At 71.5% G+C, this 56524-nt stretch carries 53 protein-coding genes and 1 pseudogene (2 of these 54 cut by a window edge); 32 read left to right on the top strand and 22 right to left on the bottom strand.

The window, feature by feature from the left end:
* The 6 genes in view from ACFZBP_RS15975 to ACFZBP_RS15950 are tightly spaced (each overlapping or abutting the next) and all read left to right on the top strand, a layout consistent with a single transcriptional unit that may run on beyond the window.
* Positions 1-277, top strand: partial view of an O-antigen ligase family protein gene (locus ACFZBP_RS15975; RefSeq protein ID WP_391414110.1) — the 3' portion only. It extends 1040 nt beyond the left edge of the window; the window shows 277 of its 1317 coding nt (coding positions 1041-1317); its start codon lies beyond the left edge, outside the window; the stop codon is at positions 275-277.
* Complete coding sequence (gene murJ, locus ACFZBP_RS15970; RefSeq protein WP_391413556.1) at positions 274-1998, top strand: lipid II flippase MurJ; 1725 nt, start codon at positions 274-276, stop codon at positions 1996-1998. Before ACFZBP_RS15975 ends, murJ begins: the two co-directional genes overlap by 4 nt.
* On the top strand, positions 1988-2779 hold the full coding sequence (locus ACFZBP_RS15965) for a polysaccharide deacetylase family protein (RefSeq protein ID WP_391413554.1): 792 nt from the start codon (positions 1988-1990) through the stop codon (positions 2777-2779). Before murJ ends, ACFZBP_RS15965 begins: the two co-directional genes overlap by 11 nt.
* Entirely contained in the window at positions 2776-3918 is a 1143-nt protein-coding gene (locus ACFZBP_RS15960; protein WP_391413552.1) for a glycosyltransferase, read from the top strand. Before ACFZBP_RS15965 ends, ACFZBP_RS15960 begins: the two co-directional genes overlap by 4 nt.
* A complete protein-coding gene (locus ACFZBP_RS15955) occupies positions 3915-4589 on the top strand; it encodes a lipopolysaccharide biosynthesis protein (RefSeq protein WP_383451459.1) in 675 nt (224 codons plus the stop codon). Before ACFZBP_RS15960 ends, ACFZBP_RS15955 begins: the two co-directional genes overlap by 4 nt.
* Positions 4586-5725: a GNAT family N-acetyltransferase gene (locus ACFZBP_RS15950; RefSeq protein ID WP_391413549.1), complete on the top strand. Its 1140-nt coding sequence runs from the start codon at positions 4586-4588 to the stop codon at positions 5723-5725. The genes ACFZBP_RS15955 and ACFZBP_RS15950 overlap by 4 nt, the downstream gene beginning before the upstream one ends.
* Positions 5726-5741: 16 nt before the next feature.
* On the opposite strand, the gene ACFZBP_RS15945 is transcribed toward ACFZBP_RS15950, so the two are convergent.
* On the bottom strand, positions 5742-6986 hold the full coding sequence (locus ACFZBP_RS15945) for a glycosyl hydrolase (RefSeq protein WP_391413546.1): 1245 nt from the start codon (positions 6984-6986) through the stop codon (positions 5742-5744).
* A gap of 140 nt (positions 6987-7126) precedes the next feature.
* Positions 7127-9046, bottom strand: coding sequence for an AMP-binding protein (locus ACFZBP_RS15940; RefSeq protein WP_391413544.1), 1920 nt, complete (start codon positions 9044-9046; stop codon positions 7127-7129).
* Positions 9047-9183: 137 nt separating this feature from the next.
* Here ACFZBP_RS15940 and ACFZBP_RS15935 point away from each other — a divergent pair, with 137 nt between their 5' ends.
* Entirely contained in the window at positions 9184-9816 is a 633-nt protein-coding gene (locus ACFZBP_RS15935; protein ID WP_391413542.1) for a chorismate mutase, read from the top strand.
* A gap of 93 nt (positions 9817-9909) precedes the next feature.
* On the opposite strand, the gene ACFZBP_RS15930 is transcribed toward ACFZBP_RS15935, so the two are convergent.
* The 9 genes and pseudogenes from ACFZBP_RS15930 to iolC form a co-directional block, all read right to left on the bottom strand.
* Positions 9910-11454: a von Willebrand factor type A domain-containing protein gene (locus tag ACFZBP_RS15930; RefSeq protein ID WP_391413540.1), complete on the bottom strand. Its 1545-nt coding sequence runs from the start codon at positions 11452-11454 to the stop codon at positions 9910-9912.
* A gap of 147 nt (positions 11455-11601) precedes the next feature.
* Complete coding sequence (locus ACFZBP_RS15925) at positions 11602-12468, bottom strand: ABC transporter permease (RefSeq protein WP_391413538.1); 867 nt, start codon at positions 12466-12468, stop codon at positions 11602-11604.
* Entirely contained in the window at positions 12465-15122 is a 2658-nt protein-coding gene (locus ACFZBP_RS15920; protein ID WP_391413536.1) for a CocE/NonD family hydrolase, read from the bottom strand. Before ACFZBP_RS15920 ends, ACFZBP_RS15925 begins: the two co-directional genes overlap by 4 nt.
* A 211-nt stretch (positions 15123-15333) precedes the next feature.
* The gene (locus ACFZBP_RS15915) at positions 15334-16755 is read right to left on the bottom strand and encodes an amino acid permease (protein WP_391413534.1); all 1422 of its coding nucleotides are present in this window, start codon (positions 16753-16755) and stop codon (positions 15334-15336) included.
* Positions 16756-16961: 206 nt separating this feature from the next.
* Positions 16962-18464: a CoA-acylating methylmalonate-semialdehyde dehydrogenase gene (gene mmsA / locus ACFZBP_RS15910; RefSeq protein ID WP_391413532.1), complete on the bottom strand. Its 1503-nt coding sequence runs from the start codon at positions 18462-18464 to the stop codon at positions 16962-16964.
* Positions 18465-18478: 14 nt separating this feature from the next.
* The gene (gene iolD / locus ACFZBP_RS15905) at positions 18479-20362 is read right to left on the bottom strand and encodes a 3D-(3,5/4)-trihydroxycyclohexane-1,2-dione acylhydrolase (decyclizing) (protein WP_391413530.1); all 1884 of its coding nucleotides are present in this window, start codon (positions 20360-20362) and stop codon (positions 18479-18481) included.
* 110 nt (positions 20363-20472) lie between these two features.
* Positions 20473-20595: pseudogene (locus tag ACFZBP_RS15900) on the bottom strand (5-deoxy-glucuronate isomerase); the annotation flags it as partial.
* Positions 20596-20614: 19 nt separating this feature from the next.
* Positions 20615-21499 (bottom strand): deoxyribose-phosphate aldolase, encoded by an 885-nt coding sequence (locus ACFZBP_RS15895; RefSeq protein ID WP_391413528.1) that lies wholly within the window; start codon positions 21497-21499, stop codon positions 20615-20617.
* Entirely contained in the window at positions 21496-22446 is a 951-nt protein-coding gene (gene iolC, locus ACFZBP_RS15890) for a 5-dehydro-2-deoxygluconokinase (protein WP_383451482.1), read from the bottom strand. Before iolC ends, ACFZBP_RS15895 begins: the two co-directional genes overlap by 4 nt.
* Positions 22447-22933: 487 nt before the next feature.
* On the opposite strand from iolC, the gene ACFZBP_RS15885 reads away from it, so the two are divergent.
* Both ACFZBP_RS15885 and ACFZBP_RS15880 read left to right on the top strand, forming a co-directional pair.
* Positions 22934-23134: a helix-turn-helix transcriptional regulator gene (locus ACFZBP_RS15885; RefSeq protein WP_383451484.1), complete on the top strand. Its 201-nt coding sequence runs from the start codon at positions 22934-22936 to the stop codon at positions 23132-23134.
* Between the two features lie 61 nt (positions 23135-23195).
* Entirely contained in the window at positions 23196-23762 is a 567-nt protein-coding gene (locus ACFZBP_RS15880; protein ID WP_391413525.1) for a GNAT family N-acetyltransferase, read from the top strand.
* Here ACFZBP_RS15880 and ACFZBP_RS15875 read toward each other — a convergent pair.
* On the bottom strand, positions 23743-24786 hold the full coding sequence (locus ACFZBP_RS15875) for a zinc-dependent alcohol dehydrogenase family protein (protein WP_383451488.1): 1044 nt from the start codon (positions 24784-24786) through the stop codon (positions 23743-23745). The two genes, ACFZBP_RS15880 and ACFZBP_RS15875, sit on opposite strands and share 20 nt — an antisense overlap.
* Positions 24787-24900: 114 nt before the next feature.
* Positions 24901-27153 carry an MMPL family transporter gene (locus tag ACFZBP_RS15870; protein WP_391413522.1) on the bottom strand — a complete coding sequence of 751 codons (2253 nt, stop codon included), beginning with the start codon at positions 27151-27153 and terminating at the stop codon, positions 24901-24903.
* A 160-nt stretch (positions 27154-27313) separates the two neighbouring features.
* Here ACFZBP_RS15870 and ACFZBP_RS15865 point away from each other — a divergent pair, with 160 nt between their 5' ends.
* The 3 genes from ACFZBP_RS15865 (at position 27314) to ACFZBP_RS15855 (ending at position 30642) form a co-directional block, all read left to right on the top strand.
* Positions 27314-27973 carry a TetR family transcriptional regulator gene (locus ACFZBP_RS15865; RefSeq protein ID WP_391413520.1) on the top strand — a complete coding sequence of 220 codons (660 nt, stop codon included), beginning with the start codon at positions 27314-27316 and terminating at the stop codon, positions 27971-27973.
* A 178-nt stretch (positions 27974-28151) separates the two neighbouring features.
* Positions 28152-28391 carry a cation transporter gene (locus ACFZBP_RS15860; RefSeq protein WP_391413518.1) on the top strand — a complete coding sequence of 80 codons (240 nt, stop codon included), beginning with the start codon at positions 28152-28154 and terminating at the stop codon, positions 28389-28391.
* A 7-nt stretch (positions 28392-28398) separates the two neighbouring features.
* Positions 28399-30642, top strand: a complete 2244-nt coding sequence (locus ACFZBP_RS15855; RefSeq protein ID WP_391413516.1) for a heavy metal translocating P-type ATPase — start codon at positions 28399-28401, stop codon at positions 30640-30642.
* Positions 30643-31346: 704 nt separating this feature from the next.
* Here ACFZBP_RS15855 and ACFZBP_RS15850 read toward each other — a convergent pair.
* The 4 genes from ACFZBP_RS15850 to ACFZBP_RS15835 all read right to left on the bottom strand — a co-directional run bounded on the left by ACFZBP_RS15850 (position 31347) and on the right by ACFZBP_RS15835 (position 36188).
* A complete protein-coding gene (locus tag ACFZBP_RS15850) occupies positions 31347-32636 on the bottom strand; it encodes a citrate synthase (RefSeq protein WP_383451498.1) in 1290 nt (429 codons plus the stop codon).
* Positions 32637-32901: 265 nt separating this feature from the next.
* Positions 32902-35157 carry an ATP-dependent RecD-like DNA helicase gene (locus ACFZBP_RS15845; RefSeq protein WP_391413513.1) on the bottom strand — a complete coding sequence of 752 codons (2256 nt, stop codon included), beginning with the start codon at positions 35155-35157 and terminating at the stop codon, positions 32902-32904.
* 59 nt (positions 35158-35216) lie between these two features.
* On the bottom strand, positions 35217-35540 hold the full coding sequence (locus tag ACFZBP_RS15840; RefSeq protein ID WP_391413510.1) for a hypothetical protein: 324 nt from the start codon (positions 35538-35540) through the stop codon (positions 35217-35219).
* Between the two features lie 282 nt (positions 35541-35822).
* Positions 35823-36188, bottom strand: a complete 366-nt coding sequence (locus tag ACFZBP_RS15835; protein WP_383451504.1) for a hypothetical protein — start codon at positions 36186-36188, stop codon at positions 35823-35825.
* 237 nt (positions 36189-36425) lie between these two features.
* Between ACFZBP_RS15835 and ACFZBP_RS15830 the strand changes: the two genes are divergently transcribed.
* From ACFZBP_RS15830 to ACFZBP_RS15755, 16 genes are all read left to right on the top strand, one after another.
* On the top strand, positions 36426-37463 hold the full coding sequence (locus ACFZBP_RS15830; RefSeq protein ID WP_391413508.1) for a substrate-binding domain-containing protein: 1038 nt from the start codon (positions 36426-36428) through the stop codon (positions 37461-37463).
* A complete protein-coding gene (locus ACFZBP_RS15825; protein ID WP_383451508.1) occupies positions 37460-39001 on the top strand; it encodes a sugar ABC transporter ATP-binding protein in 1542 nt (513 codons plus the stop codon). Before ACFZBP_RS15830 ends, ACFZBP_RS15825 begins: the two co-directional genes overlap by 4 nt.
* Complete coding sequence (locus tag ACFZBP_RS15820) at positions 38991-40946, top strand: substrate-binding domain-containing protein (RefSeq protein WP_391413505.1); 1956 nt, start codon at positions 38991-38993, stop codon at positions 40944-40946. Before ACFZBP_RS15825 ends, ACFZBP_RS15820 begins: the two co-directional genes overlap by 11 nt.
* Positions 40947-41041: 95 nt before the next feature.
* Positions 41042-42055 (top strand): PfkB family carbohydrate kinase, encoded by a 1014-nt coding sequence (locus ACFZBP_RS15815; protein WP_391413503.1) that lies wholly within the window; start codon positions 41042-41044, stop codon positions 42053-42055.
* Entirely contained in the window at positions 42052-42441 is a 390-nt protein-coding gene (gene rbsD / locus ACFZBP_RS15810; protein WP_383451514.1) for a D-ribose pyranase, read from the top strand. Before ACFZBP_RS15815 ends, rbsD begins: the two co-directional genes overlap by 4 nt.
* Positions 42442-42694: 253 nt before the next feature.
* Positions 42695-43081, top strand: coding sequence for a hypothetical protein (locus tag ACFZBP_RS15805; RefSeq protein ID WP_383451516.1), 387 nt, complete (start codon positions 42695-42697; stop codon positions 43079-43081).
* Between the two features lie 109 nt (positions 43082-43190).
* The gene (locus ACFZBP_RS15800; RefSeq protein ID WP_383451579.1) at positions 43191-43520 is read left to right on the top strand and encodes a gas vesicle protein; all 330 of its coding nucleotides are present in this window, start codon (positions 43191-43193) and stop codon (positions 43518-43520) included.
* A 69-nt stretch (positions 43521-43589) separates the two neighbouring features.
* The gene (gvpJ, locus tag ACFZBP_RS15795) at positions 43590-44063 is read left to right on the top strand and encodes a gas vesicle protein GvpJ (protein ID WP_391414108.1); all 474 of its coding nucleotides are present in this window, start codon (positions 43590-43592) and stop codon (positions 44061-44063) included.
* A gap of 8 nt (positions 44064-44071) precedes the next feature.
* Positions 44072-44785, top strand: coding sequence for a GvpL/GvpF family gas vesicle protein (locus ACFZBP_RS15790; protein WP_391413500.1), 714 nt, complete (start codon positions 44072-44074; stop codon positions 44783-44785).
* 32 nt (positions 44786-44817) lie between these two features.
* Positions 44818-45090 (top strand): gas vesicle protein GvpG, encoded by a 273-nt coding sequence (locus tag ACFZBP_RS15785; protein WP_383451520.1) that lies wholly within the window; start codon positions 44818-44820, stop codon positions 45088-45090.
* A gap of 22 nt (positions 45091-45112) precedes the next feature.
* Positions 45113-45649 carry an ABC transporter substrate-binding protein gene (locus ACFZBP_RS15780; RefSeq protein ID WP_391413497.1) on the top strand — a complete coding sequence of 179 codons (537 nt, stop codon included), beginning with the start codon at positions 45113-45115 and terminating at the stop codon, positions 45647-45649.
* Positions 45642-46832, top strand: coding sequence for an SRPBCC family protein (locus ACFZBP_RS15775; RefSeq protein WP_391413494.1), 1191 nt, complete (start codon positions 45642-45644; stop codon positions 46830-46832). Before ACFZBP_RS15780 ends, ACFZBP_RS15775 begins: the two co-directional genes overlap by 8 nt.
* The gene (locus ACFZBP_RS15770; protein WP_391413492.1) at positions 46829-47341 is read left to right on the top strand and encodes a gas vesicle protein GvpJ; all 513 of its coding nucleotides are present in this window, start codon (positions 46829-46831) and stop codon (positions 47339-47341) included. The genes ACFZBP_RS15775 and ACFZBP_RS15770 overlap by 4 nt, the downstream gene beginning before the upstream one ends.
* Positions 47338-48141, top strand: a complete 804-nt coding sequence (locus tag ACFZBP_RS15765; RefSeq protein WP_391413490.1) for a GvpL/GvpF family gas vesicle protein — start codon at positions 47338-47340, stop codon at positions 48139-48141. The genes ACFZBP_RS15770 and ACFZBP_RS15765 overlap by 4 nt, the downstream gene beginning before the upstream one ends.
* Positions 48138-48407 (top strand): gas vesicle protein, encoded by a 270-nt coding sequence (locus ACFZBP_RS15760; protein WP_383451530.1) that lies wholly within the window; start codon positions 48138-48140, stop codon positions 48405-48407. Before ACFZBP_RS15765 ends, ACFZBP_RS15760 begins: the two co-directional genes overlap by 4 nt.
* Positions 48391-48792 carry a gas vesicle protein GvpK gene (locus ACFZBP_RS15755; RefSeq protein WP_391413488.1) on the top strand — a complete coding sequence of 134 codons (402 nt, stop codon included), beginning with the start codon at positions 48391-48393 and terminating at the stop codon, positions 48790-48792. Before ACFZBP_RS15760 ends, ACFZBP_RS15755 begins: the two co-directional genes overlap by 17 nt.
* Before the next feature lie 97 nt (positions 48793-48889).
* Here ACFZBP_RS15755 and ACFZBP_RS15750 read toward each other — a convergent pair whose 3' ends face one another.
* Genes ACFZBP_RS15750 through ACFZBP_RS15740 form a run of 3 tightly spaced genes read right to left on the bottom strand, consistent with a single transcriptional unit; the run spans position 48890 to position 52049 of the window.
* Positions 48890-49687, bottom strand: a complete 798-nt coding sequence (locus tag ACFZBP_RS15750) for a TIM barrel protein (RefSeq protein ID WP_391414106.1) — start codon at positions 49685-49687, stop codon at positions 48890-48892.
* A gap of 53 nt (positions 49688-49740) precedes the next feature.
* Positions 49741-50895, bottom strand: coding sequence for a dihydrodipicolinate synthase family protein (locus tag ACFZBP_RS15745; protein WP_383451534.1), 1155 nt, complete (start codon positions 50893-50895; stop codon positions 49741-49743).
* Positions 50892-52049, bottom strand: coding sequence for a Gfo/Idh/MocA family protein (locus ACFZBP_RS15740; RefSeq protein ID WP_383451536.1), 1158 nt, complete (start codon positions 52047-52049; stop codon positions 50892-50894). Before ACFZBP_RS15740 ends, ACFZBP_RS15745 begins: the two co-directional genes overlap by 4 nt.
* Before the next feature lie 319 nt (positions 52050-52368).
* Here ACFZBP_RS15740 and ACFZBP_RS15735 point away from each other — a divergent pair, with 319 nt between their 5' ends.
* Positions 52369-53415 carry a substrate-binding domain-containing protein gene (locus tag ACFZBP_RS15735; protein WP_391413485.1) on the top strand — a complete coding sequence of 349 codons (1047 nt, stop codon included), beginning with the start codon at positions 52369-52371 and terminating at the stop codon, positions 53413-53415.
* 64 nt (positions 53416-53479) lie between these two features.
* Here the strand turns inward: ACFZBP_RS15735 and ACFZBP_RS15730 are convergent, their stop codons facing one another.
* Entirely contained in the window at positions 53480-54046 is a 567-nt protein-coding gene (locus ACFZBP_RS15730) for an alpha/beta hydrolase (RefSeq protein WP_391413483.1), read from the bottom strand.
* Here ACFZBP_RS15730 and ACFZBP_RS15725 point away from each other — a divergent pair.
* Complete coding sequence (locus ACFZBP_RS15725) at positions 54045-54458, top strand: MerR family transcriptional regulator (RefSeq protein WP_391413481.1); 414 nt, start codon at positions 54045-54047, stop codon at positions 54456-54458. The two genes, ACFZBP_RS15730 and ACFZBP_RS15725, sit on opposite strands and share 2 nt — an antisense overlap.
* Before the next feature lie 56 nt (positions 54459-54514).
* Here the strand turns inward: ACFZBP_RS15725 and ACFZBP_RS15720 are convergent, their stop codons facing one another.
* On the bottom strand, positions 54515-55306 hold the full coding sequence (locus ACFZBP_RS15720; RefSeq protein WP_391413479.1) for a DUF4389 domain-containing protein: 792 nt from the start codon (positions 55304-55306) through the stop codon (positions 54515-54517).
* 291 nt (positions 55307-55597) lie between these two features.
* On the opposite strand from ACFZBP_RS15720, the gene ACFZBP_RS15715 reads away from it, so the two are divergent.
* Both ACFZBP_RS15715 and ACFZBP_RS15710 read left to right on the top strand, forming a co-directional pair.
* Positions 55598-56188 (top strand): dihydrofolate reductase family protein, encoded by a 591-nt coding sequence (locus tag ACFZBP_RS15715; protein ID WP_383451546.1) that lies wholly within the window; start codon positions 55598-55600, stop codon positions 56186-56188.
* Positions 56189-56276: 88 nt separating this feature from the next.
* Positions 56277-56524, top strand: the 5' end (the start) of a protein-coding gene (locus ACFZBP_RS15710) for a GNAT family N-acetyltransferase (RefSeq protein ID WP_391413477.1). The gene runs 685 nt beyond the window's last position; 248 of the gene's 933 nt are visible here — the first part of the coding sequence; the start codon lies at positions 56277-56279; its stop codon lies beyond the right edge, outside the window.

The following is a 56524-nucleotide window of genomic DNA, read 5'->3' as shown; positions in this document are numbered from 1 at the left end:
CCTCAGCGAGCAGGGCATGCTGGGCCTGCTCGCGTTCGCGGGCAGCTGGCTCGCCCTGCTGGTGATCGCGCTGCGCCGGCTGCGGCGCGGCGGACGCGCCGTGCGGGACTGCGCGCTCCCGGCGTGCGGGCTGCTGCTGTGGCAGCTCGTCAACTTCCTGTACGCCGACATCGGCGGCCCCTCCACCATCCTCGCGGGGGTCTGCCTCGGCCTCGCCGCCTGGTGGGCCCTGGCCCCCGACCGGGCGACGGCGCCGACCACGGCGGGGACGCGATGAGGCCCCGCCCGCCCACGACCGCGACCGCCCCCGAGCAGGCGCCCGGACAGGCGCCCGGCGGGGACGCCCCGCCCGTCGCCGAGGGCGTCCGCCCCGCCCCGCCGACCGTCCGGCGGACCGGCGCGCCCTCACGGCGCTTTCTCGCCAGGGCGACGCTGCTCTCCGCAGCGCTGTCGATGGCCGGGGCGGTCCTCGGACTCGGGCGGGACCAGACGCTCGCCCAGCTGTTCGGGGCCGGGGTGGACAGCGACGCGTTCCTCGTCGCGTGGACGCTGCCCGAGATGGCGTCGACACTGCTGATCGAGGACGGGATGGCGTTCGTGCTCGTGCCCGCGTTCAGCGTGGCGCTGGCGCGGCGGGCCCGTGGGATCGGCACGCCCGACCCCGTGCGCGCCCTGGTGACCGCCTCGCTGCCGCGGCTGTGCCTGGTCCTCGCCGGCTCGGCCGCCGTGCTCGCGGCCATGGCGCCGCAGGTCGTCTCCGTGCTCGCGCCCGGCCTGCCCGACCCGGCCCTGGCCGTGTCCTGCACCCGGCTGACCGCGACCTGCGTGCTGAGCTTCGGGCTCGCCGGGTACTTCAGCGCGGCGCTGCGGGCGCACCGCGCCTATCTCGCGCCGGGCGCCATCTACATCGCCTACAACCTCGCGATCATCGCGACGATGTTCGTGCTCGCCGACCGCTGGGGCGTTCGGGCCGCCGCGCTCGGTGTCGCGATCGGCGGATGCGTCATGGCCGCCGTACAGGCGCCGTCGCTGTGGCGGCGGATCACCGCGGGCCGGGAGCCCGGTCGCTTCGCGCCGGTGTCCGGGTACGACGGGGACGGCGAGGACGGCGGCCGGACGCTCGTGCCGGCCCTGGTCTGCGCGGTCCTGCTGTTCACCCTGTGCCGGCAGTCGCAGGTCCTCATCGAGCGCTACTTCGCCTCCGGGCTGCCCGCCGGCGCCATCTCGCACCTCAACTACGCCCAGAAGGTCGCCCAGTTCCCGATGTCGCTGGCGATGATGGTGTGCGTCGTCACCTTCCCGGTGGTGGCGCGGGCCATCGCCGAGGGCGATCTGCGGCGGGCCCGGGACCGGGTCGAGCGGGACCTGACGCTGATGGGCTGCCTCGTGCTGTTCGGCGCCGCCGTGGTCGTGGCCTGCGCCCCGCAGATCGTCCAACTCCTCTTCCAGCGCGGCGCGTTCACCGCGCAGGACACCGCCGCGACCGCCGCCGTCATGCGGGTGTACGCGGTGGGGCTGCTCGGGCACACGCTCGTCGGGGCGCTGGTGCGGTCGTACTTCTCGACCGGCCGCACCACCTGGTTCCCGCTGCTCGCCATGGGGGCCGGCGCGCTCGCCACCGCCGTCCTCAGCGCCTGGGCCGTGGACCCCTGGGGTGCGCGCGGCCTCGCCGCGGCCAACGCGGCCGGCATCACCCTCACGGCACTGCTCCTGCTGAAGGGACTGGGGCCGCGCAGCGTGCCCGTCGGTGTCCGCTCGGTCGTCGCCGAGTTGTCGCGGCCGGTGCGCGCGGCCGTGTGCGCCGCCGGAGCCGGGCTGTTCTGCGCGGGGCGGTTCGGCTCACCCACGGCCGCCCTCGCCGTCGGCTGCGCCTGCGCGACCGTCGTCTTCCTGTCGCTGGCCTGGATCCTCGACGCGGCGGGCGTCCGGGCCCTCCTGCTTCCCGTCACGCACTCCGTCCGTAGCTCCCTCACCCGAAAGCTTCGCCATGGTCGCTGACATCTCCGCCGCCCCACGCGCGGCCGAACCCGATCCCGACCCGGTCGCGGGGGGACACCCGAGAAAGGGTCCCGCCGCCTGGGTGGCCATGTACCACTCCGTCTCCGACTGCCGGGACGACCCGTACAACGTCACCGTCACGCCCGACCGCCTGGACCGGCAACTCGGCTGGCTCGCCGCGCGCGGGCTGCGCGGGGTGAGCGTCCGGGAGCTGCTCGCGGCACGCGCCAGGGGCGCCGAGCGCGGCCTGGTCGGGCTCACCTTCGACGACGGGTACACCGACTTCCTCAGCCACGCGGTGCCCGTGCTGCACCGCTGGGGCTTCTCGGCCACGGTGTTCGTGCTGCCCGGGCGGCTCGGCGGCGAGAACTCCTGGGAGCCGACCGGCCCGCGCAAACCCCTGTTCGACGCGGCCGACGTCCACCGCGCCGTGGCCGCGGGCATGGAGATCGCCTCGCACGGCATGACCCACCTCAACCTGACCAGGACCACCGACGAGGTGCTGCACTCCGAGGTCGAGGAGAGCCGGCAGCGGCTCGCCGCCCTCACCGGAGGCGACGTCGACGGCTTCTGCTACCCGTACGGCTGTCTCGACGAGCGGGTGGTCGCCGCCGTGCGCCGGGCCGGGTACCGCTACGCCTGCGCGATCTCCCCCGGTCCGGCCGGCTCCGGCGACCTCGCGCTGCCCCGTATCCACCTCGGGCAGGCGGACATCTCGCTGCGGCTGGAGCTGAAGCGCCGCCTGGCCCGGTACTACGGCCGCGCCCTGGAGGCCGTGTGAGGGCCCTGCACGTCATCACCGGCCTCGGAGTGGGCGGCGCGGAACAGCAGTTGCGGCTGCTGTTGCGGCACCTGCCCGCGCAGTGCGACGTGGTGACGCTGACCAACCCCGGCTCCGTCGCGGCCGGCCTGGCCGCCGACGGCGTCCGCGTCGCCCACCTCGGGATGAGCGGCAACCGTGACGTCGACGCGCTGCCCCGCCTCACCCGGCTGATCCGCGCCGGCCGCTACGACCTGGTCCACACCCATCTGTACCGGGCCTGTCTGTACGGCCGGGTCGCGGCGCGGCTCGCGGGGGTCGGGGCCATCGTCGCCACCGAGCACTCGATCGGCGCGAGCCGGCTGGAGGGCCGGCCGCTGAACTCGGGGGTTCGCGCCCTCTACCTGGCCGGCGAGCGCCTGGGTCGTGCCACGGTCGCCGTGTCGCCGACGGTGGCGCAGCGGCTGCGGCACTGGGGCGTGCCCGGGCCGCGGATCCGGGTCATCCCGAACGGCATCGACGCGCCCCGGTTCCGCTTCGACGAGCGGCGCCGCGAGGAGGCCCGGGCGTTCCACGGGCTGCCGCCGGACGCGTACGTCGTCGGCGGCGTGGGGCGGCTCACCCCGGGCAAGCGGTTCGACGTGCTCGTGCGCGCCCTGCACCAACTGCCCGGCGACGTACGGCTGCTGCTGGTGGGCGCCGGCCCCGAGGAGGCGGCGCTGCGGCGGACCGCGCAGCAGCTCGGGGTCGCCGAGCGGATGGTGCTGACCGGCGAGCGCCCGTATCTGCCCCTGGCCGGCGACGCCGCGCCAGGCCTCGCCGCCCTGCTGTCCGCGATGGACGTGCTCGCCTCGCCGTCGCCCGAGGAGGCCTTCGGCCTGGCGGTGGTCGAGGCGCTGGCGGCCGGGCTCCCCGTGCTGTACGCGAGTTGTCCCGCCATCGACGACCTGCCGCCCGACGCGGCCCCGGGTGCCCGGCGCGTCCGGGGCGGGGCGGAGGCGTACGCGCGGGAACTGCTGCGGCTGCGGGCGGTGGGGCGGTACGAGCGGACCGTCCCCGAGGTCGTACGCCGCTATGACATCGCGCGTACCGCGCGGCAGTTGATGGATCTGTACACGGCCGCTCTGGCCGGCTCGAACCTGGAAGTGAGTTCCTCATGACAGACAACCCCACTGAGGGTGCCCGGGTGGCCGACCGTCCGCGCTCGCGCGTGCTACGGCTGGCCTCGTGGTGGTGGCTGCCGGCCGCCGCGCTGGTCGGTGCCGCGGCAGGCGGCGCCTACGGCCAGCTGAGACCTCCGCAGTACACGGCGACCAGCTCCGTCGTCGCCGTGCCGAACGGCACGACCGAGGCCGACTGCACCGACGCGCTCGGCTTCGCGCAGGCGTACGGCCGGGTCGCCACGCAGCTCGCGGTGCTCGGTGACGCCCAGGTGTGGGCGGGCGTACCGGTCTCGACGCTGCGCGAGAGCGTGGACGTGGCGACCTCGCCGGACGCGCCGATGGTGGCGGTGTCGGCGACCGCGTCGAAGCCCTCGCAGGCCGTCGACATCGCCAACGCCGTGTCCCGCGCGCTGATCACGGAGGCGGACCACAGCCGTTCGCGCACCGGCATCCGGCTCGAACGCCTCTCCCGTGCCCTGAAGCCCACCGAGCCGTCGTCCGCGTCCCCGGCGCTGGCCTCGCTGGTGGGCGCGAGCGCCGGCGGGCTGCTGGGCGGCCTCGCGCTGCTGGCCCGGCCGCGGCGTGCCGCGGAGGACGACGACGACCAGGGCCATGCCTCGGTCCCCGGCCCGGCAGGCGCCGCCGACGCCCGCGGGACGCTTGGGTGAGCGGGTACGGGCGCGCGCTGTCGGTGGAGGTGTGCACCGACGAGCGCGCCTTCGCGGAGCTGGCCGGCGACTGGGAACGCCTGCACGGCGCGTGCCCGTCCGCGACGGCCTTCCAGAGCCATGCCTGGCTGCACTCGTGGTGGCAGTCGTACGGCAGGCCGGGCCGGCTGCGGCTGGTGCTGGTGCGCAAGGGCGGTGCGCTGGTGGCGGCGGCGCCGCTGATGCGGGTGCGTCGGCCGCTGCCGGCGCTGGTGCCGATGGGCGGTGCCATCACCGACATCTGCGATGTGCTCATCGACGACGAGGTGGCCGGGCCGGCCGCCGGGGCGCTCGCGGGCGCGCTGGCCGAGCTGGCGCGCACCTGTCTGGTCGACTTCCGTGAGGTGCGGCCGGGTGGTGCGATGGAACGCGTCTACCTGTGCTGGCGCGGGCCGCGGCACCGGATGCCCGACTCGGTGTGCCTGGAGTTGCCCGCCGTACCGATGGACGAGCTGGTCGGGCGGCTGTCGTCGCGGCACGCCCAGCGGGTCCGCAACAAGGTGAACCGACTCGCGCGACTCGGCATCGAGTGGCGCCTCGTGCGCGGCGAGGAGACCGACGCTGCGCTGCGTCGGCTGCTCGCGCTGCACCGGCTGCAGTGGCAGGGCCGGCGGATGTCGACGGAGCACGCGCGGCCGCGGTTCCTGGAGCATCTGGTCCGCTCGGCGGCGCCGATGACCCGGTCCGGGCAGGCGGCGGTGATGGAGTTCCTGCTCGACGGGACGGTGGTGGCGGTCAATCTGAACCTGCTGTCGGGACGGCCGGGAGGACTGGCGGGCACCTATCTCTACGGCTTCCATCCGCAGCTGCGGGAGCGGAAGGTGGACGTGGCGGCGATGCTGCTGCACGCGTCCACCGAGCACCTCGCGTCGGTCGACGGGCACCGGGTGCTGAGCCTGCTGCGCGGTGACGAGCCGTACAAGTACCGCTGGCACCCCAAGAGGGTCGTCAACCAGCGTCTGCTGCTGGCCCGGCGCCGCACCGCGCCGCTGCTGGCGGCCGCCGTCGCGGAGGCGGGGGTGCGGCAGCGGGCCAAGCGGGTGCTGCGCCGCGAGGCGGATCAGGCGGAGCAGGCGCAACCGGCCGATCAGCAGTAGCCCCCGGCCGGTCCCGTCACTCAGGCCACTCCACACACGCCCGGAGTTTCCCGCCGACCTGGTGCTTCAGCCATTTCGCGAGCTCCAGCGGGGTGCAGCGCGGCAGCTGCGAGGGCATGGGCGTCGGCGCGGACGTCGCCGTCGATGTCGGCGTCGGTGCCGGTCTCGGTGGCTGGGTCTGGGTCATGGGCCGGTTCGGGACCGGGACCGGCGGCCCCGGTTTCGGCTGGGGGGTGAGCGGGGTGGAGAGCAGGACGCGGTACAGGGCGGAGGCACGGGGGTTGTCGGAGCACAGCCACACGCCGTGCGGGCAGTAGTCGGTGATGGTGTTGTACAGCGGCTTGTGCTCGTTCATCCAGGCGAGCATGCGCAGCATGTACGTGATGTTGTCGCCGTTGTGGAACAGGCCCCATTCCGGGTACGAGATCGGCTTGCCGTGCGCGCGTGCGAAGTCGACGTGGTGCTGGAGGCCGTAGGGCTCGGAGACCTGTTCGTCGAAGCTCGTCCCGCGAGGCTGGTCGTAGGCGTCCATGCCGATGATGTCGACGACGTCGTCGCCGGGGTAGCACTCGGGCCAGGGGATCGCGTCCATGCCGCGGCTCGGGGCGAAGTCGAACCTGAAGTGCTGGCCGTAGACCGAGCGCATGACGCCGACGATGCGTTTCCAGTACCGCTTCCAGCTGTCCGGGTCGGGGGCGCAGCGGTGGGTGTAGCTGAGGCCGTTCATCTCCCAGCCGAGCACGATGACCGTGTCGGGTACGCCCAGGTCGACCAGGCGTTGGGCCAGCACCCTGAAGTGCTCGTCGAACGCGCCGTCCGCGCCGCGCCGCAGCAGCTCGCGCACCTCGGCGTCGGGCAGGTTGTCCTCGTTGCGCTCCATCATCGGCACGTTCAGCACGAGCATCCGCTCGGCCCTGGCCCGCCGCCAGTCGGCCCAGCTGTCGAGGAACCCGGGCGCCCCTTCGATGTTGCGCCACACGTCCCCCGGCAGATAGGTGTGCCCCACCCGTGGCTCCTGGCCGTCCAGCCAGCGACCGAGCTCCTGCATCCGCTGCACACCGGCGGGCCCGAAGTGCAGGTACGCCCCGAACGCCGGGCCGCGCGCGACGACGCCCGGCGGGGAGTGGGCACCGCCCGGGGGCGTCGAATGGTCGGAGGAGACCGCGAAGGCCACCCCCGGCCCCAGGGCAACCACCCCGAACAAGCCGGCAACGAGGAACGCCGTCCCGCGGCGAACGGTCCGACGAGAGGCAGGGGCCATGCATCCTCCTTGGTACGGCTGCGCCTTCGGAGCTCCTTCCATTCCTGATACATAGTCATATACGCGCACATAGCACCAACGGAACGCACCCGAATGGCGCCCCGCCCGCCGCCTCCCTCCCCCTCGGCCCACTCCTCGCCTCAGCTCTGGTACAGCGCCTCGATCTCCCTCGCGTACACCCCCATCACCGCCTGCCGCTTCACCTTCATCGACGGCGTCAGCATCCCGTTGTCCTCGGTGAACTCGCCCTCGACCAGGGCGAAGGCGCGGATCGACTCGGCGCGGGAGACGGCCTCGTTGGCGTGGTCGACGGCCTTCTGGACATCGGCTCGGAGGCGGGGGTCCGCGAGGAGCTCGGAGAGCGGGGTGTCGGCGGGCATCCTGCGTACGGCCAGCCAGTGGGTGACGGCGTCGGGGTCGAGGGTGATCAGGGCGGCGACGAAGGGCCGGTTGTCGCCGACTACGAGGCATTGGCCGATCGGGGGACGGCTGCGCAGGCGGTCCTCCAGGACGGCCGGGGAGACGTTCTTGCCGCCGGAGGTGACGAGGATGTCCTTCTTGCGGCCGGTGATGGTGAGGTAGCCGTCCGCGTCGAGGGAGCCGAGGTCGCCGGTGGCGAACCAGCTGTCCTGGAGTACGGCGTCGGTGGCGGCCGGGTTGTTCCAGTAGGCGCCGAAGACGATGCCGCCCTTGATCAGAACCTCGCCGTCGTCGGCGATGCGGACCGCCGTGCCGGGGACGGGCCGGCCGACCGTGCCGGGGCGGGGCTTCAGGGGCGGGACGATGGTGGCGGCGGCCGTCGTCTCGGTGAGGCCGTAGCCCTCGTAGACCATGATTCCGGCGGCGTAGAAGAACAGGTTGAGGTCGCGGTCGAGGGGGGAGCCGCCGCTGATGGCGTAGCGCATGCGGCCGCCCAGCTCCTTGCGGACGCGGCGGTAGACCAGCAGGTCGTACAGGGCCCACGCGGCGTAGAGGGTGGGGGTGGGGCCCTTGCCCGTGCCGAGGAACTTGTTCAGGTACGCCTCCCCGAAGCGGACGGCGACGCGGTCGGCGCGGTCGAATGAGGCGCCGCGGCCCATCTTCTCGGCCGTCGCCCGGCCGGTGTCGTGGATCTTCTCGAAGAGGTAGGGGACTCCGACCAGGAAGGTGGGGCGGAACTTTCTGAGGGCCGGGCGGAGTTCGTCGGGCTTGATGCTCGGGCAGTGGCCGACCTCTATGCGGGCCATCAGACAGGCGATCTGGAGGGTGCGGCCGAGGATGTGCGCGAGGGGGAGGAAGAGCAGAGTCGAGGCGGTCTGCTGGGTGACCTCCTTGAAGACGGGGTGGAGCAGTTCGACCGTGTTGGCCGCTTCGGCGTACAGGTTGGCGTGGGTGAGGACGCAGCCCTTCGGCCGGCCGGTGGTGCCGGAGGTGTAGCAGACGGTCGCGATGGTGTCGGGAGTCAGTGCCGTGCGGCGCTTGGTGACCTCCTCGTCGGGGACGTCACGGCCGAGGGCGGTGAGTTCGGCGAGCGCGCCCGCGTCCAACTCCCAAATTCTCGGGGCCTGTTCGTGCCGCGCCGTCCCCCTCGTCACGGTGGCGGTGTTCTCGGCGGTCTCGGTGACGACGTGGCGGGCGCCGGAGTCGCGGACGATCCACTCCACCTGGTCGGTCGAGGAGGTGGCGTAGACGGGGACGGTCTGGCCGCCGGCGGCCCAGACGGCGAAGTCGAGGACCGTCCACTCGTAGCGGGTGCGGGACATCACGGCGACCCGGCCGCCCGGTTCCAGGCCGGCCGCGATCAACCCGGCCGCCACGGCGGTGACTTCACGGGCGAAGGCCGCGGCCGTCACCGGCTGCCAGGTGCCCGCCCGCTCTCGGCGGAGGGCCACCGCGTCGGGGGCCTCGGCCGCGTTGGTGAACGGCAGGTCGGCGATGCTGCCGGTGGTGACGTGCGGGGCGAGGGCCGGGGTGCGGGCCTCGCGGACCACACCGTCGGCGTCCTTGACGACCTCGACCCTGGTGCGGTCCATCAGGTCGGTGCGCTGCTTCGCCCGCCTCAGATCCTTGCGTACGCCCATGGTGACTCCCGGGTACCAGCCGTACTTACCGGGGAGTCAACTTACTCATGCGTAAGGGAAGGTCAATGGTTCACGCAAAGTGCGGGCCGGTGCCTGGGTACGTTGCTGTACCAGCACCCCCCACGGAAGGAACCCCCGTGCACTCCCGACGTCTCCGGTCCGCCCTGGTCGCCGTCTGCGCCGCCACGGCCGTGTCCCTCGCGGGCGCCGCACCCGCCGCCGCGCACCCCTCGACGTACGCGTCGACCCACGCCTCGCCCCCCGTTCGGGCGGCCGCCGTCTCCCCCGGACTCACCCCGCTCACCGACCTGTTCGCCGAACGGCTGCTCCTCGCCGACAAGGTCGCCGCCGCCAAGTACGGCACCGACAAGCCGATCGACGACCCGGTGCGTGAGCGGCAGATCCTGGACGACGTGGCCACGCGGGCGACCGGGCTCGGCCTCGATCCGGACGGGGTGAAGGCGGTCTTCCGGGACCAGATCGAGGCCAACAAGCTGGTACAGCGGGGACTGTACGCACGCTGGGACGCGCACCCCGAGGAGCGCCCGACCGAGCGCCCCGACCTGGTCAAGGAGGTCCGTCCGCAACTCGACCGCATCACCACGGAGTTGCTGCGCGCCCTCCACGACACCGGGCGGCTGCGGACGCCCCCGTCGTGCGAGCCTCGGCTGGCGGTGGCCGCCGTGCGGTCCGCGTACGGCCATGAGCTGGACGCGCTGCATGTCGAGGGCCTCGTACGGGCGCTGCCCTCGGTCTGCGCGGACTCCTGAGGCGCCGGGCCCGCCGCACCGCCGCCGCGGTCGACCGGCAGCCTCGGTCGCGCCGCGGCCTCAGTCGCACCGTTCTCCCAGTCGAACGCCGCCTCAGTCCAGCAGCCGCTCCGCCCGGCCGATGGCCTCCGCCAGCTGTCGTACGTCCTCGTCCTCCGTCTCCTTCGCCAGGTCCTCGGCGTGGTCCCCCAGGTCGCCCAGGGACGGTGCGGCGGGCAGGGAGCTCCAGCGGCCGTCGCCATCACCGTCGCGGAGGGCGTCGGCGAAGTAGGCGGCGGTGGTCGTGACCTGGAACCTCGCGGAGGTGTCGTCGAGGGAGTCGTGCAGGGAGCCGGTCTCCAGCTGGCCCGACCTCTCATGCGGGGCGCGGGTCTTCGGGTCGAGCCAGCGCACGCTCGCCGTGGCGAGGTGGCCCTCGGTGCCGGGCCTGGTGCGGACGGCGTAGAGGGCGGTGACGGTGTGGCCGGGGCCGATCTCGCCGCCGTCGACGCTGTCGTCACGGAAGTCGTCGTCGGCGACCTGGCGGTTGTCGTAGCCGACGAGCCGGAACTCCTTGACCGTCTCCGGGTCGAAGGCGACCTGGGCCTTGGCGTCGCGGGCGGTCAGGTCGATGTTCCGGGGCAGTTGGCGGCTGAAGACCTCGCGGGCGTCGGCCTCGTCGGAGACGTACACCGTGTGGCCGTCGCCCTTGTCGGCGAGGCGTTCCATGAGGGCGTCGCCGTAGTCGCTGCCGACGCCGACGCCGAAGAGGGTGATGCCGTGTTCGCGGCGTTCGGAGGCGATGCGTTCGAGGATGGTGTCGGCGTCGGTGTCGCCCGTGTTGGCCAGGGCGTCGGAGATGAGGACGACGCGGTTGGTGGCGCCCTCGCGCAGGCCCTCGACGGCGGTCTCGTAGCCGGTCTCCATGCCCGCGCCGAGGTTGGTGGAGTCGGTGGGCTCCAGGCTGTCGATGGCGTCGTGGATCTCGTCGCGGTTGCCGTCCAGGCGGGTCATCGGCAGGACCGTCTCGGCCTCGTCGCTGAAGGTGACCAGGGCGACCGAGTCGTCGTCGCGGAGCTGGTCCGTCATGTGTCCGAGGGAGTCCTGGGCGAGGTCCAGGCGGCCCGGTTCGGCCATGGAGCCGGAGATGTCGATGACGAAGGTGAGGGCGGCGGGTGGACGCTCGCCGGGGTCGGCGGCGGGGCGGGTGGCGAGGCCGACGCGGACCAGGGACCAGTCCTCGCGGTCGGTGCGGGCGCCGTCGACGGTGACCGTGAAGCCGTTGCCGTCGGGGCGGTCGTAGTCCTGGCGGAAGCTGTTGACGAACTCCTCGGGGCGGACCGTCGACGGGTCGGGCAGCCGGCCCTCGGCGAGGGTGCGGCGGGCGTAGCCGTAGGAGGCGGTGTCGACGTCCAGGGCGAAGGTGGAGAGGTGGTCGGGCTCGGGGGCGAAATCGCGGGAGTCCTCGTTCTCTCCGTCGCGCCGTTCGCCCTGGCTGTACGCGGGGGCCGGGAAGCCCTCGCCGCCTCCCTTGCTGTCCCGCGCGTGGTTCCCGCTGTCGTCGCTGTCGCTCCCACCGCATCCGGTGAGCAGCAGACCGCCCGCCGCGGTGAGTGCGAGAAGTGTCCGGTGCAGCCGTCGTGTGCGGTACCGCTCCATCGTCCGTGCCCCCTTGGTCCGTTGACGTCGACTTCTGTGACTGTGACGGGCCAGGGGGCCGGAACGTGCGCTACGGAGCGTTGCGGATGAGTCTCGATGAGGGCACGGTGACGGGCCGTCGAGACCGGTGGGTGATCTTCCGTTGACCTACGACACCACGTCCTTGCGGGCGAAACCGCGGAAGGCCAGCGCGAACAGCACGACGGCGTACGTTACCGACAGGGACGTGCCCTGGATCATGTCCGACCACTCCAGCTGGGGTCGTACGGCGTCCAGCCAGGCGTACTGCCAGTGGGCCGGCAGGAAGTCGCGCCAGTCGCCGAGGGCCGTCACCTCGTCGAGGACGTTGCCGATGATGGTCAGGCCGACCGCGCCGCCGACCGCGCCCAGCGGGGCGTCGGTCCTCGTGGACAGCCAGAACGCCAGGGCGGCGGTGACGAGTTGGGAGATGAAGATGTACGCCACCGTGATCAGCAGGCGCTGGGCCGCGGTTCCGGCGGCCATGGAGTCGCCGGTGGGGAGCTGGAGCGGGCCCCAGCCGTACGCCGCCGTGCCCACCGCCAGCGCGACGACCGGGAGCAGGATCATCGCGGCCAGGCTGAGGGTGAGGCCGACGACCAGCTTGGACCACAGCAGCCGGGCCCGGGGCACGGGCGCGGCCAGCAGATAGCGCAGGGAGGACCAGCTGGCCTCCGAGGCGACCGTGTCCCCGCAGAACAGGGCGACGGGGACGACGAGCAGGAAGCCCGCGGAGGCGAACAGGTTGACCGCGGCGAAGTTCGCCCCGGACAGCGTGGCCGTGTCCATCAGGTTCACATTGTTGTTGCCCGAGCCCGGGCCGCCGCCCACCTGGAAGGCGATCAGCAGGACGAACGGCAGGGCGAACAGGATGCCGCCCATGACCAGGGTGCGGCGCCGCTTCAGCTGCCGGACCAGCTCGACCCGGATCGGCAGCGTACGGCCCGCGCGGTAGCCCTCGGCGACCTCCGCGCGGACGGTCGTCGTGCTGCTCATGCGGAGTCTCCGATCAGGGTGAGGAAGGCGTCTTCGAGGCGGCGGTGCGGGCCGACCGACTCGACGGGCACTTCCAGCCGGACGAGTTCGGCGACCAGGCGCCGTGCGCTGCCGTCCGCGTCGAGCCGTACGACCAGGCCGGCGTCGGCGCGGACCGCCGAGGCCACGCCCGGCAGGGCGGCGATCTTCTCGACGACGGGCTCGTCCACGGGCTCGGTCGTGCCCACGAGGAGCGTGTCGCCCGAGCCGACGATCTCCCCGACCGGGCCCGCCTGGACGAGTTGGCCGTGGTCCATCACCACGAGGTGGGTGCAGGACTGCTCGACCTCGGACAGGAGGTGGCTGGAGACGATGACCGTGCGGCCCGCGGCCGCGTAGCGGATCATGACCTCGCGCATCTCACGGATCTGTGGCGGGTCGAGGCCGTTCGTCGGCTCGTCGAGTATCAGCAGGTCCGGCAGGCCGAGCATGGCCTGGGCGATGGCGAGGCGTTGGCGCATGCCCTGGGAGTAGGTGCGGACGGCTCGGGCGAGTGCGTCCCCGAGGCCGGCGATCTCCAGGGCCTCGTCCAGGTGGGCGTCCTGCGGCGGGCGGCCGGTTGCCTGCCAGTACAGCTCCAGGTTCGCGCGGCCGGACAGGTGCGGGAGGAAGCCCGCGCCCTCGACGAAGGCGCCGACGCGGGAGAGCACGGGGGCGCCGGGCGCGATGGCGTGGCCGAAGACGCGGATCTCGCCGCCGTCGGGCCTGATCAGGCCCATCAGCATGCGCAGGGTCGTCGTCTTGCCCGCGCCGTTCGGTCCGAGCAGGCCGAGCACCTGGCCCTTCTCCACCCGGAAGGAGAGGTCCTTGACCGCGTACCGGTCGGCGGACTTCGCGTAGCGCTTGCTCAGGTCGGTGATCTGGAGCGGCACTTCGGCCAGTGCGGGGTCGGGGGCGGCGGGTGCCGCGGTGCGGCGTCGTCCGGTCGCCAGCAGGACCAGCGCGATCAGCCCGCCGGCCAGCGGCAGCCACCACACCCAGGCGGGCAGCCCCGTCGGCGTGTTCGTGTCGCCGAGCGGTGTCGGCACCGACAGGTCGCCCTTGAGGGAGACGGTGTACGTCGCCGGGGCGGTCGGGGAGGCGTAGCCGAGGTCGGTGGAGGCGAGGACCAGGCGCAGGCGGTGACCGTCGTCGATCTCGTGGTCGATCGCCGGGAGGGTGAGGGTGACGTCCTTGCCGGCCTTCGCGCCCTCGACCTTGAGGGGCTCGACGAGCTGCGAGGGCAGCACCTGACTGGCCTGGCCGCCGGGGCCGACGTCGTACAGCTTGGCGAAGAGCACGGCGTCGTCGCTCGTGGACTTCACATGGACGGTGGCCTTCGGGGACCCGGTGATCTGGAGGTCCTCGCGGACGGGCGCCGACTCGAACGCGGCGAACTGGCCGGGGAAGTCGAGGGACACGCCGATGCCGAGCGAGGACAGCTGGGCGAGGCCGCCGGCGCTGCCGAGGCCGGGGAGGGCCGACACGGCGGGCGGGTTGGCGCCGGCCGGGTTCTGGAAGCTCTGCTCGCGCCCGTTGAGGGCGATGGAGCGCCGGTCGCCCTCCAGGCCGGGGTACTTGTCGGCGCTCACGCCGCTCAGCCGGGTCTCGCCGTCCCCGCTGCCGGTGCCGAGGGTGCGGGTGACGCGGAAGGCGGGGCCGGTGTCAGCGGCCTTGTCGTCCTTGAGGTAGCGGTCGAACCAGGTCCGCACCCGCTCCTGGATCCGGCCCGTCTCCATGTCGCCGCCGTCGTGGCCGCCCGCGATCCAGTCGACGTCCACGGGGGCGCCGTTGGCACGGATCGCCTTCGCGGCGGCGTCGGCCTGGTCCAGCGGGAAGAGGGAGTCGGTCTGGCCCTGCATCAGCAGAGTGGGCACCTTGATGCGGTCGCCGACGGCTGAGGGCGAGCGTTCTTCCAGCATTCGCTCGGCCTGAGCGTCCGGGGTGCCGGACTCCGCGACCCGCTCGTACATCTCGCAGATCGGCGTCTCGAACTTGTCGCAGCCGCCGGCCGAGTTGACGAAGATGCCCGCCCAGAGCTTCTTGAAGACGCCGTTAGGGAACAGCGCGTCCGACAGGTTCCAGTAGGTGATCGCCGGGGCGATGGCGTCGACGCGGTCGTCGTGCCCGGCGGCGAGCAGGGAGATCGCGCCGCCGTAGGAGCCGCCCGCCATACCCACCCGCGGGTCGCCGGCCTTGTCGAGCTCGACCTGGGGCTGCTTCGCCAGCCAGTCGAGCAGCCTGGAGACGTCGGCGACCTCGCCCTTCGGGTCGTTCAGCCCGACCTTGCCGGTCGACTTCCCGAAGCCGCGGGCCGACCAGGTCAGCACGGCGTAGCCGTCCCGGGCGAGGTCCCGGGCCTGCTCGCGTACGTCGTTCTTGCTGCCGCCGAAGCCGTGCGCGAGGAGGACGGCGGGGCGGCGTTCGCTTCCGGCGGTCGTGAAGTACGAGGTGTCGATGCGTACCCCGTCGCCCATGTCCATGACGCGGTCGGCGTGCCGCACCGCGGGCGGGGCGTCGTCGGCGACGGCGGTCCATGTCCCGGCCCCGGCGAGGACGACGACGGAGGCCGCGCCGGCGATCCACCGGCGCGGCCTCCGTACGCGCCCGCGCAGGCCGGGCAGTCGAAGATCCATGTTTCAACGGTACGGGGTGAAGCTGTCGGTCAGTTATCGACCGAGGGCTGAATCCCGGCCCCTTCCGTGGGGGTACGGCGGGGGGTTTGTCTACCGCGTTCGTGGTACGGCGGGGGAGATCTCGGGGCCTTCCGTGGTCTGCCGGGTGCGGGTGCGTGGGGGTTGATCGCGCCCACGCGGCGGAGCCGCACATCGATACAGCCCCGCGCCCCTAGGGGGTCTCCTCTGCCGGGATCGATACCAGCCAGCGCGATGCCCTTCGGGGGCGAAGGTAGAAGGCCCAGTACAGGGTCGCCACCGCCGTGATGCCGCCCGTCCACAGCAGGTACTCCGGCTCCTGCTGGCTGAGGACGTACACCAGCACCGCGATCAGCAGGATCGGCATCGCCGGCCACAGCGGCATGCGCCAAGCCGGAGTGTGCTTGTGCGGGGTGCGGCGGGCCGCCAGCGCGGCGACCGCGACCAGCAGGTACATCCCCGTCACCGAGACGCCCGTGATGCCGTACAGGGTGTCGAGGTTGACGAAGCAGAGGACGGCGCCGGGGATGCCGACGGCGAGGGTGGCGACCCAGGGGGAGCCGAAGCGGCCGAGTTTGGCGAGGAGGGTGTTGACCGGGGTGGGCCAGGCCTTGTCGCGGGCCGAGGCGAACAGGACGCGGGAGTTCTGAATGACCATGACGATGCCGGCGTTGATGATCGCGAGGGCCACGCAGAGGCTGACGAAGGTGCCGACCGCGGAGTTGGACCAGGCGGTGACCATGGTGCCGATGTCGCCGCCGGTGAGTTCGCCGATGTCCGACGCGCCGAGGGTGATGGCGACGACCGGCACCAGGATGATCACGGCGGAGATGGCGAGGGTGGCGAGGACGGTGCGGGCGACGTTGCGGCGCGGGTTCTCCAGTTCCTCGGAGAGGTAGACCGCGGTCGAGAAGCCCTGGGTGACGAAGAGCGCGATGGCGAGTCCGGAGACGACCAGCAGGCCCGTCACGGTGTCCGTACGGCCGTCCGCGCCGGCCACCTCCATCGAGACGAGGCTGCCCGGGCCGCGCTTGGCGTGGGCGAAGCCCAGCACCGCCACGACGGCCGCCGCGATGACCTCCAGGACCAGGAAGACACCGGTGATCCAGGCGTTGGCGCGCAGGTCGAGCAGCCCGGCGAGGGTGGCGAGCAGCATGACGGCGGCGCCGGTCATGGACGGGTCGAGGTCGACGATCGGGGCGAGGTAGTCGGCCGTGCCCATAGCGATCACCGGCGGGACGATCATGACGACCAGCAGGGAGAGCACGAAGACCAGCCAGCCCGCCAGCCGTCCGGCCAGCGTGGACACCATCGCGTACTCGCCGCCCGCGCTGGGGATGAGGGTGCCCAGCTCGGAGTAGCAGAACGCCACGGCGACGCAGAGCAGCGAGCCGATGGCGATCGTCAGGGCGGTGGCGGTGCCGAGCGAGCCGAACAGGTCGGGGACGACCACGAAGAGGGTGGACGCCGGGGTGACGCAGGAGAGCGTGAGCAGCGTGCCGCCGACCACGCCGATCGAGCGCTTGAGCTTCCGGGGGCTGTCCTGGGGGCTGTCCTGGAGGCCGTCCGACGCCTCTACGACGGCGCCCTCGACAGACGTGAGGGTGTCGGTCACGAGGGGGATGCAACATTGACGGAAACCGTCACGTCAATGGCTGATTGACTACGGAATTCGTTGCCGGGAGGCCTTGTGACGCGTGTTAACGTTGCTTCAAAGCCGTGTACAGCACGACTTTCGAGCATGCGGGAACCGCAGCGCGGGCCCGCAAAAAAATGGGGCCGTCCGCGATCCGGACGGCCCCAGACGCTCAAGTCGGTGCGTCAGTGGTTGCGCGGGAACCCGAGGTCGACCCCGGACGGCGCGTCCGCCGGGTCGGGCCAGCGGGTGGTGACGACCTTGCCGCGGGTGTAGAAGTGCGTGCCGTCGTTGCCGTAGATGTGGTGATCGCCGAAGAGCGAGTCCTTCCAGCCCCCGAAGCTGTGGTAGCCGACGGGGACCGGGATCGGGACGTTGACGCCGACCATGCCGGCCTCGATCTCCAGCTGGAAGCGGCGGGCGGCGCCGCCGTCCCGGGTGAAGATCGCGGTGCCGTTGCCGAACGGCGAGCTGTTGATCAGCGCCACGCCGTCCTCGTACGTCTCGGCGCGCAGCACACACAGGACGGGGCCGAAGATCTCGTCCTGGTAGGCCTTGGCGGTGGTGGGCACCTTGTCGAGCAGGGAGATGCCGATCCAGTGGCCGTCCTCGTAGCCGTCGACGGTGTAGCCGGTGCCGTCCAGCACCACCTCGCAGCCCTCGGCCGCCGCGCCGGCGACATAGGACGCCACCTTGTCGCGGTGGACGGCCGTGATCAGCGGGCCCATCTCGCTCGTCGGGTCGTTGCCGGGGCCGATCTTGATCTTCTCGGCGCGCTCGCGGATCTTCTCCACCAGCTCGTCGCCGATCGAGCCGACCGCGACGACGGCCGAGATGGCCATGCAGCGCTCGCCCGCCGAGCCGTACGCGGCGCTCACGGCCGCGTCGGCCGCCGCGTCGAGGTCGGCGTCCGGCAGGACCAGCATGTGGTTCTTGGCGCCGCCGAGCGCCTGGACGCGCTTGTGGTTGGCTGCGGCGGTGGTGTGGATGTAGCGGGCGATCGGCGTCGAGCCGACGAAGGAGACCGCCTTGACGTCCGGGTGCTCCAGGAGGCGGTCGACGGCCACCTTGTCGCCGTGCACGACGTTGAAGACGCCGTCCGGCAGATCGGCCTCCGACAGCAGCTCGGCGATCTTGATCGACGCCGACGGGTCCTTCTCGCTCGGCTTGAGCACGAACGTGTTGCCGCACGCGATGGCGATCGGGAACATCCACATCGGCACCATCGCCGGGAAGTTGAACGGCGTGATGCCCGCGACGACACCCAGCGGCTGCCGGATGGACGACACGTCGACGCGGCTGGCGACCTGCGTCGACAGCTCGCCCTTCAGCTGCACGTTGATGCCGCACGCCAGGTCGACGATCTCCAGGCCGCGCGCCACCTCACCGAGGGCGTCGGAGTGCACCTTGCCGTGCTCGGCCGTGATCAGCTCGGCGATCGCGTCCCGGTTGGCGTCCAGCAGCGCCCGGAACTTGAACAGGATCGAGGTGCGCTGGGCCAGCGAGGACTGGCCCCAGGTCAGGTACGCCTCCTTGGCGGCGGCGACCGCGGCGTCCACCTCGTCGACCGAGGCGAACGCGACCTTCGTGGTGACCGCGCCGGTCGCCGGGTCGGTGACCGGCCCGAACGTGCCCGACGCGCCTTCGGCGGTCTTGCCGCCGATCCAATGGTTGACGATCTTCGTCATGCCCAGTAACTCCCTCACAGATGGCGGCGTCGGGTCGAGACGTGCCGTTCGTACAGCTCACGGGCCTTGACCGTCGACGCCCGGGTCGCGGTTTCGGCCACGGGAACATCCCACCAGGCCTGCGCGGGCGGCGCGCCCGACACTGTGTCTGCCGTTTGGGTCTCGACGTAGACACAAGTGGGAGTGTCGGCCGTACGGGCCTCGGCGAGCGCCTCGCGCAGGTCGCTCACGGTCTTCGCGCGCAGCACCCGCATGCCCAGGCTGGCGGCGTTGGCAGCCAGGTCGACGGGGAGCGGGGCGCCCGTGAAGGTGCCGTCCTCCGCGCGGTGGCGGTACGCCGTGCCGAAGCGCTCGGCGCCGGTCTCCTCCGACAGTCCGCCGATGGACGCGTACCCGTGGTTCTGCACCAGCAACACCTTGATCGCGATTCCCTCCTGCACGGCGGTCACGATCTCCGTCGGCATCATCAGATACGTGCCGTCGCCGACCAGTGCCCAGACGTGGCGCTCGGGTGCGGCCAGCTTCACGCCGATCGCGGCCGGGATCTCGTAGCCCATGCAGGAGTAGCCGTACTCCAGGTGGTACTGGTCGCGTGAGCGCGTCCGCCACAGTTTGTGCAGGTCGCCGGGGAGGGACCCGGCCGCGTTGATGATCACGTCCGACTCGTCGACGAGCGCGTCCAGGACGCCGAGCACCTGCGGCTGCGTCGGGCGTACGTCCGGTTCGTCGGCCTCGTAGCAGGCGTCGACGCGCTGCTCCCAGCGTTCCTTGTCCTCGGTGTACTCGGTGACGTAGGAGGCGGGGACCTGGTACGCGTGCATGTCCAGCGCCGCGGTCAGCTCCATCAGCCCGCTGCGGGCGTCCGCGATCAGGGGCGCTCCGGCGAGCTTGTGGCCGTCGTAGGGCGCGATGTTGAGGTTGAGGAAGCGGACGCCGTCGCCGGCGAAGAGGGTGCCGGAGGCGGTGGTGAAGTCGGTGTAGCGGGTGCCGACGCCGATCACCAGGTCGGCGGTGCGGGCGAGTTCGTCGGCGGTGGCGGTGCCGGTGTGGCCCACTCCCCCGACGTCCTGGGGGTGGTCGAAGCGCAGGGAGCCCTTGCCGGCCTGGGTGGAGGCGACCGGGATGCGGGTGGCCTCGGCGAACTCGGCGAGCGCCTCCTCGGCACGGCTGTGGTGGACGCCGCCGCCCGCTATGACCAGGGGCCTGCGGGCGGCCCTGATGGCCCGTACGGCCTCGGCGAGTTCGGTCGGGTCGGCGCCCGGCCGGCGTACGACCCAGGTGCGCTCGGCGAAGAGGTCGTCGGGCCAGTCGTACGCCTCGGCCTGGACGTCCTGGGGCAGCGCGAGCGTGACCGCGCCGGTCTCCACGGGGTCGGTGAGGACCCGCATGGCTTGGAGAGCTGACGGAATCAGGGCTTCCGGCCGCGTGATCCGGTCGAAGTACCTCGAGACCGGCCGCAGACAGTCGTTGACCGACACATCGCCGGCGTACGGCACTTCGAGCTGCTGCAGGACCGGGTCGGCGGGGCGGGTGGCGAAGATGTCGCCGGGCAGGAGCAGGACCGGGAGGTGGTTGACGGTCGCGAGGGCGGCGCCGGTGACGAGGTTAGTCGCGCCGGGGCCGATGGACGTGGTCACGGCGTGTGTGGAGAGGCGGTTCGACTGGCGCGCGTAACCGACGGCCGCGTGCACCATCGCCTGCTCGTTACGGCCCTGGTGGTACGGCATGACAGCGCCGTACTCGACGAGGGCCTGGCCGATCCCGGCGACGTTGCCGTGGCCGAAGACGCCCCAGGTGGCGCTGATCAGCCGCTGCCGGACGCCGTCGCGCTCGGTGTACTGGGCGGACAGGAAGCGGACGAGCGCCTGTGCGACCGTGAGCCTCGTCGTTGAGGTCATCGGTTACCTCCGTGTGGTCCGGATGGAAGCAGATCCGCCACTTCCTTACGGCTCAGGCACCCCGTACGGCTCAGCCGCCCCCGTACGGCTCAGCCGCCCCGTTCGACTCGACGTACCCGGTCGGGGACCTCCGGCGCGGGGCCGTAGCGGGCGGGGAGTCTTCGCTCGCACTTCGCTCCTGCCAAAGCAAAGCGGCTACCCGCGCCGGAGGCGTTCTGGGGGTGGGACGTACGGCTCGTGGTCATGGCGACCTCACAGCAGTCCTACGGCAGTGTCCACAGCGGCGGCAACGTCCCCGTCGGCCGGGTAGAGCAGCGAACGGCCCACCACCAGGCCCTGCACGGTGGGCAGTTGGAGAGCGCCCCGCCACTTCTCGTATGCCCCGTCCTGGTCGTCGCCGACCTCGCCGCCGAGGAGTACGGCGGGCAGCGTGGAGGTCGCCATGACCTCGCCCATGTCGTCGGGGTTGTCGGTGACCGGCAGTTTCAGCCAGGTGTAGGCGGAGGTGCCGCCCAGACCGGAGGCGATGGCGATGGACTTGGTGACGGCCTCGGCGGACAGGTCGTTGGCGACCTTGCCCTCGGGGGTGCGGCGGCTGAGGAACGGCTCGACGAAGACCGGGAGTCGGCGCGCGGCCATCGCGTCGATGGCGCGGGCCGTGGACTCCAGGGTGGCCAGGGAGCCCGGGTCGTCGTAGGCGACGCGCAGGAGCAGCTTGCCGGCGTCGAAGCGCAGGCGCTCGATGTCCTCGGCGCGGTGGCCGGTGAAACGGTCGTCGAGCTCGAAGCTGGCGCCCTGCAGGCCACCGCGGTTCATCGACCCCATGACGACCTTGCCGTCGAGCGCGCCGAGCAGCAGCAGGTCGTCGAGGATGTCGGCGGTGGCGAGGACGCCGTCGACGCCGGGGCGGGACAGCGCGAGGCAGAGGCGTTCCAGCAGGTCGGCACGGTTGGCCATGGCCAGGCTGCGGCCCCCGACGCCGAGCGCGCCGCGGGCCGGGTGGTCGGCGGCGACGATCATCAGGCGATCGCTCGTGTCGCGGAGGAGGGGCCTGCGTACACGTCGGGCTGCGGCCTCGGCTATCGCCTCGGGGTGCCGGGTGCGGATGCGGACGAGTTCCGCGATGTCGACGGTCACTTGACGGCCCCGGCGGCGAGGGCGGCCTCGATCTCGTCCGGCGTCGGCATCGCGGAGGAGCACTCCAGACGGGAGGCCACGATGGCTCCGGCGGCGTTGGCGTGCCGCATGATCTTCTCCAGGTCCCAGCCTTCGAGCAGCCCGTGGCAGAGGGAGCCGCCGAAGGCGTCACCGGCGCCGAGTCCGTTGAGCACGTTCACGGGCAGCGGCGGGACCTCGGCCTGGTCGCCCTTGCTGTTGACGGCGAGGACACCCTTGGGGCCCTGCTTGACGACCGCAACCTCGACACCGGCGTCGAGGAGGGCGCGGGCGGCGGCGTGCGGTTCGCGTACGCCGGTGGCGACCTCCACCTCGTCGAGGTTGCCGACGGCGACGGTGGTGTGCTTGAGCGCTTCCGCGTAGAAGGGGCGGGCCGCGGACGGGTCCTTCCAGAACATGGGGCGCCAGTCGAGGTCGAAGACCGTCGTACCGGACTTGGCGCGGTGGGCGAGGGCCGCGAGCGTCGCCGTACGGCTGGGCTCCTCGCTCAGGCCGGTGCCGGTGACCCAGAAGATACGGGCGTCGCGGATGGCGTCGAGGTCGAGCTCGTGGGCGTCGATCTCCAGGTCCGGGGCCTTGGGCTGCCGGTAGAAGTACAGCGGGAAGTCGTCCGGCGGGAAGACCTCGCAGAACGTGACCGGGGTGGGCAGGCCGGGGACCGGGGTGACCCAGCGGTCGTCGACGCCGAAGCCCTTCAGGGCCTCGTGGAGGTAGGTGCCGAAGGGGTCGTCGCCGGTGCGGGTGATCACGGCGGTCCGCCGTCCCAGGCGGGCGGCGGCCACCGCGACGTTCGTCGCCGAGCCGCCGAGGAACTTGCCGAAGGACGTGACCTGCGGCAGCGGGACGCCGGTCTGCAGCGGGTAGAGGTCCACGCCGATCCGGCCCATGGTGATCAGGTCGTACGCCATCGGTGTCCCTCGGTCTCCCTTGTCGCGGCTCCGGCGCCGACTGCGCGGGTCGGCCCTCCAGGGTTTTGTAGCCCTGGAGGGGGAGGCCTGTCAATGTTTTGTCCAGACATTCGAACGAAGGCCCTCCGGGGGGCGGGGGGCGCCTATTCGTCTGCCGGGTTCTGCAGGAGGGGCGGGTGCGGGTGGCGTTTGGGCTGGTCGCGCAGTTCCCCGCGCCCCTGAGGGGGGTGCAGTGCAGGTGGGAGTGGAGTGCTGTCAATGAGGCTCGCCCAGGTGGCTTTGCGGCAGTTGTGTCACGAGAACCGCTTTCCTGTTACGTATGTCGCATGTACGCGGACCCTGTGTCACACCCGGCGCACAGGCCCGGTCCGCCTCCCACTGGGGGTCGTTGACGGGGCAGCAGGCTTTGTGATCGCCAGCGCAGCGCACGGTACCCCCGACGACCGGCCCAGGTCGCCGCCGCGGCGCGCGCAGGGAGGTGCAACCGATGACCGACCGAACTCTGTGGTCCTACAAGGAGATCGCGGCGCACATCAAGGTGCAGCCGGACACCGTGCGGTCCTACCGCAAGCACGGGTTGTTGCCACCGCCGGACCAGGTGGAGGGCGGCAAGCCCTTCTGGTATCCGGACACCGTGCGGGCGTGGGTGGAGTCCCGCCCGGGCAACCGGGGCCGAAGGGCGGACTGACGTCCCGGCGTCGCGGAAAACGAGCTGTGCCCCATCTGACCAGTGGGGCACAGTGCTTCCCATGCCCAGCTTCTCCGTCAAACCCACGCTCACCGGCGACAAGACCGTGCTCCGGCCGTTCACCGGGGCCGACGCCGACACCATGTGGGAGATCATCGAGGACCCCGAGGTCGAGCGCTTCACGTTCGCACCGGACAACGAACTCACCCTGGAGCGGGTGCGCTCCTGGTACGCCTCGCTGGCCGAACGGCCCGACCGTCTCGATCTCGCCGTCACCGACCGCGCCACCGGAGAACTCGTCGGCGAGGTCGTCCTGTACGAGTGGGATCGGCACGCCCGCAGCTGCACCTTCCGCACCCTGATTGGCCCGCGCGGCCGCGATCGCGGCATCGGCACCGAGGCCACCCGGCTCATCGTCGGCTACGGCTTCGAGCAACTCGGGCTGCATCGGATCGAGTTGGGGGCCTACGGCCACAACCACCGGGCCCTGCGGGTGTACGAGAAGGTCGGCTTCGTGCGGGAAGGGATCCGCCGGGAAGCCCAGTCGAGGAACGGTGAGTGGCTGGACGAGGTCCTCATGGCCGTCCTCGACCATGAGTGGGCCGCCCTCAACTCCACGGCTCGATGACCGTCACCCCCGCCCCGGGCGCCGTCCCCATGGCCGTCAGCGCGGCCGGCACCGCGTCCAACCCGATCGTCGAGGTCACCAGCAGATCCGGCCGCAGCACACCCGCTCGCACCAGCTCCAGCATGGGCGGATAGGTGTGCGCCGCCATGCCGTGGCTGCCCAGCAGTTCGAGCTCCAGGGCGATGGCGCGGGCCATGGGGACCGGTGTCGTGCCGGACGCCGACGGCAGCAGGCCCACCTGGATGTGCCGGCCCCGGCGGCGCAGACCGTTGACGGAGGCGGCGCAGGTGGCCGGTGAGCCGAGGGCGTCCAGGGAGAGGTGGGCGCCACCGGCGGTGAGGTCGCGGATCGCCGCCGCGGTGTCCGGCACGCCCGACGCGTCCACGCACTGCGTCGCCCCGAACTTCCGCGCCAGCTCCAGGGCCTGCGGTGAGACGTCCACCGCGACGACCCGCGCGCCCGACGCCGCCGCGATCATCACCGCCGACAGACCGACCCCGCCGCAGCCGTGCACCGCGACCCACTCCCCCGCCGCCACCCGGCCCTGCTGCACGACCGCCCGGAACGCCGTGGCGAACCGGCAGCCCAGCGAGGCCGCCGTCGCGAAGGACATCTCCCCGGGCACGGCGACGAGGTTGACGTCGGCGTGGTCCAGCGCCACGTACTGGGCGAAGGAGCCCCAGTGGGTGAAGCCGGGCTGGGTCTGGCGCTCACACACCTGCTGGTCACCCGCCGCACACGCGGTACAGCTGCCGCAGGCACACACGAACGGCACGGTGACCCGGTCGCCGGGGCGCCACGCGGTCACCCGGTCGCCGACCGCCTCGACGACACCGGCGAGTTCATGGCCCGGCACGTGCGGCAGCGTGATGTCCGGGTCGTGCCCCTGCCAGCCGTGCCAGTCGCTACGGCACAGCCCGGTCGCCTCGACCCGCACGGTCACTCCGTGGGGCGCGGGGTGCGGGTCGGGCACCTCACGTACCTCGGCCGGCTCCCCGTACCGCTCGAACACCACTGCCCGCATGCCGCTCTCCTTCCGCCGCGCCGCACAGGGACACGGAGATCATCGCGAACGCTAGACGCTCCGCCGACCTCGCCGGTAGGCGCCCGTGCGGGCGGTGCGGCCCCGCGCCGCAGGTCAGCCGCGTGTGCTCACCTTGTCCCGCTCCGGCGCGGGCTCCGTCGCCGGGACCGGCTGCGACTCCCCCTCACTCAGTCCGAACCGCTCGTGGAAGCGCCGCAGCGGACCCGGTGCCCACCAGGTCGCCCGCCCGGTGAGGCGCATGACGGCCGGGACCAGGAGGCTGCGGACGATCATCGCGTCCATCAGCACCGCCAGGGCGATTCCCAGGCCGAGCATCTTGGTGTTGGTGACCCGGGAGGTGCCTATCGCGACCATCACGACCGCGAGGATCACGGCGGCGGCGGTGATCAGCCCGCCCGTGCGCTGAAGGCCGTGCCGGACCGCCTCGTCGTGGTCGCCGGTGGTGTCGTACTCCTCCTTGATACGGGACAGCAGGAACACGCCGTAGTCCATCGACAGTCCGAAGGCGACGCAGAACATCAGCACCGGCAGGGTCGTCTCGATCGAGCCTGGGCTGGTGAAGCCGAGCAGGCCGGAGAGATGGCCGTCCTGGAAGACCCAGACCACCGCGCCGAACATCGCCGTCAGGCTGAGCGCGTTGAGCACCACCGCCTGGACCGGGATCAGCACGCTGCCGGTCAGCAGGAACACCAGGAGCAGGGTGACGATCGCGATGAAGGCGGCCGCGAGCGGCAGGCGTTCGGCTATGGCGTCCTTGGAGTCGACCAGGACCGCGGCCGCGCCGGTCACCTTGGTGTCGAACGGGGCCCGGGTGGCGCGCAGGTCGTCGACCAGACGCTGGGCCGGGTCGTCGACCGCCTCGCCCTTCGGCAGCACCGTGAAGTACGCGGACTCGCCCTTCACCAGCGGCCCGTCGACCCGCAGCACCTCCGGGAGAGCGGCGATCCGCTCCTTGTACGCGGCGTACTGCGCCGGCGTCGCCCGTCCCTCGGCGAGCACCTCCAGGCCGCCTCCGGGGCTGCCCGGGAAGCCGTCGCGGATGTGCTGCTGCACCACATGGGACTCGGCGCTCGACGGCAGCTGACGGTCGTCGGCGGTGCCGAACCTCACGCCCAGGAACGGCAGTCCGAGCAGGACCAGGACGGCGGTGGTGCCCAGGGCGAAGAAGGGGGCGCGGCGCATGACGAGGTTCGCGGTGCGGGTCCAGGCCCTGCCCTCCGTCGCGCCGGACGCCGGAGCGGTCGCCTTCGGTCGTCCGCGGCGGAACAGCTTGCGCAGGTCCAGGGCGTTGACCCGGTGGCCGAGCAGGACCAGTGCGGCCGGGAGCAGGATCAGGGCGGCCGCCGCGGCCAGCAGGACCACCGCGATCCCGGCGTAGGCGAAGGACCGCAGGAAGTACTGCGGGAAGAGCAGCATCGCCGCGAGGGACACCGCGACCGTGAGGGCCGAGAAGAGGACGGTGCGGCCGGCCGTGCGCAGGGTCGTGCCGACGGCCGGGAGCGGTTCGGCGCCGGCGGCGAGTTCCTCGCGGAAGCGGCGGACGATGAACAGGGCGTAGTCGACGGCCAGGCCGAGGCCGAGGGCCGTGGTGAGGTTCATGGCGAAGACCGACACGTCGGTGACCTCGGTGAGGCCGCGCAGCACCGCGTTGGTGCCGAGGATGGCGACGATGCCGATGCCCAGCGGCAGCAGGGCGGCGACCGCGCTGCCGAAGACCATCACCAGCAGCACGAGGGTGACCGGCAGGGCGATCACCTCGGCGCGGACCAGGTCCTCCTGGATGGTCGTCTGCATCTCGTGCCGCACCGCGACCGGGCCGCCGACACTGACCTCCACCGGTCCGTGCGCGCCCCGCAGCTCGGGGGCGATGCGGTCCAGGGTCTCCCCCGCCTGCTTCTCCTCGCCGGTGATGCGGGCGGCGATCAGCGCCTCGTGGCCGTCCTCGGCGCGCAGGGCGGGAGCCGCCGAGGCATCCGCCTGCCAGTAGGAGCCGACCCCGGTGACGCCCTTCTCGTCGGCCAGGCGCGCCGCTATCCGCCGGGCCTCGGCGGCGACCGCGGGGTCGTCCACGGAGGCGTCGCCCGCGTCCACGAGGAGCAGGAGGTTGGGCTGGGAGGCGGGGAACTCGCGCTCCAGTGCCTTGGTCGCGTACGTCGACTCGGCGTCCGGGTCCTCCCAGCCGCCGCTGCCCAGCCGGTCGGCGACGCCGCTGCCGGCCAGCACGGCGAGCGCGGTGATCACCAGGGCCACGAGCAGCGACAACCGGGGCCGGGCCGTCACGAATCGGGTCCAGCCTCCGAGGCGGAGCGGCCCTGCGGCGCCGGGTGGCCTGTTGACTTCGGTCATCGTGCGGTGTCCCCTCACCCTGATCCGTGCCGTTCACAACCGGGCAGCATGGAGCCGTCACTGCCATAGACTGACAAACACGAGACATCGCTCGCGTTCCCCAAGAATGCGAGCGACCACTCGCGTTTGTCAATCGCGTTCGGAGAGCTGGGGATAACGCGTGTCCGCCAACCAGGAGAAGGAGCAGCCGCGCCGCCGTCAGGCCCGCGGCGAGCGCCGTATCGCCCAGCTGCTCGAGGCCGCGGCCGCCGTCTTCACCACCACCGGCTACACGGCCGCCAGCACCAACGCCATCGCCCGCGAGGCAGGCGTCTCGCCGGGCACGCTGTACCAGTTCTTCCCGAACAAGGAAGCCATCGCGATCGAGCTGGGCGAGCGGCTCATGCGCGAGATGCGCGAGGCGTACGGCGAGGCGCTCGCCCCGGTCGATCCCGCGACCCCGCTGGAGGAGGCGGTCGGCGCGGCCGTCGACCGGTTCATCGCCTTCAACTGCGAGCACCCGGTGTTCTTCGCGCTGATGCACGGCCCCGACATCCCCGGCCGCATCACCGAGGAGCACGACGCGCTGCACGCGACCCTGCTGTCCCGGATCGAGGGGCTGCTCTCCTCGTTCCTGCCCGACGCCGCCCCGGCGGACCTCGCCCGGACCTCCCACATGTGCCTGGGCCTGTACAAGGCGGGCCTGGAGCTGGTCCTCGCCCACGAGGGCACGGAGCGGGACGCCTACGTCCAGGAGCTGAAGCACGCCCTGACCCGCTACCTCGAACCACTGGTGGGCGACCGGCTGGGCCACCCGACCCCGGCCCCCACGGCGACCTGACCTCCGACACCGACGGCCGTCCTGACATCCGACCCCTATGGCGACGTGACGTCCGACGCCCACGCCGTGCCGTCCGGGGGCGACCTACCTTGGAGAAATACCCCGTAGGGGTATACCGTGGTAGTGGAGGGACCTCGCGGGTCCCGTCAACCCCACATGCCTCGACGAGGAGAACGACATGACCGCGCAGACCGACACCCCGGGTTCCGTCACCGCCGTCTACAAGGTGAGCGGCATGAGCTGCGGGCACTGCGAGGGCGCCGTCTCCGGTGAGCTCTCCGAACTCCCCGGTGTCAGCTCGGTGAAGGCCGTCGCCTCCACCGGCGAGGTCACCGTCGTCTCCGCTGCGGCGCTGGACGAGGAGGCCGTGCGCGCCGCCGTCGACGACGCCGGCTTCGAACTGGTCGCCAAGATCTGAGCCCGAGATGCCCCGCACCACCGACGAACCCGCGATAGCCCGGCCGGCCGAGGTCGAGCTGCTCATCGGCGGTATGACCTGCGCGTCCTGCGCGGCCCGCGTCGAGAAGAAGCTCAACCGCATGGACGGCGTCACCGCCACGGTGAACTACGCGACGGAGAAGGCGAAGGTCAGCTTTCCCACGGGCGTCCAGGTCGCCGACCTGATCGCCACGGTGGAGAAGACGGGCTACACGGCCGAGGAACCGGCTCCCCCGCGGCCCGACCCGCAGGAGGCCCAGGAGGCCGCCGAGGACCCCGAGACGGCCTCCTACCGGCACCGCTTCACGGTCTCCGCCCTGCTCGCCGTACCGGTCGTCCTGCTGTCGATGATCCCGGCCCTGCAGTTCGACAACTGGCAGTGGCTGGCGCTCACCCTCGCCTCGCCGGTCGTCGTCTGGGGCGGGCTGCCCTTCCACCGGGCCGCGTTCACGAACGCCCGGCACGGCGCGGCCACCATGGACACGCTGATCTCGATGGGCACGCTGGCGGCGTACGGCTGGTCACTGTGGGCGCTCTTCCTGGGCGACGCGGGCATGAGCGGCATGCGCGACGACTTCGAGTTCACGGTCACGCGCGTGGACGGCGCCTCGCAGATCTACCTCGAAGTGGCCTCCGGGGTCGTCACCTTCCTCCTCCTCGGCCGCTGGCTCGAGGCGCGCGCCAAGCGCCGCGCGGGGGCCGCGCTGCGGGCGCTGATGGAACTGGGCGCGAAGGACGTGGCGGTGCTGCGGGACGGCGGCGAGGTCCGCGTGCCGGTGGACCGGCTGGCCGTCGGCGACCGGTTCGTCGTACGGCCCGGCGAGAAGATCGCCACCGACGGCACCGTCGTCGAGGGCGTCTCCGCGGTGGACGCCGCGCTGCTGACCGGTGAGTCGGTGCCGGTGGACGTGACGGTCGGGGACGCGGTGACCGGGGCGACCGTCAACGCCGGGGGCCGGCTGGTCGTCGAGGCGACCCGGGTCGGCGCCGACACACAGCTCGCGCGGATGGCGAGGCTGGTGGAGGACGCGCAGAGCGGCAAGGCCGAGGTGCAGCGGCTCGCCGACCGGATCTCCGCGGTCTTCGTGCCGACGGTCATCCTCCTCGCGGTCGCCACCTTCGGGGCCTGGCTCGCCGTCACCGACGACACGGTCGCCGCGTTCACCTCGGCCGTCGCGGTGCTGATCATCGCCTGCCCGTGCGCGCTGGGCCTGGCCACGCCGACGGCCCTCATGGTCGGCACGGGACGCGGGGCGCAGCTCGGCATCCTCATCAAGGGCCCCGAGGTACTGGAGTCCACGCGCCGGGTCGACACCGTCGTCCTGGACAAGACCGGCACGGTCACCACGGGCCGGATGACCCTGCAGAAGGTGTACGCCGCCGAGGGCACCGACGAGGAGGAGGTGCTGCGGCTCGCGGGCGCCGTGGAGCACGCCTCCGAGCACCCGGTCGCGCGGGCCGTCGCCGCGGGCGCCCAGGAGCGGGTCGGGCGGCTGCCGGAGGTCGAGGGCTTCCAGAACGTGCCCGGGCGGGGCGTACGCGCACGCGTGGAGGGCCGTGACGTGGCCGTGGGGCGCCTCTTCGACGCGCTGCCCACCGGGGTGGCCCGCGCCAAGGAAGAGGCCGAGAGGGGCGGTCGTACGGCCGTCGTGGTCGGCTGGGACGGGACCGCGCGGGGTGTGCTCGCCGTCGCGGACGCGGTGAAGGAGACCAGCGCCGAGGCGGTGCGCGAACTGCGGGCGCTGGGGCTGACTCCGGTGCTGCTGACCGGGGACAACCGGGCGGTCGCCGAGTCGGTCGCCCACGCGGTCGGCATCGACGCCGATCAGGTGATCGCGGAGGTCCTGCCCGAGGAGAAGGTCGAGGCGGTACGGCGGCTGCGGCGCGAGGGGCGATGTGTGGCCATGGTCGGCGACGGCGTCAACGACGCGGCCGCACTTGCCACCGCTGATCTGGGTCTCGCGATGGGGACGGGGACGGACGCGGCGATCGAGGCGAGCGATCTGACGCTGGTGCGCGGTGATCTACGGGTGGCGGCGGACGCGATCCGGCTGTCGCGGCGGACGCTGGGCACGATCAAGGGCAACCTCGTGTGGGCCTTCGGGTACAACGTCGCCGCGTTGCCGCTGGCCGCGGCGGGGTTGTTGAACCCGATGATCGCGGGGGCCGCGATGGCGTTCTCCTCGGTGTTCGTGGTGTCGAACAGTCTGCGGCTGCGGACGTTCCGGTGAATTCGTAGTAAGAACCCCACCGGGTCCCTCTGGAGTCCGGCGCCCGGCTCACATAAGCTCTTCACAAGGCTCGCGCATCATCCTTACGCTTGGGCCCCGATCGCCATATCGGGGCTCTTGCGTACCTAACGGACATATGCAAGAGACGCAGATCACAGTGATGTGAACGTAACCATCGAAGGGGTTCGAAGGTCTAAGTTGACGATGTCAGGCAGCGTCTTGGGGGGCGCTTACTGGCATCTGAGGATGTCTTGGGGGACTTCCTCAGAGTTGCGTTGCCGGGGCACGTACTTCGGGAAGCTTTGAGCGGCCCTCCCGAGCGTGCGCTGTCCCGGCAGACCGCATCCACCCATGAGTACGACGAGTTTTGCTCGTTCTGCTCAATGGCAGCACAGAAAGACAGCGAATTCAGGCGCTGGTCTCTCAGACGCCCGGCCGGATCCCGTGGGGGGAATCCGCACCGGGACATGGGAAGGCGCCCTGGACGTCGGCCCGTGGGGGGACCGCCGCCAGGGCGCCTTCTGTTTTTCGTCTACGAAAGACGCAGCGCCTTCTTGCCTACGAGGGTGCGGCGCCTTCTTGGCTACGAACGCACAGCACCCCAAGGGGGCCCGAAGGCCCCTGAAGGGGCGCGGGGAACTGCGCGACCAGCCACAACCAACCGGCAGCCGACCGACAACCCCCTCCGCGCCCCGAGCGGAGCGCTACCGCTGCTCCACGGGAACGAAGTCGCGCTCCACGACACCCGTGTAGATCTGGCGCGGGCGGCCGATACGCGAACCCGGCTCCTTGATCATCTCGTGCCACTGGGCGATCCAGCCCGGCAGGCGGCCGAGGGCGAACAGGACCGTGAACATCTCGGTCGGGAAGCCCATGGCCCGGTAGATCAGGCCGGTGTAGAAGTCGACGTTCGGGTAGAGGTTGCGCGAGACGAAGTACTCGTCGGAGAGCGCGTGCTCCTCCAGCTTCAGGGCGATGTCCAGCAGCTCGTCGGACTTGCCGAGGGCGGAGAGGACGTCGTGCGCCGCCGCCTTGATGATCTTGGCGCGCGGGTCGAAGGACTTGTACACCCGGTGGCCGAAGCCCATCAGGCGGACGCCGTCCTCCTTGTTCTTCACCTTGTTGATGAAGGAGTCGACGTCGCCGCCGTTCGCCTGGATGCCTTCCAGCATCTCCAGCACGGACTGGTTGGCGCCGCCGTGCAGCGGGCCCCAGAGGGCGGAGATGCCGGCCGAGATCGACGCGAACATGTTGGCCTGCGACGAGCCGACGAGGCGGACCGTCGACGTCGAACAGTTCTGTTCGTGGTCGGCGTGCAGGATCAGCAGCTTGTCCAGCGCGGAGACGACGACCGGGTCGAGCTCGAACTCCTGGGCCGGCACCGAGAAGGTCATCCGCAGGAAGTTCTCGACGTAGCCGAGGTCGTTGCGCGGGTAGACGAACGGGTGGCCGATCGACTTCTTGTACGCGTACGCCGCGATCGTCGGAAGCTTGGCGAGCAGCCGGATCGTCGAGAGGTTGCGCTGCGTCTCGTCGAACGGGTTGTGGCTGTCCTGGTAGAAGGTGGACAGCGCGGAGACGACCGAGGACAGCATGGCCATCGGGTGGGCGTCGCGCGGGAAGCCCTTGTAGAAGTTCTTGACGTCCTCGTGCAGCAGGGTGTGCTGCGTGATGTCGTTCTTGAAACTCGAGAGCTCGTCGACGGTGGGCAGCTCACCGTTGATCAGCAGGTAGGCCACCTCCAGGAAGGTGGAGCGCTCGGCCAGCTGCTCGATCGGGTAGCCGCGGTAGCGGAGGATGCCCGCCTCGCCGTCGAGGTAGGTGATGGCGGATTTATACGCGGCCGTGTTCCCGTAGCCGCTGTCCAGCGTCACCAGACCGGTCTGGGCGCGGAGCTTGCCGATGTCGAAGCCCTTGTCGCCGACGGTGCTGTCGATCACCGGGTAGGTGTACTCGCCGTCGCCGTACCGCACTACTACTGAGTTGTCGCTCACGTCTTCCCTCACCGACGTTGTGCCTCATCTTCGAGGTTGCCCTGACTGTCTCTACCCTCCCCCATTCGGCTCAGGAGAGTGCACTCGGGGTCGACCATTGGGCCTATTGGCGGCACTGAGTGCCGCCAACTTGTCATCCTGCCCGCTGTTTTCCCCATCCGGAAGTGCTCTGTGACCTTCACGACTCGTTTGATCGATCATTTTTTTTCGATGCCTCACGAATCGCCAGGTCAGGAGGGTGGCCTCAGGCGGTGCCGGAAGAAGATCAGAAACCCGCGAGCCGGAAGTCGAGCGCCGTGCAGCGCCGCCCCGCCGACACCGTGCGCACCGCCTGGCCGATGGCCTTGCGCGACCCCACGAGAACGACGAGCTGCCTGGCGCGGGTCACCGCGGTGTACAGCAGGTTGCGCTGGAGCATCATCCATGCCCCGGTCGTGACGGGGATCACCACGGCGGGATATTCACTTCCCTGTGAACGGTGGATCGTCACCGCGTACGCGTGCGCCAGTTCGTCCAGTTCGTCGAATTCATACGGAACCTCCTCGTCCTCGTCCGTCAGCACGGTGAGGCGCTGCTCGACCGGGTCGAGCGAGGTGACCACGCCCACGGTGCCGTTGAAGACGCCGTTCTTTCCCTTGTCGTAATTGTTGCGAACCTGGGTGACCTTGTCGCCGACGCGGAACACCCGGCCGCCGAACCGCTTCTCCGCCAGGTCGGGCCGCCCGGGGGTGACGGCCTGCTGGAGCAGTCCGTTCAGCGTGCCCGCGCCGGCCGGGCCGCGGTGCATCGGGGCCAGCACCTGGACGTCCCGGCGTGGGTCGAGGCCGAACTTGGCCGGGATGCGCCGGGCCGCCACGTCCACGGTGAGCCGGCCGGCCGCCTCCGTGTCCTCCTCGACGAAGAGGAAGAAGTCCTTCATGCCGTCGGTGACGGGGTGCTGCCCGGCGTTGATGCGGTGCGCGTTGGTCACCACTCCGGACTGCTGGGCCTGGCGGAACACGCGGGTGAGGCGGACGGCGGGGATGGGGCTGCCGTCGGCCAGCAGGTCCCGCAGGACCTCTCCGGCGCCGACGCTGGGCAGTTGGTCCACGTCACCCACGAAGAGCAGATGGGCGCCCGGCGGTACGGCCTTGACCAGCTTGTTGGCGAGCAGCAGGTCCAGCATGGACGCCTCGTCGACCACCACTAGGTCGGCCTGGAGCGGGCGGTCCCTGTCGTACGCCGCGTCGCCGCCGGGCTTGAGCTCCAACAGGCGGTGCACGGTGGAGGCCTCGGCTCCGGTCAGCTCGGCGAGGCGCTTGGCGGCGCGGCCGGTGGGGGCGGCGAGCACGACCCTGGCCTTCTTCGCGCGGGCCAGCTCCACGATCGAGCGGACCGTGAAGGACTTGCCGCAGCCGGGGCCGCCGGTCAGGACGGCGACCTTCTGCGTCAGCGCCAGCTTGACGGCGGCCTCCTGCTCGGCGGCCAGGTCCACGCCCGTACGGCCCTTGAGCCAGCCGAGCGCCTTGTCCCAGGCCACGTCACGGAAGCCCGGCATCCGGTCCTCGTCGGTGCGCAGGAGGCGCAACAGCTGGGCGGAGAGGGCGAGTTCGGCTCGGTGGAAGGGGACGAGGTAGACGGCCGTCACCGGTTCCGAGCCGCCGTCGGGGCCGGGGACCTTCTCCCGTACGACACCGGGGTCGCCGCCGTCCTCGGGGGTCTGGGCCAGCTCCGCGAGGCACTCGATGACGAGCCCCGTGTCGACCTGGAGCAGCTTCACCGCGTCGGCGATGAGCTGTTCCTCGGGGAGGTAGCAGTTGCCCTGGTCGGTGGCCTGCGACAGCGCGTACTGCAGGCCCGCCTTGACGCGCTCCGGGCTGTCGTGCGGGATGCCGACGGACTGGGCGATCTTGTCGGCGGTGAGGAAGCCGATGCCCCAGACGTCGGCGGCGAGCCGGTAGGGCTGGTTCTTCACGACCGAGATCGAGGCGTCGCCGTACTTCTTGTAGATCCGCACGGCGATGGAGGTGGACACCTCGACGGTCTGGAGGAAGAGCATGACCTCCTTGATCGCCTTCTGCTCCTCCCAGGCGTCGGCGATCTTCTTGGTGCGCTTGGGGCCGAGACCGGGGACCTCGATGAGCCGCTTGGGCTCCTCCTCGATGACCGTCAGGGTGTCCAGGCCGAAGTGCTGGGTGATGCGGTCGGCGAAGACCGGGCCGATGCCCTTGACCAGGCCGGAGCCGAGATAGCGGCGGATGCCCTGGACGGTGGCCGGCAGGACGGTCGTGTAGTTCTCCACCGTGAACTGCTTGCCGTACTGCGGATGGGACCCCCAACGCCCCTCCATCCGCAGGGACTCACCGACCTGGGCGCCGAGCAGCGCACCGACGACCGTGAGGAGGTCGCCGGCTCCTCTGCCGGTGTCGACCCGGGCGACCGTGTAGCCGTTCTCCTCGTTGGCGTAGGTGATGCGCTCCAGGACGCCTTCGAGCACCGCGAGTCGCCGCTCGCCCGTGGAGTCCCCCGCCTGATTGGACATGATCCGACGGTACCGCCCGGCACCGACAAGCAGGCCGCTCGTCGATGCCGGGGCCGGGGTCAGGTCTGGTTCACGAGCACGCAGGTGCCGACCACGTAGCCGCTGACACCGCTCCGCGTGACCTTCACCCAGCGCTTGCTGACGATGCCGCACTTCTCGTACGAGGAGCTGCCGTAGTACATCGTGCAGGACGCCGACGCGCTCTCACCCTTGTTGAGCTGGGCCAGGGCCGTGCCGCTGGTGCTCGTCGTGGAGCGGATGATCACGGTCTCCAGGGCCTTCGCCGTACAACCGGCCGCGGCCGCCGGGCCGGCGACCACGAACGAGGTCCCGACCAGGGCAGCTGCCCCCATGGTGGCACCGAGCATCCGAGCTGCGCGCATTGTCTGTTACTCCCCGTTCGATTGGCGCGGGCATGCCACCCGCAACGACGGGAGGCAGCCTAACCCGCGCCCGCCGATGACCTGACGGAATTTCACGAGCGCTCCACGGCGCACGCCCCGTCCGCGACTCCGACCGCCGTCAGGCCTCGACGGCCCCGGCAAGGACCGTCACCGGCGGCCCACTCCTCCCGGGGCGCGCCGAGCGCGGTGACTGGCCGCCACCGCGGCGCCGCGCCCCCCGTCGCAGAGCCCCCGTTTCCCCGCCCTCACGCCTCCCGCGGCTCACCCCGCCTGCGAGCGCACGTGGTCCAGGACCGCCTGGAAGTCCTCGCTCGGCGAGAACTCGACGAACTCGCAGTCCTCCAGGGCCACGGGGACATGACCGGGCCCCCAGTAGTACGCCTGGCCCGCCTCGTAGTGCTCCTCGCCCTCGGGGGTGAGCATCCGCAGCCGGCCCTTGAGCAGGTAGCCCCAGTGCGGGCACGGGCAGGCGTCGCCTTCGAGGCCCTTGAGGGCGGGGCCCATGTCCGTGCCCTCCGGGAGGCTGACGTAGCCGACGGACATGCCGCCGCCGATGGGCTTGGTGCGCACCTCCACGCCGTCACCGCCGAGGGTGACGGGCGTGCCGTCGCGCGTCGCTGCCGTCATGGCTCCTCCGCTCCGGCCCACGGGGACGAGGGCCTTGCCTCGGGAACGACCTCTGCCCTTCCAGCGTGGACCCGCGCGGGAGTGCGGCGCGACATCACGATCCGGTCTCGGGATGTGGTTGAGGGCTTGATTAACACCCGTGTAATCGATTCCAATCCTCCGTACACGTCGATGTAATCGATTCCACGAGGATCGGCCTTCGACTCCACGAACGATCCACAAGGAGGTGGAGCGGCGATGGCGAGCATCAAGGACGTCGCTGCCGAGGCGGGGGTCTCCGTCGCCACGGTCTCGCGGGTCCTGAACGACCATCCGTCGGTCAGTGCCGAGGCACGCGCACGCGTGCTGGCCGCCGTCGAGGCGCTGGGCTACCGCCCGAACGCCGTCGCCCGCTCCCTGCGCACCGACCAGACCCACACCCTCGGCCTGGTCATCAGCGACGTGATGAACCCCTACTTCACCGAGCTGGCCCGCTCCGTCGAGGAGGAGGCCCGCGCGCTCGGCTACAGCGTCATCATCGGCAACGCCGACGAGCGGCCCGACCTCCAGGACCACCACGTACGGAACCTGCTGGACCGCCGTATCGACGGGCTCCTCGTCTCCCCCACCGACGGCGGCTCGCCGCTGATGCTGGACGCCGTCCGCGCGGGGACGCCGATGGTCTTCGTGGACCGGTGGATCCCGGGCGTCGACGTGCCGGTGGTGCGCGCGGACGGGCAGGGCGCGGTACGGGATCTCGTGGCGCATCTGCACGGGCTGGGGCACCGGCGGCTCGCGATCATCGCGGGACCGGCGGCGACCACCACGGGGCGGGAGCGTGTCGAGGCGTTCCGGGACGCGCTCGGCGCCTACGGGCTCGAACTGCCCGACGCCTACATAGGCCAGGGCGACTTCCAGGCCGACAGCGGGCGCCGGGTCACCGAGGGCTTCCTCGACCTGCCCGAGCCGCCCGAGGTCGTGTTCGCGGCCGACAACCTGATGGCGCTCGGCGCGCTGGACGCCGTACGCGCGCGTGGCCTGCGCGTGCCGGACGACCTCGCGCTGGCCGCGTTCGACGACATCCGGTGGTTCGTGCACACCGACCCGCCGATCACCGCCATCGCCCAGCCCACGGGCGAGCTGGGCCGGGCCGCCGTACGGGCCCTGGTCGACCGCATCGAGGGACGGCCCGGCGAGTCCGTCACCCTCCCCGCCCGTCTCGTCGTACGCCGCTCCTGCGGCGAACCACCGGCTTCCCCCGAGCCGTCCCCCGCAACGAACAGGAGCCAGTCGTGAGCAACGCGGACGAGTTGCTGCGCATCGAGGGCATACGGAAGACCTTCCCGGGCGTGGTCGCCCTGGACGGCGTCGACTTCGACCTGCGCCGCGGCGAGGTGCACGTCCTCCTCGGTGAGAACGGCGCCGGCAAGAGCACCCTCATCAAGATGCTCTCCGGCGCCTACACGCCCGACGCCGGGCGGATCCTGGTCGGCGGCGCGGAGACGCGCATCCATGGTGCGCAGGACTCCGAGCGCCTCGGGATCGCCACCATCTACCAGGAGTTCAACCTCGTTCCCGATCTGACGGTCGCCGAGAACATCTTCCTGGGACGCCAGCCGCGCCGCTTCGGGATGATCGACCGCAAGCGGATGGAGGCCGACGCCGAGGTGCTCCTCGCGCGTGTGGGCGTGAACGTGTCGCCACGCGCGCGTGTGCGTGAACTCGGCATCGCCCGCCTGCAGATGGTCGAGATCGCGAAGGCGCTCAGCCTGAACGCGCGCGTGCTGATCATGGACGAGCCGACCGCCGTGCTCACCTCCGAGGAGGTCGACAAGCTCTTCGCGATCGTGCGCAAGCTGCGCGAGGACGGCGTCGGGATCGTGTTCATCACGCATCACCTGGAGGAGATCGCCGCGCTGGGCGACCGGGTGACGGTCATCCGGGACGGAAGGAGCGTCGGGCAGGTCCCCGCCGCCACGCCCGAGGACGAGCTCGTACGGCTCATGGTGGGGCGCTCCATCGAGCAGCAGTACCCGCGCGAACGGGCCGACCGCGGTGCCGCGTTGCTGTCCGTCGAGGGGCTGACCCGCGACGGCGTCTTCCACGACGTCAGCTTCGAGGTGCACGCCGGTGAGGTGGTCGGCATCGCGGGGCTGGTCGGCGCCGGCCGTACCGAGGTCGTGCGGGCCGTGTTCGGGGCGGATCCGTACGACAGGGGGGCCGTGAAGGTCGGCGGTACCTCCCTTCCCGGGTACGACGTCAACGCGGCGATGACCGCGGGCATCGGGCTCGTCCCCGAGGACCGCAAGGGCCAGGGCCTGGTCCTGGACGCGTCCGTCGAGGAGAACCTCGGCCTGGTGACGCTGCGCTCGGCCACGCGCGCGGGGCTTGTCGACCTCAAGGGCCAGCGTGAGGCGGCGGCGCGGATCGCAAAGCAGCTCGGCGTGCGGATGGCCGGCCTCGGGCAGCACGTGCGCACGCTCTCCGGCGGCAACCAGCAGAAGGTCGTCATCGGCAAGTGGCTGCTCGCCGACACCAAGGTGCTGATCCTCGACGAGCCGACGCGCGGTATCGACGTCGGCGCCAAGGTCGAGATCTACCAGCTCGTCAACGAACTCACGGCCGCGGGCGCCGCCGTCCTGATGATCTCCAGCGATCTGCCCGAGGTCCTCGGCATGAGCGACCGGCTGCTGGTGATGGCCCAGGGCCGGATCGCGGGAGAACTCTCGGCCGACGAGGCCACGCAGGACTCCGTGATGGCACTCGCCGTCAGCGCCCCCACCACTGAGAAGAACTCTGAGAAGACCGGAACGGAGGCCTCCCGTGGCCACTGACACGCTCAAGAGCACAACGGGCGCGAGTCGCGCCCCGGGCGGCCTGCGCCGGCTGCTGCTCGACAACGGCGCGCTGACCGCGCTGATCGTGCTCGTCATCGCGATGTCGGCGCTGTCCGGCGACTTCATGACGGCGGACAACCTGCTCAACGTCGGCGTGCAGGCGGCTGTGACCGCCATCCTCGCGTTCGGCGTGACCTTCGTGATCGTCTCGGCGGGCATCGACCTGTCGGTCGGCTCGGTGGCGGCGCTGTCGGCCACCGTTCTGGCCTGGAGCGCCACCTCGGAAGGCGTCCCGGTCCTCCTCGCCGTCCTCCTCGCCATCGCGACCGGCATAGCGTGCGGCCTGGTCAACGGCATCCTGATCTCGTACGGGAAGCTGCCGCCGTTCATCGCGACGCTGGCCATGCTGTCGGTGGCCCGCGGTCTGTCCCTGGTGATCTCGCAGGGCTCCCCCATCGCCTTCCCCGACTCGGTCTCGCACCTCGGCGACACCCTCGGCGGCTGGCTGCCGGTGCCGGTGCTCGTGATGGTCGCGATGGGCCTGATCACGGCGTTCGTGCTGGGGCGGACCTACATCGGCCGCTCGATGTACGCGATCGGCGGCAACGAGGAAGCGGCCCGGCTGTCCGGTCTGCGGGTGAAGAAGCAGAAGCTCGCGATCTACGCCTTCTCCGGTCTGTTCGCCGCCGCCGCGGGCATCGTGCTCGCCGCCCGTCTCTCCTCCGCGCAGCCGCAGGCCGCGCAGGGCTACGAGCTCGACGCCATCGCGGCGGTCGTGATCGGCGGAGCCTCGCTGGCCGGTGGCACGGGCAAGGCCTCGGGCACGCTGATCGGCGCACTGATCCTGGCGGTGCTGCGCAACGGCCTCAACCTCCTTTCGGTGTCGGCCTTCTGGCAGCAGGTCGTCATCGGTGTCGTCATCGCGCTCGCCGTCCTGCTGGACACGTTGCGGCGCAAGGCCGGGGCCACTCCGGCGGCGGCCGGTACCGGCTCGCCCGGCAACCGCGGCAAGCAGGCTGCGACCTATGTGCTCGCGGCCGTGGTCGCGGCGGCGATCGTGGGTGCCACGTCCCTGTTGCACGGCGGTTCGTCGGCGACGTCGACGCAGAAGGTGGGCCTGTCGCTGTCGACGCTGAACAACCCGTTCTTCGTGCAGATCCGGGCCGGTGCCGAGGCCGAGGCGAAGAAGCTGGGCGTCGACCTGACGGTGACCGACGCGCAGAACGACGCCTCGCAGCAGGCCAACCAGCTCCAGAACTTCACGTCCGAGGGCGTCGACTCGATCGTCGTCAACCCGGTGGACTCGGACGCGGCCGGCCCCTCCGTGCGGGCGGCGAACAAGGCCGACATCCCCGTCGTGGGCGTCGACCGGGGCGTGAACAAGGCGGACACGGCGGCGCTTGTCGCCTCCGACAACGTCGAGGGCGGAGTGCTGGGCGCCAAGGCACTCGCCGAGAAGCTGGGCGGCAAGGGCACCATCGTGATCCTCCAGGGCCAGGCCGGTACGTCCGCCAGCCGTGAGCGCGGCGCGGGCTTCGCCGAGGGCCTCAAGGCGTACCCGGGCATCGAGGTCGTCGCCAAGCAGCCGGCCGACTTCGACCGCACCAAGGGCCTGGACGTCATGACCAACCTCCTGCAGGCCCACCCGGACGTCGACGGCGTCTTCGCCGAGAACGACGAGATGGCGCTGGGCGCGATCAAGGCGCTCGGCGACCGGGCCGGGAAGGACGTCCAGGTCGTCGGATTCGACGGCACTCCGGACGGCCTGAAGGCGGTCGAGGCGGGCACGCTGTACGCCTCCGTCGCCCAGCAGCCCAAGCAGCTCGGGAAGATCGCCGTGGACAACGCGGTGCGGGCGGCCGAGGGCAAGAAGGTCGCGGAGACGGTCAAGGTGCCGGTGAAGGTCGTCACCAGGGAGAACGTCGCCGGCTTCGGCGGCTGACGCGAAGGGGAACGGCGAGCGGGTGGGCGGCCGTTGCAGAAGTACCGGGCCGCCCGCCTCGGCTCGTCACGGGGACCTATCAGGGGAGCAACCACATGTACGACTACGACCTCCTGGTCGTAGGGTCGGCCAACGCCGACCTGGTGATCGGCGTCGAGCGTCGGCCGGGGGCCGGCGAGACCGTGCTCGGCTCCGATCTGGCCGTCCACCCGGGCGGCAAGGGCGCCAACCAGGCCGTCGCGGCCGCCCGGCTCGGGGCGCGCACCGCCCTGCTGGCCCGGGTCGGTGACGACGCGCACGGCAGGCTGCTGCTCGACTCGCAGCGGGCGGCCGGCGTCGACACGGTCGGTGTCCTGGTCGGCGGCGCGCCGACCGGCGTCGCGCTGATCACGGTGGATCCGTCCGGGGACAACAGCATCGTGGTGTCGCCGGGCGCGAACGGCAGGCTCACTCCGCAGGACGTCCGGGCCGCCGCGAGCCTGTTCCAGGCGTCGAAGGTGGTGTCGGCCCAGCTGGAGATCCCGCTGGAGACGGTCGTGGAGGTGGTGCGCCGCCTCGCGGACGGCAGCCGCTTCGTGCTGAACCCCTCGCCGCCGCGCCCGCTGCCGGCCGAGGTGCTGGCGGCCTGCGACCCGCTGATCGTGAACGAGCACGAGGCGAAGGTGATCCTCGGCGACTCCGCGGTGGGCGAGACGCCGGAGGACTGGGCGCGGATCCTGCTCGCCAAGGGCCCCCGCTCGGTGGTGGTGACCCTGGGCGCGGAGGGTGCGCTGGTGGCCTCCGCGCAGGGCGTGACGCGGGTCGCGTCCGTGCAGGTGGACGCGGTGGACACGACCGGCGCGGGTGACGCGTTCACGGCCGCGCTGGCCTGGAAGCTCGGGACGGGCTCGGCCCTGGCCGAGGCGGCGGCGTACGCGGCGCGGGTCGGGGCGGTGGCCGTGACCAGGGAGGGCGCCCAGGTGTCGTTCCCGACGGCGGCGGAGGTCGAGGCGCTGTCCTGTGCCCATCCGGGGGACGCCGCATCCGATGGCGGCTCCGCCGCGGGCCGGGCCCCCGGCAGGGGGTCGGAGAGCGCACCCGGCATCGGCTCGGGAGGCGGTTCGCTGTGAAGAAGGCCGGGATCCTGAACCGTCATCTCTCCGGCGCCCTCGCCGAGCTGGGCCACGGCGACGCGGTGCTGGTGTGCGACGCCGGCATGCCGATACCCGACGGGCCCCGGGTCGTGGACCTGGCCTTCCGGGCCGGGGTGCCGTCCTTCGCCGAGGTGCTGGACGGTCTGCTGGCCGAGCTGGTGGTGGAGGGCGCGACGGCGGCCCGGGAGATCCACGAGGCGAACCCTTCGGCGGCCGCGCTGCTGGCCGGGGAGTTTCCCGGGCTGGAGCTGGTCACGCACGAGCGGCTGAAGGAACTGTCGGCCGGGGCGCGGCTGGTGGTGCGGACCGGGGAGGCGCGGCCGTACGCGAATGTGCTGCTGCGGTGCGGGGTCTTCTTCTGACCCGCCGCCCCGTGAGAACGGTGGGAACGTTTCGAGGGGCCCGGTCCGTCGACCGGGCCCCTCGGGGTTTCCCCTCCCCGTCAGAACCCCCGCGATCCCCCCAGATCCCCCTCCAAGAGTCCTGACTCCAAGTACGACCCGCCAGGTACGGGAAGGGTTGTACGGTCACCGCGGATTTTTTTCGGCGATCCTTCGGCGCCCCCGGCGCCCCTTCGGCGTGCCCCGCCATCCGGACAGACGTAGCGTTTCAGACATGCAGGAGCTAGACGAAAATCCCCTGACGTCCCTCCAGGACGACGTGCTCGACGAACTCGGCGACGAGCGGATCGCGGACATCGCGGTGCTGCTGGACACGGACGAGGCAGGGGCCCGACAGATGGTCGGTACGACGGTGGCGGCGCTGTCCGGCGAGGCGGAGGCCGTGGCGACACCGCACGACGCCCCGCTCACCGGTGTGGCCACGCTGGGCGGCTTCGCGACCGGCGGGCTGATGGCCGGGCTGCTGGCCGAGGAGGCGCGGCCGGTCGCGGACGCGGTGGCCCGCAGGACGGGACTGGCCCGTGATGCCGTGTCCCGGGTGGTGGAGACGGTGGTCCCGGTGGTGCTGACGGTGCTCACCAAACGGGCGGCCGGGAAGTAGCGGCGCGGAAGGAAGCGCTGGTCGCGGGGGCACTGGCGCACGGAACGGGCCGAGTGGCGTGGGCTTCGTGTGAGTCCGAGGATTGAGGGGTACACCGAGAGGGTGATTGATCACGAGTGATCGTGAGCCGCGCAAGGATCGTTCCTCATCACGGCAGGAGTCCGCGGGACAGCGGCTGTCCGCCGCCGATGCGATGCGGTCCGCGATCGAACAACTCAGTGAGCTGCTGGGGAGGGCTCCCGAGTCGGTTTCCTCGCTGAGGCCGACGGATCAGGGCTGGGAAGCCGATGTCGAGGTCGTGGAACTGGAACGCATTCCCGAGACGACCAGTGTGATGGCCAGTTACCAGGTGGTTCTGGACCCGGAGGGGAAACTGCTGGCGTACGAGCGCGGGCGTCGTTACACCCGCGCTCAGGTGGACAGGAAGGACGGCCGGTAGGGGAAGACGCCCCGTAGGTCGCTCGCCCTTTCGCCGGGAAGTCGGGCCGGAAGGGAAGTCACCGTGACGGTGGTGCCACAGGGCAACGGTGGTGGTGTGCCCGCCGCAGCAGGAGGCGGCGGTTCGGGAAATCTGTACGACGTGCTGGAACTCGTCCTCGACCGGGGCTTGGTCATCGACGCGTTCGTACGGGTCTCCCTGGTGGGCATCGAACTGGTGAAGATCGACGCGCGGGTGGTCGTCGCGAGCGTCGACACGTATCTGCGCTTCGCCGAGGCGGCCAACCGGCTCGATCTGGAGTCGGGCAAGAAGGCACCCGCGCAGCTCACCGACATCGTCGAGGGCTCCGTCGAGAGCGGCGCCCACGGCAAGAGCAAGGGCGCGCTGTCGGGCGCGGTCGAGGCGATCACCGACTCGATCAAGGGCGACGACGAGGGTGAGGACAAGGAGGCCGAGCGTGAGCGCAGGCCGGCGCGCGAGAAGCGGCAGGAGCGCGGCGAACGCCGCGCGGAACGCCGTTCCACACGGGACCGGGAGGAGTGAGCGAGCCCATGTCCGTGTATGTGTACGCGATCACCAAGGACTCGCACCCGCTGGACCTGGGCGACACCAAGGGCGTGGGCGATCCGCCCGGTGAGCTGCGGACGGTGAGCAGCGCCTCCCTGTGCGCGGTCGTCAGCGAGAGCCCCGACGATCTCTCGGTGGCCCGCCGGGACCTCCAGGCGCACCAGGAGGTCCAGGAGCGGCTCTGGTCCGAGGGGCCGACCCTGCCGCTCAGCTTCGGGTTCGTCGCCGCCGACGAGGAGGCCGTGCGCGGCGTCCTGGAGGAGCAGGCGCAGCTGTTCGCGCAGCGTCTGGACGAACTCGCCGGGCGGGCGGAGTTCAACGTCAAGGGCGTCCTGGACGAGGACACGGTCGTACGGGCCGTCCTCGAGGACAACTCCCAGGCCCGTGAGCTGAACCGGCGGACCCTCGAGGGAGGCGGTACGTACGACGACCGGCTGGCGCTCGGCCAGTTGGTGGCCCAGGAGGTGCAGGGCCGCCAGGACGCGCTCGCCGCGGAGGTCCTCGCCGGGCTGCGGCCGCTCGCCGCGGCCGAGAAGGTCGCGCCGCCGTCGCAGCAGTACTTCGTGAGCGCGTCCTTCCTCGTGGAGGACGACAAGGCCGAGGAGTTCGGCCGGGCCGGACAGGAGCTGGCCGAACGCTACGGCGAGGGCGTGGAGCTGCGGATGCGGGGGCCGCTGCCCCCGTACAGCTTCGTCTGAGCCGCGAGGCGCGAGCCGCGAGTGGAGGTGCCGTGGGACTGGTCACCGGGATCCTGACGCTGCCGTTCGCACCCGTGCGGGGCATCGGCTGGGTGCTCGACAAGGTGGTCAAGGCCGCCGAGGACGAGTACTACGACCCGGCCCCCGTCCAGGAGGCGCTCGTGAAGTTGGAGCGGGCGCGGGACGAGGGCGGTGTCGACGAGGAGGAGTTCGCACGACAGGAGGAGGCGCTGCTGCACCGCCTGGAGGAGATCAGGGCCTACCAGTTGCGACAGGGCGGCCAGGGCACAGGGCCCGGGCTGTGACGGCCCGGAAGGAAGACAGGTCATGAACAACGCCAGGATCGGCACCGCCCTGCTGGGCGGCTATGTGCTGGGGCGGACCAAGAAGGCGAAGCTCGCCATCGGTCTCGGCGCGCTGCTCGCCGGATCGCGGATCAAGCCCGGGCAGGTCGGCAAGGCCCTCCAGAACTCCCCCTTCCTGCACACCCTCACGGACCAGGTGCGTACCGAACTGACCGACGCGGGGAAGGCGGCGGCGACCACCGTCCTCAGCGCCAAGGCCGACAACCTGGCCGACGCCCTTCACCAGCGCACCGAGGGCCTGCGGGAGCGGGGCGAGACGCAGGAGGCGGACGACGAGGACGCGGAGGATGCCGAGGACAGGGACGAGGACGACACGGAGCCTGAGGACGAGGACCGGGACGAGGACGAGGACGAGCCTGAGGAGGAGCCCGAGGAGAAGCCTCGCCAGAAGACCCGGAAGGCGGCGTCCGGCCGTACGAAGAAGACCTCCACCTCACGGAGCCGCTCACGCGGCGGCGGCTCCGCGCGGTCGAGCAGGCAGGGGCAGGACGATGGCTGAGCGCAAGGGAACGGGAAGCGGCTCGCGCGGCGGCGGTACGGGGACCCTGTCGAAGGGCGACGAGCGGGTGCCGGGGACGGACCGGCTGAAGGACGAGCTGGAGGACTACGTCCAGGCCCGGCTCCAGGTCGCGCTGGAGGGCATGGGCAACCGGCTCGGCGAGGGCGCGCGAAAGCTGAGCGAGGCGCACGTCGGCCCGCGCGGGCTGATGGGCGCGGTGGCCAAGGGCGGCAAGAAGCTGGGCGATCACCTGCCGTCGGGCATGGGGGCGCTGACCTCGACGGCCTCCCACGCGAAGGACACGGCCTCGCACGCCAAGGACGCGGTGGTGGACAAGGCCAAGGACGCCACCGGTCAGCTGCCCGGGCAGAGCCGCGACAAGGGCCCCGGCGACGACCCGGACAGCATGGGCAAGGGGATCACCATCATCGAGGACATCGACGTGGGCGTGCCGGTGCGCGAGGCGTACGACCAGTGGACGCAGTTCCAGGAGTTCGACCGGTTCGCCAAGGGTGTCGTCGGCGTCCAACAGCAGGACGACACCACGGCCAGATGGCATGTGAAGGTCGCCAAGTCCAACCGCCGCTTCCGGAGCACCATCACGGAACAGGTGCCTGACGAGCGCATCGCCTGGACGAGTTCCGGGGACAAGGGCACGACCCAGGGCGTCGTCACCTTCCACCCCCTCACCGACAACCTCACCAAGGTGCTGCTGGTCCTGCGGTACTTCCCCAAGGGGCCGGTCGAGCGGGTCGGCAGCTGGATGCGGGCCCAGGGGCGTCGCGCCCGGCTCGACCTGAAGCTCTTCCGCACCTTCGTGATGATGCGCGGGGAGGCCACCGGAGGCTGGCGCGGGGAGATCCGCGAGGGCGAGGTGGTACGGGAGCCGGAGGAGGTCGAGCAAGCCGAACGGGACGAGGACGACGACCGTGCGTCCGCCGAGGACGAGGACGACGACCGTGCGTCCGCCGAGGACGAGAAGGACGACGAAGAGGACGACGAGGATCAGGACGCCGAGGACGACTGGGAGGAGGACGAGGACCGGGACCAGGACGAGGACGACGACGACCTGGACGAGGAGGAGGACCGAGAGCCTGACGACCGGTACGACGACGAGTACGACGATGACGAGGACACCGACGACACCGACGACACCGACCGGGAAACGAGGTCGAGTACGTGACCGAGCCCGTCCCCACCCGCTCCACGCCGTCCAGGGCGATGTCCCCGTACGGCGAGTCGTCCGGCGCGAACCTCGCCGACATCCTTGAACGCGTGCTCGACAAGGGCATCGTCATCGTCGGCGACATCAAGATCAACCTGCTGGACATCGAGCTGCTCACCATCAAGCTCCGCCTCCTGGTGGCCTCGGTCGACAAGGCCAGGGAGATCGGCATCGACTGGTGGGAGCACGACCCGGCGCTCTCCTCCCGCGCCGACCAACGGCACGACCTGAAGGAGCAGAACGAACGGCTGCGCGCCGAGGTCGAGGAACTGCGCCGCAAGGTCGAACGGGCCGAGTCCGCGGGTGAACTGCCCGAACGCGGCTCGGGATCGTCCGGCCGACGGCGGCCCCGCGAGCCGGACCGGGAGTCCGACACCGAACCTCGACGGCCCCGGCGCAGGAAGGACGACGCGGACGACCGGGACCAGGCCAAGGACCGAGACCGGAACCGAGACCGAGAGCCGTGAACGGGCAGCGCCTCAGCTACGCCTACGCCGTGGTCAGGTCGTCCGGCCCCGCGGCACAGCGGGCACACGCGGCCCTGGCCGGCCTCCGGGGCGTGGCGGCCGCGCCCGTCGCGCTGGTCCGCTCGGGAGCGGTGGGCGCAGCGGTGAGCGCGGTGCCCGCGGCGGAGTTCTCGGAGGCGGCCCTGAGGTCGCGGCTGGAGGACCTCGACTGGCTGGAGGCGACGGCCCGCTCCCACCACCTGGTCATCGAGACGCTGGCCGCCCGCACGACGGTCCTCCCCCTGCGGCTGGCCACGGTCTACCTCGACGACAGCCGGGTCGAACGCATGCTGGGCGAACGGCAGGAGGACTTCACCGCGCTGCTCGACCGGTTCGACGACCACGTGGAGTGGGGCGTGAAGGTGTACGCCGAGATCCCCGCCCCCGCCGACCCCGCCGAGCCGGGCCCGTCGGACCCACCGGACACGGGACGCGCGTATCTGCGCCGCCGCAGACAGCACCGTCAGGCACGCGAGGAGACCTGGCGGGCCGCCGAGGAGGCCGTACGGCGCACGGAGCAGCGGGCGCGCGGCCTCGCGGTGGAACGCGCCCGGCACCGTCCGCAGCAGGGCACCCTGGCCCGGCTCCCCGGCGAGAACGTCGCCAACGACGCCTACCTCGTCCCGCGCCTCGCGGCCGACGAGTTCCGCGACCGCATGCTGCACGCCGCCGACGACCTGCCCGGCGTACACGTGGAGGTCACCGGCCCCTGGGCGCCGTACTCCTTCACCGCGCCCCTCGAAGGGGTGCGGCAACCGTGACCGGGTACGACGCGTACGACGAGGACCGCCCGCTCGCCGGAACCCAGGTCGCGCTGATCGACCTGCTCGACCGGCTGCTGAGCGGCGGGGTCGTGATCACCGGGGACGTCGTCCTGTCGATCGCGGACATCGACCTGGTGCGGGTCTCGCTGCGCGCGGTGGTGATCGCCATTCGCGAGCAGGTGGAGGAGCAGTGGGCGCCCGTCCTGCCGGACCGGACACCCACGGAGTACGACCTCGGCGGCCGCGGTGACGCCCCCGGCTGACCGCCCGCCCCCCGACCGGCTGCGGGAGGTCGCGGACGCCGCGCACCGCGCCTTCTCCCTGCTGCCCGCCCAGCCGGACGACGTGGCCCCGCCGACCGCGGGCCGCACGGCGGCACGCCGGCTGCACGCCGACCCCGACACCGTGGAACGCGACCTGGTGAGACTGGTCCTCACCATCGTCGAACTGCTCCGCCAGCTGATGGAGCGCCAGGCCCTGCACCGCGTCGACGCGGGCGACCTGACCGAGGAACAGGAGGAACGCCTGGGCCTGACCCTGATGCTCCTCAACGACCGGATGACCGAACTGTGCGACCGCTACGGCCTCACCTTGGAGGACCTCAATCTCGACCTGGGCCCCCTGGGCACCCTGCTCCCACCACCGTGAGCCACCGGAACGACCGCCCTCCTCGTCCTGCGGGACGCCGACGGCCCGCATGCCGTCGGCGTCCCGGGGCCCCCGTCGCCCGCGCCAGGGGGTGTTTCTAGCCCGCGTGCTCCACGAACCGCGCCGCCGTCTGAGCCAACAGCTCGTGGCCGTCGCGGGCCCACAGCCGGTCGTTGAACAGCTCCACCTCGATCGCGCCGGTGTACCCGGCGGCCTCGACGTAGCCCTTCCACTCCCGCATGTCGATCGAGCCGTCGCCGATCTGCCCGCGGCCGTTGAGGACGCCCTCGGGCAACGGGGTGATCCAGTCGGCGAGTTGGAAGGTGTGGATACGGCCGCCCGCGCCCGCCCGGGCGATCTGCGCGGGCGCGTTGTCGTCCCACCAGATGTGGTACGTGTCGACCGTGACACCGACCTGCCGGGCGGGGAAGCGCTCGGCGAGGTCGAGGGCCTGGGCGAGGGTGGAGACCACGCAGCGGTCCGAGGCGAACATCGGGTGCAGCGGCTCGATCGCCAGCTTCACCCCGTGGTCCTCCGCGTACGGGCCGAGCACCGCCAGCGCGTCCGCGATCCGCTCCCGGGCGCCGTGCAGGTCCTTCGAGCCGGCCGGGAGACCGCCGGAGACCAGCACCAGCGTGTCGGTGCCCAGCGCCGCAGCCTCGTCGACCGCGCGCCGGTTGTCGTCGAGGGCCCCGGCCCGCTCGGCCGGGTCGATCGCGGTGAGGAAGCCGCCGCGGCACAGGGTGGTGACGGTCAGGCCGGCGTCGCGGACCAGCTTGGCCGTCGCCTGAAGGCCGTACGCCTGGACGGGCTCGCGCCACAGGCCGACGTTCACCACACCCAACTGCCCGCAGGCCTCGACCAGTTCGGGCAGGCTCAGCTGCTTCACGGTCATCTGGTTGATGGAGAAGCGGGACAGGTCCTGCCCACCGCTCACCGGGACGGCGCTCACTGGGCCACTCCGTACAAGGACAGCAGGTTCTTCATCCGCTCCTGCGCCAGCTTCGGGTCCGGGAACAGGCCGAGGCCGTCGGCGAGTTCGTAGGCGCGGGCGAAGTGCGGGAGGGAGCGGGCCGACTGGAGGCCGCCGACCATGGTGAAGTGCGACTGGTGGCCGGCCAGCCAGGCCAGGAAGACCACGCCCGTCTTGTAGAACCGGGTGGGCGTCTGGAAGAGGTGGCGGGACAACTCGACGGTGGGGTCGAGGAGTTCACGGAAGCCCGCCGTGTCACCGGTGTCCAGGACGCGGACCGCCTCGGCCGCCAGCGGGCCCAGCGGGTCGAAGATGCCGAGAAGGGCGTGACTGAAGCCCTTCTCGTCACCCGCGATCAGCTCGGGGTAGTTGAAGTCGTCGCCCGTGTAGCAGCGCACGCCCTGCGGGAGCCGGCGGCGGATGTCGATCTCGCGCTGGGCCTCCAGCAGCGACACCTTGATGCCGTCGACCTTGTCGGGGTGGGCGGCGATGACGTCCAGGAAGGTGTCCGTGGCCGCGTCGAGGTCGCTCGACCCCCAGTAGCCCTCCAGGGCCGGGTCGAACATCGGGCCCAGCCAGTGCAGGATCACCGGCTCGGTGGCCTGGCGGAGCAGGTGGCCGTAGACCTCCAGGTAGTCCTCGGGGCCCTGCGCGACCGCCGCGAGGGCGCGGGAGGCCATGAGGATGGCCTGGGCGCCGGACGCCTCGACGAGCGCGAGCTGCTCCTCGTAGGCCGCGCGGACCTCGGCCAGGGAGGCGGGGCCGGTGAGCTGGTCGGTGCCGACGCCGCAGGCGATGAGTCCGCCGACGGACTTCGCCTCGGCGGCGCTGCGCCGGATCAGCTCGGCCGCGCCCGCCCAGTCCAGGCCCATACCGCGCTGGGCGGTGTCCATGGCCTCGGCGACGCCGAGCCCGTGCGACCACAGGTGGCGGCGGAAGGCGAGGGTGGCGTCCCAGTCGACGGCGGCGGGTGAGTCGGGGGTCGTGTCCGCGAACGGGTCGGCCACGACGTGGGCCGCGGAGAACACCGTACGAGAGGTGAAGGGCGAACCGGTCGTCACGGCGATCGGCTCCCGGCGCGGCTCGTACGTCCTCAAACCGCCCTGGAGGTCGGGGAGTTGGATCGTCACAGCGAGATCTCCGGAACGTCGACACGGCGGCCCTCGGCCGAGGACTTCAGGCCCAGCTCGGCGAGCTGGACGCCGCGGGCGCCGGCGAGGAGGTCCCAGTGGTAGGGGGCGTCGGCGTAGACGTGCTTGAGGAACAGCTCCCACTGGGCCTTGAAGCCGTTGTCGAACTCGGCGTTGTCCGGGACCTCCTGCCACTGGTCGCGGAAGGAGTAGGTGGCCGGGATGTCCGGGTTCCAGACCGGCTTGGGGGTGAGGGAGCGGTGCTGCACGCGGCAGTTGCGCAGACCCGCGACCGCCGAACCCTCGGTCCCGTCGACCTGGAACTCGACCAGCTCGTCGCGGTTGACGCGGACGGCCCAGGAGGAGTTGATCTGGGCGATGGCGCCGCCGTCGAGCTCGAAGATGCCGTAGGCGGCGTCGTCGGCGGTGGCGTCGTAGGGCTTGTCGTTCTCGTCCCAGCGCTGCGGGATGTGGGTGGTGGCGATGGCCTGCACGGACTTCACCCGGCCGAAGAGCTCGTGGAGCACGTACTCCCAGTGCGGGAACATGTCGACAACGATGCCACCGCCGTCCTCGGCGCGGTAGTTCCAGGACGGGCGCTGGGCGGTCTGCCAGTCGCCCTCGAAGACCCAGTAGCCGAACTCGCCGCGGATGGACAGGATCCGCCCGAAGAAGCCGCCGTCGATGAGCCGCTTGAGCTTGAGGAGCCCCGGCAGGAAGAGCTTGTCCTGGACGACGCCGTGCTTGATGCCGGCGTCGGCGGCGAGCCGGGCGAGCTCCAGGGCCCCTTCGAGTCCGGTCGCGGTCGGCTTCTCCGTGTAGATGTGCTTCCCCGCCGCGATCGCCTTCTTGAGCGCCTCCTCGCGGGCGGAGGTGACCTGGGCGTCGAAGTAGATCTCGACGGTCGGGTCGGCGAGGACGGCGTCCACGTCGGTCGAGATGTTGGCCGGGTCCAGGCCGTGCTGCTCGGCGAGCGCCTTGAGGGCGTGCTCGCGGCGGCCGACCAGGATCGGCTCCGGCCACAGCACGGTGCCGTCGCCGAGGTCGAGACCGCCCTGCTCACGGAGGGCCAGGATGGAGCGGACCAGGTGCTGGCGGTAGCCCATGCGCCCCGTCACACCGTTCATGGCGATACGCACCGTCTTGCGTGTCACGTCATTCCCTTCGTAGGCGTCTTACGCAGCATTCGTGCGCGTTTCGTACGCGGTTCTGCGTGCCGCGTACGCCCCTACCCTGTTGAGCGTCACAGCAAGCGCTTTCTATCCGATAAGAAGCTAGCCTCTGACCAGGGGTCCGGACAAGACCGTGACCGGGTTGAGTTGTTCGAGGGGACGAACAACGGGGGTTCTTGGCCGTAAGGTCTGCTCGACATACACGGAACCGTGGCCGCTGACGGGCTGTCTACGAGGAGGCAGGCCTGTCTGTGAGCAGTACGAGGTGGTACGACGAGATGCGCGACCGGAGGACGACGAGATGACGGTGACCCTGGCGGACGTGGCGGCCCGCGCCCAGGTCTCCCCCGCGACGGTGTCGCGCGTACTGAACGGGAACTACCCCGTCGCCGCCTCCACCCGGGAGCGGGTGCTGCGGGCGGTGGACGAGCTGGACTACGTCCTGAACGGGCCGGCGAGCGCCCTGGCGGCCGCCACCTCCGACCTGGTCGGCATCCTGGTGAACGACATCGCCGACCCCTTCTTCGGGATCATGGCGAGCGCGATCCAGTCGGAGATCGGCGGGCCGGGCGGCCGGGCGGGCGGTGAGCGCCTGGCGGTGGTCTGCAACACGGGGGGTTCGCCCGAGCGCGAGCTGACGTACCTGACCCTGTTGCAGCGGCAGCGGGCCGCCGCCGTCGTACTGACCGGCGGGGCGATGGAGAACGCGCCGCACGCGGCGGCGGTCGCGGCGAAGCTGCGGAAGCTGGCGGACGCCGGGACCCGGGTCGTGCTCTGCGGCCGGCCGCCCGCGCCCGACACCGACGCCATCGCGCTGACCTTCGACAACCGGGGCGGCGGCCGCGAGCTGACCGAGCACCTGATCGGCCTCGGCCACCGGCGGCTCGGCTACATCGCGGGCCCGGAGGAGCGCACGACGACCCGCCACCGCCTGGAGGGCCACCGCGCCGCCCTGGAGGCGCACGGCATCGAGGAGGACCCCCGCTGGACGGTGTACGGGCGCTATGACCGGCAGTCCGGCTACGAGGCGACGCTGGAGCTGCTCCGCCGCGATCCGTCCCTGACCGCCGTGGTCGCCGCCAACGACTCCGTCGCCCTGGGCGCCTGCGCGGCCCTGCGCGACTCCGGCCTGCGCATCCCGGAGGACGTGTCGGTCGCCGGCTTCGACGACCTCCCGTTCAGCATCGACGCGGTGCCTTCTCTCACGACGGTGAGGCTGCCGCTGTCGGAGGCGGGGGCGCGGGCCGGCCGGATCGCGATGGGGCGGGAGGAGCCGCCGCCCGGGGGGATCGCGACGATTCGGGGGGAGCTGATGGTTCGGGGGTCGAGCGGGGGGCCGCGGGAGTAGGGGGCGCTCGGCCGACGCGGCGCCGCAGCACCGATTCATCGAGCAGCGTCCAGATGAGCGGCCATCACCACGCGATGGCCTCACGGACTTCGCGCAGCGAGGTGACGCCGTCGGAAGCGAGGAAGTGCCCCGCTCCGGGGATTACCTGTGCGGGGATTCCGAGCAGGTCAGCGAGGCGGTCGGTGTGGCCAGGCGGTACATACGGGTCCGCGTCCGACCGGATGATCGTGAGTCGATCGATGTGGCTGCGGAGTCCCGTCACGTCACAGCCGTCTCCGATGTAGGCGTTCAGGTCCGGGAGCGCGGGCAGTTGGTCGACGAAGCCGGACACCAGCACGAGGGTGCCAAGGCGCCAGGGGCCCGGCAGGGAGCGCAGATGGCGCAGCACGGTGAGGCAGCCCAGGCTGTGGGCGACAACGATCGAGTGCTCGTCGGGCGTTCCCAGGTCGGCGCGTACGGCGTCCGCCCACCGTGCGGGGTCCGGGGCTTGTGGGGACGGAAGGGCTGGGATCGTGGTCGGGACGCCGTCCGCTCGGAGTTGCCCGGCCAGCCAGCCGAACCAGTGGTCCTCGGGGGTCGCGCCGTAGCCGTGGATGATCGAGGCGCGCCGCTGGGTTGTTCCAGGTGTCATGCCGCAGGACGGTATGGGTTCACGTCAGCGTGAAGGTCAAGCCGATGAGGAGGATTCGACGGTGCTGATCAGCGAACTCGCCGAGCTGACCGGGGTGAGCGCGCGAGCGCTACGCCACTACGAGGACCGGGGGCTCCTGGTCCCGGCCCGCAACAGCAGCGGGTACCGGGACTACTCCGAATCCGACGTCATCCGCGTAGCGCAGATCAGGGCGATGATCTCCGCAGGACTGGGAACCTCGGCCATCCAGCGATACCTCGACTGCGCTCGCACCGGAGATCACGGCATTTCACTGGAGATGTGCCCGGATCTACGGGCTGAGCTGGATTCCCTGGCCAGGCGCCTCAACGCCAGACAGGTCGAACTCCGTGCGACACAGCAGCGATTGAGCGAGCTCATATCGGCTGGCTGAGGCGTGCCTGCAGAGGCAGGGCCCGCGACAACGAGGTCTCATACCCGCACCGTCGCTCAGCCCGCAGTCGCCGCGGCCGGCGCCGTACGGTCGTTCTTCTCGTCGTCGCCGTAGTCCACGACCCCGCTGGCGATATGGCCGCCCACGCCCAGCAGCAGGAACAGCACGACGAGGACCTTGGCCGTGGTGTCCAGGAGGAGGGGCCGGGTGCCGGAGCGGACCGCTTGCTGGGGAACCGGCTCGTCGCCGAACAGCCGTTTGGGGTAGGCGGGGGTCAGCATCGTGGCGTAGGCGGTGAAGCGCATCTGGTAGCGGGCGACGGCGGCCGTGGCGGCGAAGACCGGGGCGGGCAGCCGTCCCAGCACGATGCCGATGAGCCAGAAGATCCAGCCGATCGCGAACCAGCCGGCCTGCGCAAGGTTGTTGATGATGCCCGCCGGGATCATCAGGATCAGGCGGAAGAACACCGCGAGCCGGTTCAGCGGCGTGGCGCGCAGTTCGATCTGCACGGGGTGGTCGGGTGCGGAGAACGCGAACGGCGGATACCGGTCGACCAGCAGCATCGAACTCACGCCGACCCGCGTCCGGTAGACGAGGACGGAGCCGAGGAAGGAGAAGATCCCCTCCGGCAGCCGCCCCGTGAACAGCGCGGCGAACCATCCGACGATGGTCACGAAGAACGCCGCGATCGAGAGCAGGCACACCACCACGAACTGCGGCAGGAGCAGCAGCCAGCGCAGCAGGACGGTCCAGCGCCGCTGCCGCGCGGCAGGGGGGATGTCCAGGACGGGCAGCCACTCTCCGCCCTCGGGGTCGGTGGCGGCCCTAGGATCCCAACCTGTCGCCATGGCCACTCCCAGTCGTGCCGTTCTCGCCTGACACCACCATGCTGCGGCGACACCGCAGCCCCCGCTCCTTGCGGGGCGCCGAACGGAGGTAGCCGGCGCACCCGGCATCCAGCCGGACTGCCTGGAGCACCGGCAGGCGGGCCCTCCTTCCCCCTGCCGAATCCTCCGTTCCGCGGCTTGACTCGACCCGCCGATGATTTCCGGGCCCCACCCCGGTCTTCCATGCCGCAACCACCGGCTCGCCCGGACCGGACCGGACAGAGCCCCAGCGGAACAACAGGAGCGGATCCCATGCGCGTCTCGATCACCGAATTCATCAGCCTCGACGGCGTCGTCCAGGCCCCCGGCGGTCCCCAGGAGGACACCGACGGCGGGTTCGCGCACGGTGGCTGGTCGCACCCGTACTTCGACGCGGAGGTGCTCGGCGGGGCCTTCGACGCGGGGATGCGAAAGGCGGAGGCGCTGCTGTTCGGGCGTCGCACCTGGCAGACGATGGCGGCGGCGTGGCCGGAGCGGGCCGGGGACCCCTTCGCCGACCGGATGAACTCGATCAAGAAGTACGTCGTCTCCAGCACCCTCACCGAAGCCGACCTGACCTGGCACAACACCAGCCTCATCCCCGGCGCCGCAGCGGTCGCCCGGGTGCGGGAGCTGCGGGCGGCGGAGGGCGGCGACCTGGCGATGATGGGCAGCCCGACCCTCGTACGGACCCTCATCCAGGAGGGACTGGTCGACGAGCTCCAGCTCGTCGTGATGCCGGTGCTGCTCGGCGGCGGCAAGTCGATCTTCCCGGCCGACGGCGGCAAGCGTCCGCTGGAACTGGTCTCCACGACCTCCGCCAAGACCGGCGCGCAGGTGTGCGTGTACCGGCCGGTGGGGTAGCGGCGGGGGCGCGGGCGTCCTAGGCTCGATCCGACGGCATCTCTGACTCAGTCAAGTATCTCAGTCAAGTATCCGGGGGTCGACGATCATGACCGTCCACGACATCCGCGCCTTCAACCGCTTCTACACGAACGTCATCGGCGCCCTGGACTACAGCCGCCACCTCTACGCCCCGTACACCCTCACCGAGTCCCGCGTCCTGTACGAGCTCGCGCACTCCCCGCGTACGGACGCCGCCGACCTGCGGTCCGAACTCTCGCTGGACGCCGGGTACTTGAGCCGGATCCTGAACAAGTTCGAGCAGGACGGGCTCATCGAGCGCACGGCCTCCGTGGA

Origin of the sequence: Streptomyces sp. NPDC008086, from assembly GCF_042957325.1 — a bacterium.
In the GTDB taxonomy this organism is placed as follows: domain Bacteria; phylum Actinomycetota; class Actinomycetes; order Streptomycetales; family Streptomycetaceae; genus Streptomyces.
Note: the sequence above shows the minus strand (reverse complement) of the source record. Positions and strands in the feature narration are given on the sequence as shown.

What these genes read in the sequence shown, in the direction of transcription:
- ACFZBP_RS15880 (WP_391413525.1), top strand. Translation starts at nt 23,196, where the DNA reads ATGCCCAGCTTCTCCGTCAAACCCACGCTCACCGGCGACAAGACCGTG.
- ACFZBP_RS15720 (WP_391413479.1), bottom strand. Translation starts at nt 55,306, where the DNA reads ATGGCGACAGGTTGGGATCCTAGGGCCGCCACCGACCCCGAGGGCGGA.
- ACFZBP_RS15930 (WP_391413540.1), bottom strand. Translation starts at nt 11,454, where the DNA reads ATGGAGCGGTACCGCACACGACGGCTGCACCGGACACTTCTCGCACTC.
- ACFZBP_RS15845 (WP_391413513.1), bottom strand. Translation starts at nt 35,157, where the DNA reads ATGTCCAATCAGGCGGGGGACTCCACGGGCGAGCGGCGACTCGCGGTG.
- ACFZBP_RS15885 (WP_383451484.1), top strand. Translation starts at nt 22,934, where the DNA reads ATGACCGACCGAACTCTGTGGTCCTACAAGGAGATCGCGGCGCACATC.
- ACFZBP_RS15780 (WP_391413497.1), top strand. Translation starts at nt 45,113, where the DNA reads ATGAACAACGCCAGGATCGGCACCGCCCTGCTGGGCGGCTATGTGCTG.
- ACFZBP_RS15815 (WP_391413503.1), top strand. Translation starts at nt 41,042, where the DNA reads ATGTACGACTACGACCTCCTGGTCGTAGGGTCGGCCAACGCCGACCTG.
- ACFZBP_RS15925 (WP_391413538.1), bottom strand. Translation starts at nt 12,468, where the DNA reads ATGAGCAGCACGACGACCGTCCGCGCGGAGGTCGCCGAGGGCTACCGC.
- ACFZBP_RS15860 (WP_391413518.1), top strand. Translation starts at nt 28,152, where the DNA reads ATGACCGCGCAGACCGACACCCCGGGTTCCGTCACCGCCGTCTACAAG.
- ACFZBP_RS15725 (WP_391413481.1), top strand. Translation starts at nt 54,045, where the DNA reads ATGCCGCAGGACGGTATGGGTTCACGTCAGCGTGAAGGTCAAGCCGAT.
- ACFZBP_RS15790 (WP_391413500.1), top strand. Translation starts at nt 44,072, where the DNA reads ATGTCCGTGTATGTGTACGCGATCACCAAGGACTCGCACCCGCTGGAC.
- ACFZBP_RS15730 (WP_391413483.1), bottom strand. Translation starts at nt 54,046, where the DNA reads ATGACACCTGGAACAACCCAGCGGCGCGCCTCGATCATCCACGGCTAC.
- ACFZBP_RS15840 (WP_391413510.1), bottom strand. Translation starts at nt 35,540, where the DNA reads ATGCGCGCAGCTCGGATGCTCGGTGCCACCATGGGGGCAGCTGCCCTG.
- ACFZBP_RS15955 (WP_383451459.1), top strand. Translation starts at nt 3,915, where the DNA reads ATGACAGACAACCCCACTGAGGGTGCCCGGGTGGCCGACCGTCCGCGC.
- murJ (WP_391413556.1), top strand. Translation starts at nt 274, where the DNA reads ATGAGGCCCCGCCCGCCCACGACCGCGACCGCCCCCGAGCAGGCGCCC.
- ACFZBP_RS15855 (WP_391413516.1), top strand. Translation starts at nt 28,399, where the DNA reads ATGCCCCGCACCACCGACGAACCCGCGATAGCCCGGCCGGCCGAGGTC.
- ACFZBP_RS15945 (WP_391413546.1), bottom strand. Translation starts at nt 6,986, where the DNA reads ATGGCCCCTGCCTCTCGTCGGACCGTTCGCCGCGGGACGGCGTTCCTC.
- ACFZBP_RS15920 (WP_391413536.1), bottom strand. Translation starts at nt 15,122, where the DNA reads ATGGATCTTCGACTGCCCGGCCTGCGCGGGCGCGTACGGAGGCCGCGC.
- ACFZBP_RS15715 (WP_383451546.1), top strand. Translation starts at nt 55,598, where the DNA reads ATGCGCGTCTCGATCACCGAATTCATCAGCCTCGACGGCGTCGTCCAG.
- iolD (WP_391413530.1), bottom strand. Translation starts at nt 20,362, where the DNA reads ATGACCTCAACGACGAGGCTCACGGTCGCACAGGCGCTCGTCCGCTTC.
- ACFZBP_RS15870 (WP_391413522.1), bottom strand. Translation starts at nt 27,153, where the DNA reads ATGACCGAAGTCAACAGGCCACCCGGCGCCGCAGGGCCGCTCCGCCTC.
- mmsA (WP_391413532.1), bottom strand. Translation starts at nt 18,464, where the DNA reads ATGACGAAGATCGTCAACCATTGGATCGGCGGCAAGACCGCCGAAGGC.
- ACFZBP_RS15830 (WP_391413508.1), top strand. Translation starts at nt 36,426, where the DNA reads ATGGCGAGCATCAAGGACGTCGCTGCCGAGGCGGGGGTCTCCGTCGCC.
- iolC (WP_383451482.1), bottom strand. Translation starts at nt 22,446, where the DNA reads ATGGCGTACGACCTGATCACCATGGGCCGGATCGGCGTGGACCTCTAC.
- ACFZBP_RS15965 (WP_391413554.1), top strand. Translation starts at nt 1,988, where the DNA reads ATGGTCGCTGACATCTCCGCCGCCCCACGCGCGGCCGAACCCGATCCC.
- ACFZBP_RS15875 (WP_383451488.1), bottom strand. Translation starts at nt 24,786, where the DNA reads ATGCGGGCAGTGGTGTTCGAGCGGTACGGGGAGCCGGCCGAGGTACGT.
- ACFZBP_RS15805 (WP_383451516.1), top strand. Translation starts at nt 42,695, where the DNA reads ATGCAGGAGCTAGACGAAAATCCCCTGACGTCCCTCCAGGACGACGTG.
- ACFZBP_RS15775 (WP_391413494.1), top strand. Translation starts at nt 45,642, where the DNA reads ATGGCTGAGCGCAAGGGAACGGGAAGCGGCTCGCGCGGCGGCGGTACG.
- ACFZBP_RS15835 (WP_383451504.1), bottom strand. Translation starts at nt 36,188, where the DNA reads ATGACGGCAGCGACGCGCGACGGCACGCCCGTCACCCTCGGCGGTGAC.
- ACFZBP_RS15750 (WP_391414106.1), bottom strand. Translation starts at nt 49,687, where the DNA reads ATGACCGTGAAGCAGCTGAGCCTGCCCGAACTGGTCGAGGCCTGCGGG.
- ACFZBP_RS15940 (WP_391413544.1), bottom strand. Translation starts at nt 9,046, where the DNA reads ATGGGCGTACGCAAGGATCTGAGGCGGGCGAAGCAGCGCACCGACCTG.
- ACFZBP_RS15735 (WP_391413485.1), top strand. Translation starts at nt 52,369, where the DNA reads ATGACGGTGACCCTGGCGGACGTGGCGGCCCGCGCCCAGGTCTCCCCC.